This window comes from Chloroflexota bacterium (assembly GCA_011322445.1).
Taxonomy (GTDB): domain Bacteria; phylum Chloroflexota; class Anaerolineae; order Anaerolineales; family DRMV01; genus DRMV01.
The window spans coordinates 1-57,671 of record DRMV01000020.1 but is presented as its reverse complement, the minus strand read 5'-3'; the positions used below and the strand labels follow the sequence as shown (position 1 = coordinate 57,671).

Annotated in this window: 46 protein-coding genes and 2 pseudogenes (1 of these 48 running past the window's edge); 23 read left to right on the top strand and 25 right to left on the bottom strand. The window is 61.1% G+C overall.

Annotated features, from left to right (window positions below; translation table 11 throughout):
• The 4 genes in view from ENJ54_03480 to ENJ54_03465 are tightly spaced (each overlapping or abutting the next) and all read left to right on the top strand, a layout consistent with a single transcriptional unit that may run on beyond the window.
• Positions 1-404 carry the 3' portion of a hypothetical protein gene (locus tag ENJ54_03480; protein HFC08909.1) on the top strand. It extends 247 nt beyond the left edge of the window, so the window shows 404 of its 651 coding nt (coding positions 248-651); the start codon falls outside the window, past its left edge; the stop codon is at positions 402-404.
• Complete coding sequence (locus tag ENJ54_03475) at positions 404-730, top strand: transcriptional regulator (GenBank protein ID HFC08908.1); 327 nt, start codon at positions 404-406, stop codon at positions 728-730. The genes ENJ54_03480 and ENJ54_03475 overlap by 1 nt, the downstream gene beginning before the upstream one ends.
• Positions 731-1,681: an ATP-binding cassette domain-containing protein gene (locus tag ENJ54_03470; GenBank protein ID HFC08907.1), complete on the top strand. Its 951-nt coding sequence runs from the start codon at positions 731-733 to the stop codon at positions 1,679-1,681.
• Positions 1,678-2,934 carry an ABC transporter permease gene (locus ENJ54_03465; protein ID HFC08906.1) on the top strand — a complete coding sequence of 419 codons (1,257 nt, stop codon included), beginning with the start codon at positions 1,678-1,680 and terminating at the stop codon, positions 2,932-2,934. Before ENJ54_03470 ends, ENJ54_03465 begins: the two co-directional genes overlap by 4 nt.
• A 70-nt stretch (positions 2,935-3,004) precedes the next feature.
• Here the strand turns inward: ENJ54_03465 and ENJ54_03460 are convergent, their stop codons facing one another.
• From ENJ54_03460 to ENJ54_03430, 7 genes and pseudogenes are all read right to left on the bottom strand, one after another.
• The gene (locus ENJ54_03460) at positions 3,005-4,543 is read right to left on the bottom strand and encodes an SH3 domain-containing protein (protein HFC08905.1); all 1,539 of its coding nucleotides are present in this window, start codon (positions 4,541-4,543) and stop codon (positions 3,005-3,007) included.
• A gap of 52 nt (positions 4,544-4,595) precedes the next feature.
• A complete protein-coding gene (locus tag ENJ54_03455) occupies positions 4,596-5,954 on the bottom strand; it encodes an NAD-dependent malic enzyme (GenBank protein ID HFC08904.1) in 1,359 nt (452 codons plus the stop codon).
• 117 nt (positions 5,955-6,071) lie between these two features.
• Positions 6,072-7,187: a fructose 1,6-bisphosphatase gene (locus tag ENJ54_03450; GenBank protein HFC08903.1), complete on the bottom strand. Its 1,116-nt coding sequence runs from the start codon at positions 7,185-7,187 to the stop codon at positions 6,072-6,074.
• Between the two features lie 292 nt (positions 7,188-7,479).
• Positions 7,480-8,517, bottom strand: coding sequence for an adenosine deaminase (gene add / locus ENJ54_03445; protein ID HFC08902.1), 1,038 nt, complete (start codon positions 8,515-8,517; stop codon positions 7,480-7,482).
• The gene (locus ENJ54_03440) at positions 8,514-9,503 is read right to left on the bottom strand and encodes a hypothetical protein (protein ID HFC08901.1); all 990 of its coding nucleotides are present in this window, start codon (positions 9,501-9,503) and stop codon (positions 8,514-8,516) included. The genes add and ENJ54_03440 overlap by 4 nt, the downstream gene beginning before the upstream one ends.
• Before the next feature lie 570 nt (positions 9,504-10,073).
• Positions 10,074-11,093: pseudogene (locus tag ENJ54_03435) on the bottom strand (hypothetical protein).
• Between the two features lie 18 nt (positions 11,094-11,111).
• A pseudogene (locus ENJ54_03430) lies at positions 11,112-12,755 on the bottom strand (hypothetical protein).
• On the opposite strand from ENJ54_03430, the gene ENJ54_03425 reads away from it, so the two are divergent.
• On the top strand, positions 12,673-13,314 hold the full coding sequence (locus ENJ54_03425) for an OsmC family peroxiredoxin (GenBank protein ID HFC08900.1): 642 nt from the start codon (positions 12,673-12,675) through the stop codon (positions 13,312-13,314). The pseudogene ENJ54_03430 and the gene ENJ54_03425 overlap by 83 nt on opposite strands.
• Positions 13,315-13,607: 293 nt before the next feature.
• On the opposite strand, the gene murA is transcribed toward ENJ54_03425, so the two are convergent.
• Both murA and ENJ54_03415 read right to left on the bottom strand, forming a co-directional pair.
• Positions 13,608-14,900, bottom strand: coding sequence for a UDP-N-acetylglucosamine 1-carboxyvinyltransferase (gene murA / locus ENJ54_03420; protein HFC08899.1), 1,293 nt, complete (start codon positions 14,898-14,900; stop codon positions 13,608-13,610).
• Positions 14,900-15,754 carry a hypothetical protein gene (locus tag ENJ54_03415; GenBank protein ID HFC08898.1) on the bottom strand — a complete coding sequence of 285 codons (855 nt, stop codon included), beginning with the start codon at positions 15,752-15,754 and terminating at the stop codon, positions 14,900-14,902. Before ENJ54_03415 ends, murA begins: the two co-directional genes overlap by 1 nt.
• Before the next feature lie 160 nt (positions 15,755-15,914).
• Here ENJ54_03415 and ENJ54_03410 point away from each other — a divergent pair, with 160 nt between their 5' ends.
• From ENJ54_03410 to ENJ54_03360, 11 genes are all read left to right on the top strand, one after another.
• Positions 15,915-16,295: a hypothetical protein gene (locus tag ENJ54_03410; protein ID HFC08897.1), complete on the top strand. Its 381-nt coding sequence runs from the start codon at positions 15,915-15,917 to the stop codon at positions 16,293-16,295.
• A 253-nt stretch (positions 16,296-16,548) separates the two neighbouring features.
• Positions 16,549-18,351 carry a HAMP domain-containing protein gene (locus ENJ54_03405; GenBank protein ID HFC08896.1) on the top strand — a complete coding sequence of 601 codons (1,803 nt, stop codon included), beginning with the start codon at positions 16,549-16,551 and terminating at the stop codon, positions 18,349-18,351.
• A 25-nt stretch (positions 18,352-18,376) separates the two neighbouring features.
• Positions 18,377-19,030, top strand: coding sequence for a response regulator transcription factor (locus ENJ54_03400; protein HFC08895.1), 654 nt, complete (start codon positions 18,377-18,379; stop codon positions 19,028-19,030).
• Between the two features lie 266 nt (positions 19,031-19,296).
• A complete protein-coding gene (locus tag ENJ54_03395) occupies positions 19,297-19,749 on the top strand; it encodes a hypothetical protein (GenBank protein ID HFC08894.1) in 453 nt (150 codons plus the stop codon).
• Positions 19,746-21,092, top strand: coding sequence for a hypothetical protein (locus ENJ54_03390; GenBank protein ID HFC08893.1), 1,347 nt, complete (start codon positions 19,746-19,748; stop codon positions 21,090-21,092). Before ENJ54_03395 ends, ENJ54_03390 begins: the two co-directional genes overlap by 4 nt.
• On the top strand, positions 20,926-22,023 hold the full coding sequence (locus tag ENJ54_03385; GenBank protein ID HFC08892.1) for a hypothetical protein: 1,098 nt from the start codon (positions 20,926-20,928) through the stop codon (positions 22,021-22,023). The genes ENJ54_03390 and ENJ54_03385 overlap by 167 nt, the downstream gene beginning before the upstream one ends.
• 30 nt (positions 22,024-22,053) lie before the next feature.
• A complete protein-coding gene (locus ENJ54_03380) occupies positions 22,054-23,031 on the top strand; it encodes a tetratricopeptide repeat protein (GenBank protein ID HFC08891.1) in 978 nt (325 codons plus the stop codon).
• On the top strand, positions 23,028-24,428 hold the full coding sequence (locus tag ENJ54_03375; protein ID HFC08890.1) for a hypothetical protein: 1,401 nt from the start codon (positions 23,028-23,030) through the stop codon (positions 24,426-24,428). Before ENJ54_03380 ends, ENJ54_03375 begins: the two co-directional genes overlap by 4 nt.
• A 135-nt stretch (positions 24,429-24,563) precedes the next feature.
• Entirely contained in the window at positions 24,564-25,502 is a 939-nt protein-coding gene (locus tag ENJ54_03370; protein ID HFC08889.1) for a hypothetical protein, read from the top strand.
• A gap of 82 nt (positions 25,503-25,584) precedes the next feature.
• Positions 25,585-26,598, top strand: coding sequence for a hypothetical protein (locus ENJ54_03365; protein ID HFC08888.1), 1,014 nt, complete (start codon positions 25,585-25,587; stop codon positions 26,596-26,598).
• A 15-nt stretch (positions 26,599-26,613) separates the two neighbouring features.
• Positions 26,614-29,574, top strand: coding sequence for a DUF11 domain-containing protein (locus tag ENJ54_03360; GenBank protein HFC08887.1), 2,961 nt, complete (start codon positions 26,614-26,616; stop codon positions 29,572-29,574).
• Between the two features lie 82 nt (positions 29,575-29,656).
• On the opposite strand, the gene ENJ54_03355 is transcribed toward ENJ54_03360, so the two are convergent.
• The 3 genes from ENJ54_03355 to ENJ54_03345 all read right to left on the bottom strand — a co-directional run bounded on the left by ENJ54_03355 (position 29,657) and on the right by ENJ54_03345 (position 32,800).
• Positions 29,657-30,175: a TrmH family RNA methyltransferase gene (locus ENJ54_03355; protein ID HFC08886.1), complete on the bottom strand. Its 519-nt coding sequence runs from the start codon at positions 30,173-30,175 to the stop codon at positions 29,657-29,659.
• Positions 30,176-30,302: 127 nt separating this feature from the next.
• Positions 30,303-31,388 (bottom strand): hypothetical protein, encoded by a 1,086-nt coding sequence (locus tag ENJ54_03350; protein HFC08885.1) that lies wholly within the window; start codon positions 31,386-31,388, stop codon positions 30,303-30,305.
• Between the two features lie 428 nt (positions 31,389-31,816).
• Complete coding sequence (locus ENJ54_03345; GenBank protein HFC08884.1) at positions 31,817-32,800, bottom strand: threo-3-hydroxy-L-aspartate ammonia-lyase; 984 nt, start codon at positions 32,798-32,800, stop codon at positions 31,817-31,819.
• Between the two features lie 177 nt (positions 32,801-32,977).
• Between ENJ54_03345 and ENJ54_03340 the strand changes: the two genes are divergently transcribed.
• The 5 genes from ENJ54_03340 to ENJ54_03320 all read left to right on the top strand — a co-directional run bounded on the left by ENJ54_03340 (position 32,978) and on the right by ENJ54_03320 (position 37,300).
• On the top strand, positions 32,978-33,562 hold the full coding sequence (locus ENJ54_03340) for a sigma-70 family RNA polymerase sigma factor (GenBank protein ID HFC08883.1): 585 nt from the start codon (positions 32,978-32,980) through the stop codon (positions 33,560-33,562).
• A gap of 956 nt (positions 33,563-34,518) precedes the next feature.
• The gene (locus ENJ54_03335) at positions 34,519-34,809 is read left to right on the top strand and encodes a hypothetical protein (protein ID HFC08882.1); all 291 of its coding nucleotides are present in this window, start codon (positions 34,519-34,521) and stop codon (positions 34,807-34,809) included.
• Between the two features lie 94 nt (positions 34,810-34,903).
• Positions 34,904-35,401 (top strand): pilus assembly protein, encoded by a 498-nt coding sequence (locus ENJ54_03330; protein ID HFC08881.1) that lies wholly within the window; start codon positions 34,904-34,906, stop codon positions 35,399-35,401.
• A gap of 14 nt (positions 35,402-35,415) precedes the next feature.
• A complete protein-coding gene (locus tag ENJ54_03325; protein HFC08880.1) occupies positions 35,416-35,874 on the top strand; it encodes a pilus assembly protein in 459 nt (152 codons plus the stop codon).
• 31 nt (positions 35,875-35,905) lie between these two features.
• Positions 35,906-37,300, top strand: a complete 1,395-nt coding sequence (locus ENJ54_03320; GenBank protein HFC08879.1) for a hypothetical protein — start codon at positions 35,906-35,908, stop codon at positions 37,298-37,300.
• Positions 37,301-37,412: 112 nt separating this feature from the next.
• On the opposite strand, the gene ENJ54_03315 is transcribed toward ENJ54_03320, so the two are convergent.
• Positions 37,413-38,342 (bottom strand): hypothetical protein, encoded by a 930-nt coding sequence (locus tag ENJ54_03315; protein HFC08878.1) that lies wholly within the window; start codon positions 38,340-38,342, stop codon positions 37,413-37,415.
• Positions 38,343-38,691: 349 nt separating this feature from the next.
• Between ENJ54_03315 and ENJ54_03310 the strand changes: the two genes are divergently transcribed.
• Positions 38,692-39,363, top strand: coding sequence for an HAD family hydrolase (locus tag ENJ54_03310; GenBank protein ID HFC08877.1), 672 nt, complete (start codon positions 38,692-38,694; stop codon positions 39,361-39,363).
• 196 nt (positions 39,364-39,559) lie between these two features.
• Here ENJ54_03310 and ENJ54_03305 read toward each other — a convergent pair whose 3' ends face one another.
• The 10 genes from ENJ54_03305 to ENJ54_03260 form a co-directional block, all read right to left on the bottom strand.
• On the bottom strand, positions 39,560-40,810 hold the full coding sequence (locus ENJ54_03305) for an aspartate aminotransferase family protein (GenBank protein ID HFC08876.1): 1,251 nt from the start codon (positions 40,808-40,810) through the stop codon (positions 39,560-39,562).
• 86 nt (positions 40,811-40,896) lie between these two features.
• The gene (locus tag ENJ54_03300) at positions 40,897-42,066 is read right to left on the bottom strand and encodes a hypothetical protein (GenBank protein HFC08875.1); all 1,170 of its coding nucleotides are present in this window, start codon (positions 42,064-42,066) and stop codon (positions 40,897-40,899) included.
• Positions 42,067-42,239: 173 nt separating this feature from the next.
• Positions 42,240-44,114, bottom strand: coding sequence for an aldehyde:ferredoxin oxidoreductase (locus tag ENJ54_03295; GenBank protein ID HFC08874.1), 1,875 nt, complete (start codon positions 44,112-44,114; stop codon positions 42,240-42,242).
• A gap of 57 nt (positions 44,115-44,171) precedes the next feature.
• Positions 44,172-45,482 carry an aspartate aminotransferase family protein gene (locus tag ENJ54_03290; protein ID HFC08873.1) on the bottom strand — a complete coding sequence of 437 codons (1,311 nt, stop codon included), beginning with the start codon at positions 45,480-45,482 and terminating at the stop codon, positions 44,172-44,174.
• A gap of 58 nt (positions 45,483-45,540) precedes the next feature.
• Positions 45,541-46,815 carry an FAD-binding oxidoreductase gene (locus tag ENJ54_03285; protein ID HFC08872.1) on the bottom strand — a complete coding sequence of 425 codons (1,275 nt, stop codon included), beginning with the start codon at positions 46,813-46,815 and terminating at the stop codon, positions 45,541-45,543.
• 104 nt (positions 46,816-46,919) lie between these two features.
• The gene (locus tag ENJ54_03280; protein HFC08871.1) at positions 46,920-48,074 is read right to left on the bottom strand and encodes a spermidine/putrescine ABC transporter substrate-binding protein; all 1,155 of its coding nucleotides are present in this window, start codon (positions 48,072-48,074) and stop codon (positions 46,920-46,922) included.
• Positions 48,075-48,115: 41 nt separating this feature from the next.
• Positions 48,116-49,003, bottom strand: coding sequence for an ABC transporter permease (locus ENJ54_03275; protein ID HFC08870.1), 888 nt, complete (start codon positions 49,001-49,003; stop codon positions 48,116-48,118).
• A complete protein-coding gene (locus tag ENJ54_03270; protein ID HFC08869.1) occupies positions 49,000-49,878 on the bottom strand; it encodes an ABC transporter permease in 879 nt (292 codons plus the stop codon). Before ENJ54_03270 ends, ENJ54_03275 begins: the two co-directional genes overlap by 4 nt.
• Before the next feature lie 3 nt (positions 49,879-49,881).
• Positions 49,882-50,997 carry an ABC transporter ATP-binding protein gene (locus tag ENJ54_03265; protein ID HFC08868.1) on the bottom strand — a complete coding sequence of 372 codons (1,116 nt, stop codon included), beginning with the start codon at positions 50,995-50,997 and terminating at the stop codon, positions 49,882-49,884.
• Positions 50,990-51,478 (bottom strand): Lrp/AsnC family transcriptional regulator, encoded by a 489-nt coding sequence (locus ENJ54_03260; GenBank protein ID HFC08867.1) that lies wholly within the window; start codon positions 51,476-51,478, stop codon positions 50,990-50,992. The genes ENJ54_03265 and ENJ54_03260 overlap by 8 nt, the downstream gene beginning before the upstream one ends.
• A 163-nt stretch (positions 51,479-51,641) precedes the next feature.
• Here ENJ54_03260 and ENJ54_03255 point away from each other — a divergent pair, with 163 nt between their 5' ends.
• Positions 51,642-53,120, top strand: a complete 1,479-nt coding sequence (locus ENJ54_03255; protein HFC08866.1) for a CoA-acylating methylmalonate-semialdehyde dehydrogenase — start codon at positions 51,642-51,644, stop codon at positions 53,118-53,120.
• 299 nt (positions 53,121-53,419) lie between these two features.
• On the opposite strand, the gene ENJ54_03250 is transcribed toward ENJ54_03255, so the two are convergent.
• Entirely contained in the window at positions 53,420-55,237 is a 1,818-nt protein-coding gene (locus ENJ54_03250) for an ABC transporter ATP-binding protein (protein HFC08865.1), read from the bottom strand.
• A gap of 106 nt (positions 55,238-55,343) precedes the next feature.
• On the bottom strand, positions 55,344-57,176 hold the full coding sequence (locus ENJ54_03245) for an ABC transporter ATP-binding protein (protein HFC08864.1): 1,833 nt from the start codon (positions 57,174-57,176) through the stop codon (positions 55,344-55,346).
• Positions 57,177-57,671: the final 495 nt, after the last annotated feature.

Sequence of the window (57,671 nt, the reverse complement as noted above, 5' to 3'; positions counted from 1 at the left end):
CGCGCACGGGCTACGTGGCTTATCCCCGCCAGTGGTTGCGCCGCCGCGTGGTGCGCTTTATGGTGCTCGCGGTAGGCGTGGCTGGGGTGATTGGGTTGGCGGGCCTTGTGTTACTCGATGGCACCCCTCGCCTTTATTTGCTGGCGCTCACCCTTGGGCTGGCGGGCCTTTATTTGGGGCTGGCATGGGCGCAAGATTGGGGGCGCGGCGTGGGCTATGCCGTGGTCGTGCTGCTGAGCGGCGGGGCTGCCTGGGCCTGGTGGCACTTTCCCTTTTGGGGCGCGTGGAGCCTTCAAGGAGGGTTGCACTTCGCCACCCTGGGGGTGGCGCAAACCTTGGGGGGCGCGTGGACGCTATGGCGCTATCTCCGCCGCCACCCCCGCCCTATCGAGGAGGAGACCTGATGACCTCCGCGGTGGATATTCGCGCCCTGGACCCGCTGGTGCATACCCCGGCCCGGCTTGCCATCCTGACGGTGCTTTCAGTGGTCGATGAGGCCGACTTCCGCTATTTGCTTTACGCCACCGGCTTGACCAAGGGTAATCTTTCGGCCCACCTGAGCAGGCTTGAGGAAGCCGGTTACGTGCACATCGAGAAGACCTTTCGAGGGAAGATGCCTTTGACCCTGTGTCGCCTGTCACCGGAAGGCCGCCAGGCGTTGGAGGCTTACCGACGGGCGATGCGGCGCATTTTAGATGTTGGGGAGGCGGCCGCACCGCAGCATCCCTGATTGATCTCGTGGGAGGAAGCCGTGAACTTCATCGAAGTGCAGCAACTTGTCAAGCGTTATGGCGATTTTACAGCCGTGGATGGCGTTTCTTTTGAGGTGGCCCCTGGTCAGGTTTTTGCCCTGTTAGGCCCGAATGGCGCGGGCAAGACTTCCACCATCCGCGTTCTGATGGGCATTCTCTTCCCCGATGGGGGCGAAGTGCGTTTGTTGGGGAAGCCGCCGCAGCAATCTCGCGAGCAGGTGGGCTACCTTCCCGAAGCGCGCGGTCTTTATCGCGATGCCCGTTTACTGGAGTTGCTGGCTTATCTTGGCACTCTCAAGGGGATGCGCGCCGCTGAGGCGCGCGACCGGGCGAGCCAGTGGTTGGAGCGGCTGAACCTCGGTGACTGGGCCGAGCGCAAGGTGCATGAACTTTCTCGCGGGATGCAGCAGAAAGCCCAATTGGTGGCGGCGCTGATGCACGACCCGCCGGTGGTGGTGCTGGATGAACCGTTCCAGGGCTTGGATCCGGTGAACATTCAGTTGGCCAAGCGGCTGGTGGTCGACCTTCGCGCCGCGGGGAAGGCCGTGTTGCTCAGCTCACACCAACTGGTGCATGTGGAAGCCCTGGCCGATGAGGTGGCGCTCATCAACCGGGGGCGCATTGTGGCCCGCGGCTCGCTGGAAGCCCTGCAAAGGCATTATGCACGCGGTGATCTGGCCGTGCGCCTCGCTGGAGGGGCAACGCTGCCCGAAGGCTTGCCTGTGCAGCGGGTGACTTCCCGCAATGGTGTGTGGACTATGTTGCCGCAACGCGGGGTCTCTCCGCAGGAAGTCCTGCGCGCGCTGGTGGCTTCCGGCACCCCGGTGGAGCGTTTCGAGGTGGTGTATCCGTCGCTGGAAGAGATCTTCTTGCGGGCTGTGGAGGAAACCACAGGAGACACCGCTCCGGCCAAGGAGGTGCAGCCGTGAACCTGCGCAAAATTTTCCATGTGGCGGTTTATGAATATCGCACCAACGCCCGCCGTTGGGGTTATCGGTTGGTGACTTTTGGGCTGCCGCTGTTGGGGGCGGCGGTGTTGTTCGGGGTTCGGGCGCTGAAAGGGCATGCCGATATTGGTGCATGGGTCGCGGGTGGCATGGACAAGCCCGTTGCGGTTTATGACCAGGGCAACTTCTTGCCGCACGATGCCGCCTTGCCTGCGCCGTTTGTGCCGGTAGATGACCTTGACCATGCCAGGCAAGCCGTTCGCGACGGGCAATTTCTGGCTTTGCTGGTGTTGCCCCCTGACCTTGCCGCGGGGCAGAAGGCCACGGTTTACGTGCGCGACAACACCATGACGGTGACCGACGCGGTGACCAGTCGCTTGCAAACGTTGCTGCTCTATGCCGAGTTGCGGAAGGCGTATCCGTCGGCTCAAGCGCTCCACATGGCCGAAGGGCCAGATGTGCAAGTGGTGGTGCTGGGCAGCCGGGAGGCGGTGCATACCGAAGAGGAAGGCAGCAGCCGCTTCATGGTGGGATACGCGTTGAGTTTTCTGTTTTTCATCGCCTTGTTCAGTTCGGCAGGTTACCTCTTGCAGAGTGTGGCGAAGGAAAAGGAAAGCCACATCATGGAACTGCTGCTTTCTTCGGTCACCGCGATGGAATTGTTGTGGGGCAAGGTTATCGGCCTGGCTGCTTTGGCTGCGACGCAGGTTATGGTGTGGCTGTTGAGCCTGTGGTTGCTGGGCACGCAGGCCGTTCACAGTTTCCCGGAATACGAGGCGTTGAAGGCCACGATGAGCCAGTTGCGGCACCCGGACCCTCAATTGCTGATTGCGTTGCTGGTGGTCATGCCGTTGAGTTACCTCGCTTATGGGCTGCTGATGGCGGGGTTGGGTTCGTTGGGCAGCAATCTGCGGGAAAGCCAGCAGTTTTCGGCGGCGGTTTCCCTGCTCGCGGCGCTGCCCTTCATGCTCAATTTCCTTTTCTTCATCAACCCCAATGGCCTGGTGCCGCGCCTTTTGAGTTACTTCCCCTGGACGGCGCCTGCGGCTGTGCTGCTTCGCCTGGCTATTGGGCCAATCCCGTGGTGGGATTTGGGCGTGGTGGTGCTGGCAATTGCCGCGGGGGCGGCGTTCAGCCTGTGGGCGGGCGTGCGCCTCTTCCGGGTGGGGGTGCTGATGAGCGGCAAAAAGCCTTCCTGGCGCGAGGTGTGGCACATTATTCGGAACCCGGCTTGAGCGGGGCGCGAAAAAGCCCGGCGGGGCATTCCCGTCGGGCTTTTTTGTTGTTGCGGTGGCGGGTGATGGTTTATGGCCACTGCAGAGTGAAGAATACGCGCTTGAACTGGGCCAGCACGCCTTTCTTGTCATAGGGCGTCACGCTGCCGGGGGTGTAGTTGTTGATGTTGGTGGTGTGCGTGTAGAGGTACACCGTGATGCAGCGTGAGTGGATGTAGGTGCGGAAGATGTCGGCATGGTAAAAGTTGCCGGCAGCGCCTTCGTCGCCGATGTAGTAGCGGTAGTTCACGCCGTTGACCCGCCATGTGCCCACCGCGCTCTGGATGGCAATGCCTTCCGGTGGGGTGTTGAGGCAGCTATCGGCGTTGTTGATGGGTTCCAACCCCATGACGAAGAAGGCTTCTTGCAGGTTGGTGTTCATGAAGAAGTCTTTGTAGGCCAGGTTGAGGCCAAACACTTCGTTGGGGAACACGCCGGGCTTTTGGGGGTGGAAGTATCGGCCGTCGTAGGTGAGGGTGAAGCCCACGCCGGTGTCGGTCACGGGTTTGGGTTCCCTGGGCAGAGGGTAGATGGTAACGCGCAGGGTCATGCCGGCAAGGCCGTGGGGGGCGGCGATGCTGAGGTGGTAGTCGCCGCTTTGGGGCAGCACGCCGCGCCAGTCGGGCCGGCCGATGTTGTAGGTTTGCAATGGCTGGCCGTTGGGGGCTGCCATTGCCAGGGCGGCGTCGGCTGGCTGGCCACCTTGCAGTACCAGAATTTCGGCGCTTTGCCCCTGCATGGCGTTGAAGACGAAATTGCCGTTGCCGGTGATGGGCGCTTGCCACGTGATGGCACCGGCGGCGAACTGGATGCGGGTTTCGTTGCTTTGTGGTGTGGGGGGCGAGGTAGGGGCTGGGGTGGGGGTGGCAGCCCCAGGGAAGGAAGCCTGCACTTGTGGCAGGTTGTCGCAGGGGCCGTTGAAGCCGCCGGTTGCCAGGCTGGCCCATCCCTGGCCGTGAAGGTTGTTTTGGCCGCTATCCAGGTTGAGTTCCACCCAGTCGCCCGGGCCGCGCCCCATGACTGCCGCGTATTGATTGGCTGCCAGCGAGCCGATTTGTTGCAGGTTTTGGCCTTGAAGGATGTAAACGGGGGTGGTATCCATCGCCATAAAGAAGCATACCCCGGCGGGTAAAGGCGGGGCCAGCGGCAGTTGGCCGCAATTGCCGCTCATTTGGATGTCCTTGCCGCCGTAAACCCAGCGCATGCGGAAGATGCCGACGTTGCCGGCCTGAGCCACCCCTGGCTCGAAACCGTACCACCCGTCGGGGGTGCGATATTGGGCCTGTACCTGGGTGCCGCTACTCAAGGTGCCGAAGACCTGGGCCTGGGCGCTGGGCCGGGTGTAGGCTTTGACGGACGCGGTGGCGGTGAGCATGCAAGCGCCGCTGGTGTTCTGTGCCGGGGTGGCGGTGGGGGGCTGGGGTTGTGCGGTGGGCGGCGCAGCCGTAGGTGGCGCGACGGTGGGTCCCGCTGTGGGGGTTGGGACGCTGGTGGTGGGCAGGCTACACCCGGCCACCAGGAAGGCCAGTGCCAAAAGCACGGTGAGCAAAAAACGGGTGCGAGACATCATGATGCGCCTCCTTGACATGCGTGGGGGAAAGGGAAAGAAAGGGGATGCCCTGCTATGCTTCTTCGTCGCTCACGTAGGGCACGTAGTCGGTGCGGGCAACGCCCTGCTCGAGGGCTTTTTCTGCCACGGCACGGGCCACTGCACGATGCACCTCGGGCGTCAGGGGGCTGGGCAGCAGTTCGCCTTCGGGTGTTTGCGCGACGATGGCGTCGACGGCCGCGAGGTACATTTCGGGGGTGATGCGGGTGGCATGGGTGTCGACCGCCCCGCGGAAAATGCCGGGGAAGCCCAATACATTGTTGACCGATTTGCCGTCGGCGGCAAAGGCTGCTCCCGCGGTGATGGCGGTTTCGGGTTCGATTTCGGCGTTGGGGTTGGAAAGGGCGAAGATGATCTGCCCTTTACGCACCATTTCGGGTTTGATGAGGCCGGGCGCGCCTGTGGTGGCGATGACGATGTCGGCTTTGGCCATGATTTCATCCAGGGTGGCGCGTTGCCCGCCGTAAGATTCCAGGCGCTGGAGGGCGTCTTCGCTCAGGTCGGCTCCCAAGACGGGCTGACCGCTGACGTGCATCAGCATGCGGCTGATCGCCATACCCGCCGCGCCGAGGCCGATTTGCCCAATCGTGGCGCAGTGCAAATCGACCCCCGCGTAGCGGCAGGCGTTCTTCAGTGCGGCGGTGACCACCACCGCGGTGCCGTGCTGGTCGTCGTGCATGATGGGGATGTTTAGCATCTGTTGGAGCCGCTCTTCGATTTCAAAGCAGCGCGGTGCGGAAATGTCTTCCAGTTGGATGGCCGAGAAAGTGGGCGCAATGGCCGCAACGGCGTTCACGATTTCGTCCACGTCTTTGGTGTTGAGCAGAATGGGTACGCCCGAAAGCCCTACCAGGCTCTCCATGAGCATGGCTTTCCCTTCCATCACCGGCATGCCGGCGATGGGGCCGATGTCGCCCAGGCCGAGAATGGCCGTGCCGTCGGTGATGATGGCCACCAGGTGGCTGATGGAGGTGAATTGCCAGGCGAGTTCGGGGTTGTCGGCAATTTGCAAGCACACTTGCGCCACGCCGGGGGTGTAGACCCGCCGCAGGGTGGCGAGGGAATCGATTTTGTAGCGGCTGCGGATGGCAATTTTCCCGCCGCGGTGCACTTCCAGCACTTCGTCGCGCACTTCCAGTACCTGCGAGCCGGGGTTGGCGCGCATCGCGGCAATGATGTCTTCCACTTGCTCGACCGTGTCGCCGTAAATGGTGATGTCGCGCACAATGGCTTTGGTGCCTTCCCGAATGAGGCGAATTTCGCCAATGCTGCCGTTGCGCTCGGCGATGACGGTGAGCAGGCGGGCTAAGGTGCCGGGGATGAGTTGATTGCGGACGCGCACGGTGCGCATCACTTTGTGTTGCCAGGCCATGGGGGAACCTCCTGAAAAAAGAACATGGTGCGGCGGGAATGTTCCTGCCGAAAGCGAAAACCCTGGAAGGCGGTGGAAGTTGCTGACGCCTTCCAGGGCCGTGAGAGGGCGGCGCGGTTAGTCGCGCAGGTTGAAGCGGGCTTCGAGGGCTTCCAGCGCGGTGCGGAAGGCGCTGTATTCCAGTTCCTGCATGGGCAGCATGGCCGCGCCGAAGAAGCCTTGCTGGCGCATCCATTCGGCTTTTTGCTGGGCTTTCCGGCGCGCCAGGTCCCATACCGGGTTGGCGAAGACGTCGACCCGCTCGGAGAGTTTGCCTTCTTTGTTCACCGAGTAGGCCACAGCGGCCACGATGGGTTGGGCGTAGGGGCCGGTGACGGGGGTGTTGATGGGCACGGGCATGATGGGCATGGTGTGGCTGCCGCGCGCGTCACCGGCTACGTAGGGCACGTTGACCCACGGCATGACCACTTCTTCGGGGGCGGGGAAGATGCCCTGGGTGCGGATGATCATCACCGGGTCGTCTTTGCCTTTGTATTCCCCGGCGATGGTGTGCAGCCGGTCGGTGGAAACCGAGACGACCTGCTGATGGGGGTATTTGCGGGCATGGATGGCCTGGATGCCGAAGCGGTTTTCGTCGCGCAGCAGCAGGGCCAGATCGAGGTGCTCTTCGGGCGCGTTGAGTTGGATGATGCGGTCGCCGTGGGGGTATTCCATGTCGATGACGGTGAAGGTGAAGCCGGGACGCATCTTGGGCATCATCAAACCCGCGCAGTAGAGGGGGCTGGTGAACACAGCCCACAGGGGGAAGTTGAAGGCGCCGGGGCCGCATTTGTCGGCGGTGAAGACCATGAAAGGCTCCGCGGGGCGTTCCGGCGCGGTTTCGTCGAAGGTGATTTCGGCCGCGCCCGGCCCTGCGCCGCGGACGTTGCCCGAGGGGGCGTCTTTGAGCAGGTCTTGCCCGGCGCCGTAAAGTCCCTGGGCTTTGGCAATGTCGGCGGCGGCTTTGAGGGCATCCCAGGCCAGGTTGTGGATTTCGGCGGCGGCGTTGCCTTGCCGGTGCACCATGAGCAGGCAGATGTCATCGCCGGTGAAGGTGACGTCGTAGTCGGTGAGCAAGCCGCTTTCCAGGGCTTTTTGCAGATGCTCGCGCGCGGTTTGCAGCATGGCTTCGGAGGGGCGGGTGTGCCCTCCAATGCTGCCGACATCGGCTTTGATCGCACTGATGGTCAACATCGCAACGACCTCCTTCGGGAAAAGGTTTGGGCTTGCGGCATATAAAAAGCCCCCTCGGCAACGCAGAGGAGGCTTACGACCTGGGGAAAGAGGTGGCGGCGATGGGCAGGCTCCCTGCTTGAGCCTGCGCGACAAATGCTGCCGGTGCGGCGAGGCAGGCCGCCCGACGTGTTCGCAACAGAAGGGGGGCAGCGAGATGAGGCGCGGTCATGGTGCTTTTATTGTACAGCAAATTGCGCAGGAAGGGGAAGGAACGGACATCAGATGGAAGCCAGGGGGCATGCCGGTGCGTTCAGGGCGTGTGTGTTCCCCCTGCTTCCCACGCTTTGCGGAAAGCCCGAATCAACGCGGCGCGCCGCGGGGCGCTCAGGAAGGCGCTTTCGAGGGCGGTGGCGGTGCATTCCCACAGGGTGGCGGGTGAAAGGCCCAGTATTTCGTGCGCCACGGCGAATTCGTGGCTCAGGTCGATGCCCGAGATGCTGGGGTCGTCGGTGTTGAGGGTGACGCGCAGGCCCGCTGCCAGCATTTCCGGCAACGGGTGGGCTTCCAGGGCGGGCACCACGCCGCTCTGGTAGTTGCTGGTGGGGCAGACTTCGAACACCACGCCGCGTTCGCGGGCCAAGGCTATCGCGTTGGGGTCTTCCAGCACGCGGATGCCGTGGCCAATGCGCTCGGCGTGCAGGTTTTCGATGGCTTCGGTGACATTGGCCGCCGGGCCCCACTCGCCCGCGTGCACGGTGATGTGCAGGCCGGCGGCTTTGGCTTCCCGAAAGATGGGGGCGAAGGGCGCGGCGGCGTAGCGGCTTTCGTCGCCGGCCAGGTCGAGCCCCACCACGCCTCGCGAGCGGAACGAGACGGCCAGTTCGGCGACTTCCTCAGCCAGCCCGGGCGGTTCGTGGCGGTTGACGCTGACGATCAGCCCCAACACGATGCCGTGTTGGCGGGCGGCTTCGTTGGCGCTGGCTGTGACCCAGTCCATGACTTCGTAAAGCGAGAACCCCCGTGCACGCGTGAGCGCGACGGGGGTAAAGCGCAGTTCCAGGTAGCGGATGTTGTCGGCGGCTGCGTCGGCCACGACTTCGGCCGTCAGGCGCTGGATGATTTCTGGCGAGCGGTAGAACAGCCGCAGGACGCGAAATTTGGAAAGAAAGTTTTCGACGGTGAAAGGTTCGTGTTGGCGCACCTGCACCAGGGCGCGAAAGTGTTCGGCGGTGGGGGCGGGGAGGGTCAGCTGCTCGGCGCGTGCAATCTCAAAGAGGGAGCGCAGGCGCAGCGATCCTTCCAGGTGGCGATGGAGTTCGGCCTTGGGGAGATTGCCAAAGGGGTTCATTTGCGTTTGCGGCGGCGTTTCTTTTTGCGCCCTTTGCTCTTGGTGGTCGGGGCTGCGGCGGTTTCGTCTTCCCGGGCTGCGGGCTTGGCCTGGCGCGCGCTGGCTTCCACTTCGACGGTGGCGCCGCCCTGGAAGGTAAACATGCGGCTGATCACGCCCGCGCGAATATCGCGCATGAGTCCCTGGAAGAGCTCGTGGGCTTTGCCCTTGTATTGTACCAGGGGGTCGCGCTGGGCAAAGGCTTCCAGGCCGATGGAAATGCGCAGGGCTTCGATTTTGGTGAGGTATTCCACCCACGCGCCGGAAATGACCTGGAGCAGCAGTTCGCGGTAGCGCTCGGTGAGGGCTTGCCGCCCCAGTTCGAACTGCAGCAGGTCGATGAGGTCGGCGGGGAATTGCCCTAAGGGGGTGTTTTCGTGGGCAGTGTAGGCTTCGTCGCCGAGGGCGCGACGCAGGCCGCGGCGGGCGCGCGGGCCCAGTTGCGCGGGGGTGAAGCCTTTCAGTCGCATGTATTCGGCCTCGCCCAGGTGCCATTGGATGGCTTCCTGCGCGCCTTGCAGGTGTTCCAGCACGGCCGCGGTGATTTCGTCGGCGGCGCGGTTTTCCAGTTCGCGCGCCGCGCGGTAAATGTATTGGAAGCGGGTGATGACGACTTGCTGGCGGCGGTGGGTTTTGGCGTCGAATTCGGTGCGGCTGCCCTGTTGGATGGCTAACATCAGCCCCACCATGTCGTCTTCGCTCAGGCCTTCGTCTTCGCTCAGGCCTTCGTCTTCGCTCAGGCCTTCGTCTCCGCTCAGGCGGGGGGCTTCGCCGCCGTTTTGCGTGCGAAAGCGTCGGGCGAAGCGTTCCAGGTATTGGTGGATGTCGCGCTGCACCTGGCCGGGGGTTTCCCCGTCGCCCAGCAAGCGGGCTTCGCGCTGTGTTAGGGTGTGGTCAATGACTTCCTGCACCGCCGCGAGGATGTCTTCCCAACTTTCCATTTGCATCAAGGCTTCGGGGTGTAGTTCCTGGATGTTGAGGGTGCGGTGCACGATGAAAATGAGTTGCCGCAGCGTGCGCGTCAGCAGGAAGTCCTCGACCGCGGCCTGGAGGGTTTCCTGGGCTTCATCAGGGTCTTCGACCCAGCGGCGCAGTTCGGCGGCCCCGATTTTGAGGGGCACCCGCACCACCGAGGCAATTTCGGCGCGCAGGGCCTGGGCCTGCCCCTGGGTTTCTTCCCAAAGGGCATCGAGGTTGTTGACGATGGTTTCGACGGCTTCCAGCCGCTCGTCGAGGGCGGTTTGGTAGGCGTCGAGCAGGGTTTCGATGCGGCGTTCCAGGTAGCGGCGCAGGTGGTCGTGTTCGGCGCGGATGGCTTCCTCGGCCAGGCGGCTGAGGGCTTCTTCGGCGGCTTCGGGGTCGGTGAAGGCTTCGTCGGGCAGGCGGTCGAGCAGCAGCCGCAGGGTGTAAGAAGGGTAGTAGCCGCGGCGCAACCCCAGCGTGGGCTGGATGTCTTCTAGGTAGGCGAGGAGCGTCCACGGGCCTTCTTCCTGCTCGAGGGCTTCGGGCACGCGGCTTTCGATTTCCTGGCGCAGCAGTTCGGCGACGTCTTCGCTGAGGTCGTCTTTGACGAAGATGCGGTCGCGCTGACCGTAGATTTTGGCGCGCTGCTGGTTGAGGACGTCGTCGTATTCCAGGGTGTGTTTCCGCTGGTCGAAGTTGAAGCCTTCGACGCGGGTTTGGGCCTGTTCGATGACGCGGTTGACGAGGGGGTGTTCGAGGGGCACCATGTCGTCCATGCGGAAGCGCCGCATGATGCCATCCAACTGGTCGCCGCCGAAGCGCCGCACCAGTTCGTCTTCCAGCGAGAGGAAGAAGCGCGACGAGCCGGGGTCGCCCTGGCGGGCGGCACGACCGCGCAACTGGTTGTCGATGCGCCGCGATTCGTGGCGTTCCGAGCCGATGACGTGCAACCCGCCGAGTTCCCGCACCTGATGCATTTTTTCGACATGGTCGAGGAAGAAGCGGATTTCGGCATCATAAATGCCGTATTGTTCGGGTTGCAGGCCTTTGAGCGCCTGGTATTGGGCGTCGAGGTTCATGTCGTAAGGGTCGGAGAAGCCTGCGCGTTTGAGCACGCGCACTACCGCGCTGCGGATTTCTTCGGCCAGTTCGCCGCCGAGTTTGATGTCCACACCGCGACCGGCCATGTTGGTGGCGATGGTCACGGCGCCGTATGCGCCAGCCCCGGCGATGATCTGGCTTTCTTCGGCGTGTTTGCGCGCGTTGAGCACCTGGTGGGGCACCCCGGCGCGCAGCACTTCCACCAGCCGGTCGCGCACGGTTTCCCAGCGGCTTTGCTCGGTGGGGGTGGGGTAGAGCAAGGTTTTCAGCCGCTCCAGGTTTTCGGGCTTTTCGGGGTTGAGGGGCAGGCCGAGTTTGTGTTCGCGGATGAAGTTGCGCAGGTCGCCGTCTTTGATTTGCTCTAACGGGCGGTAGAGCGGCTGCAGTTCGGCGTGCATGATGCCTTCGGCCTCGCCGCGGGCTTCCAGGAAGGCGTCGCGCAGCAAGAGCACCTGCACCAATCGGCGGAGCATGCTCGCGCCCAGGCGGCGGGAAAGCCGCTCGGAGAGTTCCACCGAGGTGGTGCCGACCAGCAGCGGCCGCCCCTGGGTGTGGAAGCGCAGGATTTCGCGCACCACGGCGCGGAATTTGGCTTCTTCGGTGCGGTAGATGACGTCGTGGTAGTCTTTCCGTTTGTAGTAAAGCGGCTTTTCTTCGGGGTCGTCGGCGCGGGCGTAGTAGGTATAGCGGTAGCCTTCCTCATCCGTGGCTTGTAGCGCTTTGAAGGGAGCGTTGGGACGGCTGGCGTTGTATTCCAGGTTGGTGGGGATGACCACCACTTCCAGTTTGTAGATTTCGTCGAATTCTTCCGATTCGGTGGCCGCGGTACCCGTCATACCAGCCAGTTTGTCGTACATGCGGAAGTAGTTCTGGATGGTGATGGTGGCGTAGGTGATGTTTTCGGGTTGAATGCGGACGCCTTCTTTGGCTTCCACAGCCTGATGCAGGCCGTCGGACCAGCGGCGGCCGGGCATCAGGCGACCGGTGTGTTCGTCGATGATGATGACTTTGCCGCCTTGCACGAGGTAATCTTTGTTCCGCTTGAAGAGGAATTGCGCCCGCAAGGCTTGTTCCAGGTAGCCCCAGAGTTGTTCCTGGCGGGGGGTGAGATCTTCGGGGCGCTCGGGGTCGCGCAGAGGTTCGCCCAAACGCGCTTCGACTTTGGCTTCGCCGGCGTCGGTGAGGGTGACGGTGCGGTCGCGCTCGTTGATTTCTACGTCTTCTTCGGGCTTCAGCGTGCGCACGATTTGCGCCATGATGCGGTACCAGTCGGCGGCTTCGCTGGAAGGCCCGGAGATGATGAGGGGTGTGCGGGCTTCGTCGATGAGGACGTTGTCGATTTCGTCGATGATGGCGTAGGGGTGGCCGCGCTGGACGCGGTCTTCCAGGCGCATGGCCATGTTGTCGCGCAGGTAGTCGAAGCCGAATTCGTTGTTGGTGCCGTAGGTGATGTCGGCGTTGTAGGCTTCCTGCCGCAGCACCATGCGAAGCTGGTTTTGGTCTTCCTGGGGAGAGGTTTTGCTCAAGTCGATGAGGAAGGCTTTTTTGCCGTGCTCGGTGCGGGAAGCCATTTGCAGCACGCCGATGGAGAGGCCGAGGAGGTCGTAGATGGGGGCCATCCAGCGGGCGTCGCGGCGGGCGAGGTAGTCGTTCACGGTGACGAGGTGCACGCCTTTGCCCACGGGAATGTCGTCCAGCGGCTTGAATTCCCATTTCTCGGGGTCGTCGCCCCAGCGCTCGCGGGCGGCTTCCAGCCAGGCGGGGTTGAGCGCCAGGGCGTTGAGGTAGATGGGCAGAGTGGCGACTAAGGTTTTACCTTCGCCGGTTTTCATTTCGGCGACTTTGCCTTCGTGCAGCACCACGCCGCCGATGAGCTGGACGTCGTAATGCCGCAGGCCGATGGTGCGTTTGCTGGCTTCGCGCACCACGGCAAAGGCTTCGGGGAGGATGTCGTCTAAGGTTTCGCCCGCGGCCAGGCGGCGGCGGAAGGTGTCGGTTTGGGCGCGCAGGGCTTCGTCGCTGTAGCCTTCGTACTCTTTTTCCAGCGCATTGATGCGCTCGACAAGCGGAAGATATTGTTTGAGGACTTTGCGGGTAGGATCCCCGGCAAAGGCGGTGACAAGTTTCTTGAGCATAGTGCCTCGTGTGAAAATGGGGGTTCTTTACGACGCGATTATAGCACAGCGGGGCGGTTGTGGCGGGGGTCGTGGTATACTCGCCCCCAAAATTTCAAGGAGGTTGAGAGCCATGAGCAAGGCAGGCTGGCGTGAAGTAAGTGCAGCATGGGCAGGGGAAGGATTGGCGTTTATCGGTTCTAACGCCCAGGGCGGCACGGTGCAGATGGGGGAACTGGACGGTGTGCCAGGGATTCCCCCCATGGAGTTGCTGTTGGTGAGTGTGGCAGGCTGTACCGGTATGGATGTGGTGCACATCCTGAAAAACAAGAAACGCTTGCCGGTGCGGGATGTGCGGGTGAAGGTGCGCGGGCGGCGGCGCGAGGAATACCCCCAGATTTACGTTGAGGTGCATGTGCACTATGAGATTTGGGCGGAGGAACCTATTCCGGCGAAGGATGTGGAGCAGGCGATTACGCTTTCGCAAGAAAAGTATTGCTCAGCCAGCGCTATTTTGAAGGCGGTGGCTGAGGTGACGCACGATTACACGCTGCATACGCCCGGCGATGTGGAGGAATAAACACAGACGCCGCGAGGCATTTGGGTGAGGGCTATCGCAAGTGGAGAAGGCGCTGTTGGCTCTGACTTGATTGCGGCGATGGCATGGCAGGGTTGGTGAACTGGTTGACTGACAAAACTTTGCCCCGCAGCCAATCTTTCCCATCCCCTGCTTCGGTGGTGCAGTAGCGCCGCCGAAGCAGGGGAATGCAGGGGAATGGGAGAGATCAAACCCAGACACCGCCCTGATGAGATTTGTCAGTCACCGAGGCTGGCGGGTGAGAGGGCGCTAACAGGGGCTGCGCTTTGTTGTTGTTATTCGGCGGTGGCGCGCCGAATGCGAGCGCCCAGACCTTGCAGTTTGGTGTCGATGCGCTCGTAGCCTCGGTCGATTTGGCCGATGTTGCGAATGACCGAGCGCCCATGGGCTGCCAGCGCGGCCAGCACTAATGCCATACCGGCCCGGATGTCAGGGCTTTCTAAGGTTTCCCCCACCAGCTGGGCTGGGCCGTTGACGATGACCCGGTGGGGGTCGCAGAGCACAATTTGTGCTCCCATGCCGACCAGTTTGTCGGTGAAAAACATCCGGCTGGGGTACATCCAGTCGTGAAAGAGCACGCTGCCCTTGGCCTGCGTGGCGACGACGATGGCAATGCTCATCAGGTCGGTGGGGAAGCCAGGCCACGGCATCACCGTAATTTGGGGGATGGCATTGCCCAGGTCGGGGCGGATTTCCAGCGATTGTTCGGCGGGCACCACAATGTCGGGGCCGTCGTCTTCCCAGGTGACGCCCAGGCGGTTGAACACCAGCCGAATCATGCCCAGGTATTCAGGGGCAGCCCGGCGGATGCGGATGCTTCCCCCTGTGACCGCGGCGGCACCGATGAAGCTGACGACTTCCAGGTAATCGGGCCCGATGGTGAATTCCGCGCCGTGCAGCCGCTCGACGCCCTGGATGTGGAGCGTGTTGCTGCCGACGCCTTCGATGTGCGCGCCCATTGCGTTGAGCAGGTGGCAAAGCTCCTGGACGTGCGGCTCGGAAGCCGCGTTGCGGATGACGGTTTCGCCCCGAGCCAGCACGGCAGCCATGACCGCGTTTTCGGTGGCGGTCACCGAGGCCTCGTCCAGCAGAATTTCAGCGCCGTGCAGGCCGCGAGTGTGGAAGACAAAGCGGCGTTCCAGGTGCTGGTATTCGGCTTCGGCGCCCAGGGCGCGCAAGGCGAGGATGTGCGTATCGACCCGCCGCCGTCCGATGACATCGCCGCCCGGCGGGGGCAGGTGTAACCCACCGCTGCGGGCCAGCATGGGCCCTGCCAGTAAGATTGAGGCTCGAATGCGGCGGCACAATCCGGCGTCCAGCGCCGCGGGGCGCACTTCTCGCGCGTGGATTTCCCAGCGGCTGGGGGCAAGTTCGGTAATGCTCACGCCCAGGCTTTCCAGCAGTGCCCGCATGGTGTGCACATCGCGAATGTTGGGGACGTTGTTCAACACCACCGGCTCGTCGGTCAGCAGGCATGCGGCCAATAAGGGGAGCGCGGCGTTTTTGTTTCCCGAGGGGGTGACTTCGCCCTGCAAGGGAATGCCGCCTTCAATGATGAAGGTATCCATTATGCGTTTTCCTCGTTGAGAGAGCGGGCCAGGTTTTCCGAGAGCAGTGTGATGGGGTCGCCGGGGGCCAGGTTGAGCATCTCGGCGGCGCTGCGGCGGTTGGCGACGATTTCCACCATGCCGCTGCTGCCGATCAGCGCGGCGACTTCGCCCGGCGGCACTTCGGCGAACGTGCGCACTAAGGGAAGCACCTGCCCGTGGGGAAGCCGCACCGCGCCGGGTGTGAAATATTGCGGCTCGTGGGCTTCGTATAGCCACGGAAGGAGAAGCCATTGCTCGCCATCATACCGGAAAGCCCCCAGTGAGGTAATAACGTTGCCAAAATGATCAGCATGCAACACCTCGCCGTGCAGCACGTCGTCTTCCCGCGCCCAGCGGGGCAAGGGGAACCGTTGCAGGGTGGGCACCATGGGGCCGAAAGCACGCCCCGGCACGCCCAAGGCTGCGTAGGCCGCGGCTGGCGCGAAGATATCGCGCCCGTGGAAGGTTGCACTGGGGAGGTGCAGTTGGAAGGCCGGGTTGGCTAATGCCCAGGCGCGGCTCTCGGCTTTTAGAATGTAGGTCAGCAAGCCATTATCGGGGGCGATGAAACGGTAGCCTTCGCTTTCTACCAGCACCGGCAGGCGGGAAGAGCCAACGCCAGGGTCAACGACTGCCAGGAAGATGGTGCCCTGCGGAAAAAAGCGGTAACTTTGCCAGAGGGCAAACGCTGCCCGGCGAACGTCGCCGGGGGGAATCTCGTGGGTCAGGTCCACCAGCGGGGCTTCCACGCGCTTCACAATTACCCCTTTCATGGTGCCCACATACGGATCGCGCGAACCAAAATCGGTCAGAATGGCAATGGGAGCGGCCACGGCAACCTTCCTTTTAGGAAACAAAATACGCCCTTGACAAAACCTCAAATATGCTTTACAATCTTTTTAGATTTCCTGAAATGCTGTGTAAAAAGCACGGCGTGTTTTGCAAAGCGAGTGTCTGGTTCAATTTTACCATTGCCTGAAAGGAGGCACCCTCATGGCGACACAGGAAGAACGACTTCGTATTTTGCAAATGGTGGCCGAAGGGAAGGTCAGGCCAGAAGAAGCCGCAGCGTTGCTGGAGGCCCTGGCGAATGACGAAGGGACCGGGCCTGCTGCTGTGGAAACCAGCCCCACGGGCCAAGGGCACTGGCTGCGGATTCGCGTGGAGGAAAAGGGGGCGCAGAAAGTCAACATCCGTCTGCCGTGGCGGATGGTTGACATTGGTTTGAAAATTGCGCGACGCTTTGTGCCGGATGCCGATATGGGCGAGATCAGCGGGGCGCTCAACGAGGCGCTGACCGCGGGGCTTCCAGGCAAAATTATCGAAGTGCATGATGAGGAAGACGACGAGCACGTGGAAATCTGGATCGAGTGACCCGCGCAACATGATGGTCAAAAACTCCAACGAGGCCCAGAAAACTTCCGGCTACACGCCGGAAGTTTTGCTTAACGCCTTCCCGACGGCCGCAGGGGGGCGCGAGCGCCTCGTTTGTGGTTGACATAAAATATCTTGCAACTTCCGCGGTAATGTTGTAGAATGAGAGCGAGGTATGGATGACAAGATTGCGCGGGTGGACCTGAGCAGCCTTTAGGCGAAGGCTCCCCCTTTTTCGTGGGAGAGTGGTGTAGTGAACCGATGGCGGCGTCTGGGTACGCCCATCCACCAGATGGTCCTGACGGTGGGTATGGTTGCATTGCTGGCCGTGGGGGTGTGGTGGCTCAGCCAGCGCATCGCGAGTGGGGTTCAGACCTGTTTGAACACCGAACTTTACCACCAGGCTGTGGCATTGCGTTCCTGGTTCATCCACGAGCATTATTACCTGCGCGATGAAGCGCTTTTACTGGTCGATTATGACGAACTCTTCGCCTGGCTTGCACTGGGTGAAACCCCGCGCTTGCGCCATGTGCTGGCGTTGCACCAGCGCGCCCACGAGGAAGACGTCATTTACCTGGTCACCGATACCGGTAAAGTGTACACCGCCGCGGAAAACCCGCTTCTGGAAGCCGACGAAGTTCTGGCGTTGCCGCTGGTGCAAAAAGGTTTCCACGGGAAAGCCCTGGCCGAACTGATCACCATCCATAACCAAATGTGGCTGGTTGCCGTAGCGCCGCATGTGGGGGCCAGCGGTGTGCCCAACGCCTTGGTGGTGATTGCGCGCCAAATCGACCCTGCCGCCCTTGCTGAACTCATTGGTGGGGGGCAGGGGACAGTGTTGCTCACCGATGGCACGTCCTGGCTGAGTCCCCAAGAGGCGCAATTCCCTGAGCCGGTGCTGGATATGGCGCTGCAGGTTGTGAGGGGGGCGCAGGGGGACGTGCTGCAGCCTTATGATTTGAAGGTTACAGGCCACACCTATGCCGTGATGGTCGTGCCCCTGGAAGCCACCCAAACCGGCAAGTATGCCTTTGCACTGGTGCGGCGCGCTACGGTGCTGGACTTGACCCGCCGCAAAGCCATCAACGGCGGCATCACGCTGGTGGTGTTGTTTGTGGTTTTGGCTGGCATTTTGATCTGGTTCCATACGCGCGACGTCTTCCGGCCTTTGCGGACACTCACCCAGGCTGCCCGTCGGGTTGCGGAAGGCGACCTGGAAACGCCCATTCAGCCAGAGGGCAAGGGCGACCTTTATGACCTGGGGCAGAGCATGGAAACCATGCGCGAGCGCCTGAAGGGACTGATTGTGCAAGAGCAGCGCCTGCGGCAGCGCCTTGCCAGCCGTCTGGAAGCCCAAAGCGGCACCCTTGAACAAATGTGCCGGGCGCGCGAGCAGGTGTTGGGGCGGCTGATCACTGCTCAGGAAGAAGAACGGCGGCGCGTTTCGCGAGAACTGCATGATGAAACCAGCCAGGAACTGGCGAATTTGATTGTCCGGCTGGGCACTTTGAGAAGGACACTCGACGACCCTCAAGCCCTTGCCCAGTTGGAAGACCTGCGCCGCCATGCTGCGCGTGCGCTGGAAGGCGTCAACCGCATTGTGATGGATCTCCGGCCTGGCCTGCTCGATACATATGGCCTGGTGCCCGCCGTGCAGTGGTACGCCGAAAGCCGCCTGCAACCGATGGGTACCAGGGTCGAAGTACAGGTGACGGGCACCCCGGTCGAACTGAAGCCCCATGTGCAGGCCAGCATTTACCGCGTGCTGCAAGAGGCAATCAACAACATTGCCCAACACGCCCAGGCGCAGCACGTGACTGTGCGCTTTGTGTGGGAAGACCAGCACCTGCATATTGAAATCAGCGACGACGGACGCGGTTTTGAAGTAGAAGCCGCGACCTCGGCGCCTGAAGCCCATTTTGGCCTGATTGGCATGCGCGAGCGCGTCAGCCTGCTCGGTGGTCGCCTTCAGATTGTCTCCGCGCCGGGCCAGGGCACGCGCGTCGCGCTGGACATCCCTTACACCCCCGCGAGGATGATGCCCGATGATGGATGACCCTGCCCAAAAGCCCCGCCCTGCAGTGCACCCGATCACCGTGTTGCTGGTCGACGACCATGCCATCTTGCGCTCCGGGCTGAAGGCTTTGCTCGATACGTACGACGACATTGTGGTGATTGGCGAGGCGGCCAATGGGGAAGAGGCTATTCGTAAGGCCCGTGAACTGGCACCAGATGTCATTGTAATGGATGTAATGATGCCAGGCATGAGCGGGTTGACGGCCTTGCGGTATATTCTGGAAGAGAACCCGCGTGCTCGGGTGTTGATGTTGACCCACTACGGCAACAAGGAATTCGTTTTGCCCTTGCTGGAAGCCGGCGCGGCGGGGTATGTGCTCAAGCAGGCTGCTGACACCGATTTCGTCAAAGCGGTGCGTGCGGTCTATGAAGGCAATTCCTATCTTTACCCCCCAATTGCCAAACTGGTACTCGAAGCCTTCATGGCGGGGGAGGGCTCGGGCGACCCCCATGAAAGCCTCACGCCGCGCGAGCGCGAGATTTTGATTTTGATTGCTCAGGGTTATACCAATAAGGAAATCGCTGAGATTCTCTACATTAGCCCTAAGACGGTGGATGTGCACCGCACCCGCATGATGAGCAAATTGAACCTCCACAGCGTTGCCGAAATTGTGCGTTACGCTGTTCGCCGTCAGTTGGTGGATCCGTGGGAAGCATGACCCGCTGAACCCGAGCGTAGTGTCGTTTGTCACACGGCCAGGGAATTTTCCCCTGGCCGTGTTGCGTTGAGAGGGAGCGTGAGGGGGCAACCATCATGGCCGGGCCACGGGGTCTCGAAACCTATGCTTGGTGTTGTGTCACCGTTGCCCACGGTAGGGTCGTAAAACGGGGGAGCATAAGGGGTTTTCCTTATAGGAAGCCCAAGGGGATAGTGCTATGATGTGCAGGAAGGTTGTGCTCTTTTTCACTTATAAGCAGGTGGCGTGTGGTCAGCGTGTTGGTGGCGTGTGGGGCAGCGGCGGTCGGTGCCGAAATCGCGCGGCAGGTTTCGGTGTGCGCCGACGTGCAGGTGATGGATGCCCCCAGCGCCGAGGCCATTTTACAGTGCGTGGCCGAGTACCTTCCCGATGTGCTGGTTTTGCACGTGCCCACCTGCGGCTGCCCGGACGAGCAAATGTTTCGGCGGCTGCGCGACATCGCACCGGCGTTGCGTATTCTGGCTGTCGGATGTGCGCCCGCCAGTGTTGGCGATTACTTCCTGCGCCTGGCGACGCTGGGGTTGAGCGGTTGTGTCTGTCAGGCTGAAAGCCAGGAATTGCAGGAAGCCATCCGGGTGCTCGGTGCGGGCGGCACGCTGTACCTTTGCCCACAGGCGAGCCGTGCGATTGTCGAAGCCTATCGTCGCAGAGTGAACCCCTGGAGCCAGGAAAAAACATGAACCCATTGCTGCTTTTCTCTGCTTTTCGCCATAGCGCGTGGTGTGTGGGAAGACGCTTTGCCGTCGTGGTGCTGCTGTTGGGGGCCTTCCTGGTGCCCTGGAAAGCGGTGGCGGCTGAGGGCGGGGGCAACGGCGCCGACGCGCCGGAAGCCACGCCGGTGCCCACGCCGACGGAAGCGGCTTCCCCTAATGCCAACTGCCGCATGTGCCACACGAACCACCGTTTTCAAGGACGCTTTCAAAACGGGGAGATCATCAGCCTTTATGTGGATGAAGGCGCTTTTGGGAATTCGGTGCATGGCCCCGCAGGGTTGGAGTGCATCGCGTGCCACCCCAAAACCCAGAGTTACCCTCACCAACCCAGCAACCCGCAGATTGATTGCACCACCTGCCATGTGGTGGCGGATGGCACGGTGGGGCAGGTGACGCGTGACCTTGCCTTGACGGTGGACTTGCCCTTTGCCGATCATCGCGCCATGACGCTGGAAATCAACCAGTCCTGTCATACCTGTCACGAGCGGGCGTATACAGAAGCCGCCGACAGCATGCATGTGCGAGCGATGGAAAGCGGCAACCGGCACGCCCCCGTGTGTGCTGACTGCCACGGCAGCCATGCCATTGCCACCCCCGGCCAGCCGCGAGAGAAAGTCACCGAAATTTGCGGCCAGTGCCATCGGGCGGTTTACACCACTTACCGCTCCAGCGTGCACGGCACGACGCTGGCCGAAGACCCCACCAACGCCGATGTGCCCACCTGCGTGGATTGCCACGGCGTGCACAGTGTGCGCGGGCCGCGCTCGGCAACTTTCCACAACGATACGATTGCCATTTGCGGCGGCTGCCATCAAGACCCCGAGCGGATGGCCAAGTATGGCATCTCGACCGATGTATACCGGACTTACCTGAACGACTTCCACGGCCGCTCGGTCAACTTGGCACGACTGGCAGGTACAGGCCAAAACAGCCCCGAAGCCACTTGCTTCGATTGCCACGGCACTCACAACATTCAGGCTGCTGACGACCCGCGCTCGATGGTCACGGCGGAAAACCTGCAACGCACCTGCCAGGGATGCCACAAAGGTGCCAATGCCCGTTTCCCGCAGGCGTGGATGGGGCATCGCCCGCCCACCTGGGATACCGCCCCCGTGGTTGCAGCAATCAACATGATTTACGGCTATGGGCTGGTGCCAGGCGTCATTGGTGGTTTCCTGGTGTTCATTGGGCTGGATGCGCATAAACGCTGGCGGGAAAAGCACCGCCGCTGGCGCCAGGCTGTTGCCGAAGCAGAGAAAGAAATCGAGGCCGAATTGGGAGAAGACGATGACAGCAGCGAAGAAGAGTAATCACCCCCGCTCACCAAAGCGACGGGCGCGCCAGGCGCCCCGCCACGAGGTCGAAGAGGTTGACCGGCTGGCAATCAAGCGTCGCCTGTTGTTACAACGCCTGCGCGAAGCCGAGGCCCTGGCCGCCCGCATGAAAGACCTGCCCGACGGCAGGCGGGTTTTCCTGCGCTTTGGGAAGGCCGAGCGTTATCAGCATTTCGTCCTGATGGCAACTTTTGCCACCCTGGCCGTGACGGGCTTGTTGCAACACTTCAGCCGCTACCTGTGGGTGGCAATGATTGTCAACGCGCTGGGCGGCGTGGAAGCCCTCCGCACCGTGCATCACGTCGCTGCGGTGCTGATCATCGCCGTTTCGCTTTACCATGTGTGGCGCATTGCTGAGCTTTGGTTTGTCAAGCGTCAACGGGGCGCCATGTGGCCGCAACTGCAAGATTTCCTCAACCTGTTTCAAATGGTGAAATACAACCTCGGCCTGGCCGCTACACGCCCTCCACAGGGCCGCTTTGCCATTGAAGAGAAAATGGAATATTGGGCCTTGCTCTGGGGGCAGACGGTGATGGTGATTACCGGCTTGATTATGTGGTTCCCCATTGCCGCGACGAAAGCCTTGCCGGGCAGCGCGATTCCGGTTTCGCGGACGCTGCATGCCTGGGAAGCCATTCTTGCCACTTTAGCCATTTTGACGTGGCATGTCTATCACGTTCACATCAAAGTGCACAACTGGAGCATTTTTACCGGTTACATGAGCGAAGAGGAAATGTTGGAAGAACACCCCCTGGAATACCAGCGCATTTTGGTCGCGCGTGAGATGGTTGCGAAAATCCGCGAGGAACTGGCTGCGCTGGAATCTGCGAAGGCCAGCGGGCACAAGTCGGGCCCGCCCTCGCCTTCGACTCCCGATGTGCAGACACAGGCTGCGCCGCCGGCCTAAGGCGGATGCCCCGTTTCTGGAGGCTTTCTGATGAAGTTTTGGCAGCAAATTTCCTGGCCGGAATGGCTCACGACGTCATGGCTGACGCGCGGCCTGATGGCCGCGGGCGTGTTGCTGGTGGCCGTGAGCCTGGCCTTTGGCGGTTATTACTACTGGGACCGCTTCCGCCCGCGCGGCCAGACTTCCCCTGTGGAGCAGGCCATTCAGCAGGCCGAGCAGGCAGTGCGGGAAAACCCCTCTGACCCCGACCTGCGGCTGCAACTGGCAACGCTGTATTACGAGCACCGCCGCTATGACCGGGCGCTGGAAGAAGCCAACGAGATCGTGCGCGTCTTCCCCGACAACGAAGCGGGGTTGTTGCTGGCGGGCATGTCGTACGTCCAGCTTGGCCAGCAAGAAGCGGCGCTGGAGCCGCTGGAGCGCTTTATTGCCCTGCGCAAAGACCGCCCTGAAGCCAATGCCGACCTGCAGCTGGAACTGGCGTACTACTACGTCGGCGCAGGGTATGTGGCATTGGGCCAGAGCGAGAAGGCCATCGAGCCGTTGCAGGCTGCGCTGCGCATTTCCCCCACCGATGCCGACGCCCTTTACCAGTTGGGGCTGGCTTATCGGCGGGTGGGGAAGACCCACGAAGCCCTTGAAGCCTTTCGCAAGGCGGTGCGGCTGGTGCCGCGTTTTACCGAGGCCTATCGCGGCATGGCCGACTGCTACCGTGACCTCGACCAGCCAGATTGGCTGTTGTATGCCGACGGCATGGTGGCCTTTGGTGAAGGCAACTACGCCGCGGCACGCGACCGGCTGGAAGTCGCGGCGCAGCGCCTGCCTGAGGAAGCCGCAGTCTGGCTGGGGTTGGGGCTGGTGGATGAGCAATTGGGCGATTTGCAGGCGGCGCAAGAAGCCCTTGCCCGCGCCCAGCAGTTGAGCCCCCATGACCTGGCCGTGCTGCAGGCCTATGGGCGGGTGCAGGCCGCCCTCAATGCCCTGCAATCTCAGGAGGCGAAACCATGACAACATCCCCGCAGGAGCCCCCTGCCGAACACCCGCAAGAAACGCCCCCCGATGCTGCCCGGCAGGAGCCTGAAATCGCGCCTGCTGAGGCTGCGCCTCTCGAGGAAAGCAATGCCCCCTTAGAACCCACCGAGGCCCCGGAACCGGCGGAGCCCGTGGCGGAGGCCGACGCCGCGGCAAATGCAGCGCCCGCGGCGGTGGAAGAAAACGCGCCCGCGGCCGATGCTTTCCCGCTGGTAGATACTGCCGCAGCGGAAGAGCGCCGTCGCAAGCGGCTGCTGGCGGCGCTGGTCCTGGTGCTGTTGGCGTTGTGTGGGGTCGGCGGGTTGTTTGTGCGTTACCTCCGTCGTCCCCAACCACTGCCGGAACTGTTGCCGGTGGCCGTGGAGGTCAATTATCCGCCGCATTACCTTTTCGCGATCTATGATGTCGACGGCCCTCTGGGGGTGGCCCTTTCGCCAATGGGGGGCCGCCTGTATGTCACCGAAGGCGGCGGCGACCGCCTGGTGAAGATTTTTGATACCCAGGGCAGTCTGTTGGGTAGTTTTGCCCCGCCGCGCACCACCGCTGCACAGCGTTCGCCGGTTTACATCGCCACCGATGTCCAGGGGCGGGTATTTGTCACCGACCGGTTGCAGCATGCCATTTTTGTGTACGACCGCGACGGGCATTATCTGGACACCATCCTGAGCCCAAGCCTTACCCTCAGTGAATATATTGCCAAGCATACTGGAAGCCCTCCCGCTCGCGGCACCTTTGCCTACAACATTTTTGAAGAGGAAGTCTATTACCAGGACGAAGAGGGAACAGAGCAAACACTGCCCCGACCTGACCGGGCGGCGTGGGCGCCTTTGGGGGTGGCTTTCGACCCCGCTGGGCGGATGATCGTAACCGATGTGGCGCGCGATAACCATAGGGTGTTGGTTTTTCCCATGGAAACCATTGCACGGGCCGATTGGACCGACTTTGCCCCCCAGGTTTTCCAGTTCGGCAGTTTTGGGGAAGCTGACGATCAGTTCCAGTTTCCCAACAAAGCCCTGGTCGATGCCCAGGGGCGGTTCGTGGTTTCGGATGGGAACAATGGCCGCCTTTCGGTGTGGAACGCCGACGGCCAACTGCTTTCGCTGCTGGGCAGCGGCGGTGGAGAAGGGGGGCTCAACCTGCCGCGCGGCATGGCTTTTGACGACCGCCAGCGTTTGCACGTGGTCGATGCGGTGGGACAGGTGGTGCGGGTGTATGACTTCGCGAAAGAGCAGCCTGCTTTCCTTTATGCTTTTGGCGCAATGGGCACGCTGGAAGGGCAGTTCAATTACCCCAACGATATTGCCATTGATGCGCACGGCAGGCTATACATTGCCGACCGCGCCAACAATCGGGTGCAGGTTTGGTCTTATTGAGCGAGGGCTATCTGCCTCGCCAGGCCATCATTTTCTCGGAGGAGGTGCACATGCGTGTAGGAAGACCGCCCTGATAAAGAAGTTTTGTACGCCTTTTGTCTCGTCCCCTGATGATGCGCTGGAAAGGAGCAAGCAATGAAACTACGATGGAAATGGCTCGTGCCTTTTGTGGTCGTGGGGTTGGTGTTGTTTTTGACCGGAACGGCTTTGGCCGACGGCGGCCCGCACGGTGGCTACACGCCAACCACCGATGCGTGCGCGGGTTGCCACCGGGCCCACACGGCGCAAGGGGCGAATCTGTTGACCTCGAGCACAACGTACGGCCTGTGCATGTCGTGCCACGGCTCTGCAGGCACAGGTGCTGATACCAATGTCGAAGATGGGTATTTCCTCTCGACGCGCAGCAGCAGCACCAGCGGTGAGGCCAACACGACCGACAACAGCCCGCTGTTGGGCGGTGGGTTCGTGAATTACAAATCGGCCTCTGTGACTTCAGCCCACAACGTCAACGCTGGCATCAGAGCGGCCTGGGGCTATGGCGTAGCCCGGGGCAGCACGGCTGATCTTCCCGAAGATTTGTCGTGCGCTTCTTGCCACGACCCGCATGGTTCGTCGAATTACCGCATTATCAAGTCGAACATCGCGGGGCATACGGTGAGCGTTTCGCAAGTCGATGAGAGCGCGAAAGATTACGACACCGAACAGTGGCCTGCCGATGTCAGCAATGTGTGTGTGGCCTGCCACGGTGCGTATCATGTCACGCGCGCTAACAGTGGTACGAACAATGCCGACGATGGCAGCGGCAACACTGATTATGGTGGCGATGTTTCCACCTATGCCCACCGTATTGATATGGCTTACAACTATGGCGGCAACGTGAATCCTGAAACCACGGGCTACGGCGGCTACACGCTGCCGCTCGCCGGCACGGATACTGTGGCCTGCCAGACCTGCCATCTTTCGCACGGCACCTCGGCCACCATGAGCACCCTGGCTACGGCGTCGAACACCAGCGACAGTGCCTTGCTGCGCCTGGATAACCGCGGCGTGTGCGAGGTTTGTCACCAGAAATAAGCACGGCGGCCGATGCAAAAGCCTTCGTGGCTTCCTCTGCGGCTTCGAGCCGCGGGGGAAGCCACATCCTGGGAGGGGTGAGATGATACGACAGGGATGGAGATGGACCCTTGCACTGCTGTTCTGGGCAGGGGTGACCTTCGGCGCATGGCAGTTGGCGTGGGCTGACAACGGCCCCCACGGCAACTATACGGCCACCACCGATGCTTGCGCGGGTTGTCATCGGGCGCATACAGCCCAGGGAAGCAACCTGCTGGTTGCCAGTTCGAGTACGGCCTTGTGCCTGACCTGTCACGGCACTGCCGGGACAGGCGCTGATACTGATGTGATGGATGGCGTTTATCTGCAACGCACGGCTGCGGGCGGCACGGAAGGCGTGGTCAACCGTGGCTTGAAAGGCGGCGGGTTTCAATATGCCCGCATGGATACGGCCTGGGCGGGCATCACAGCGCCGCAAACGGTGACTTCGGCGCACCTCATGGATGGTAGTAACGGCATTGCCTGGGGCAGCGGCGATATTGGCTCGGGGGCTGGTGAAACCATCAGCCTGGCTTGTATTTCTTGCCATGACCCTCATGGTGGCGCGGGGGGCGGCAACAGCGCCACTTACCGCCTGTTACGACCTACGCCGCTGGAATCGGGCAGTAGCACGGTCGTTTTGAGTGATGAAGACCCGAAGCAATACACCATCGACGCCTCAGACGGAAAATATTTTGGGCAGGGCTATGACAGCAATCTCTATCACAATATGGCTTCCTGGTGTGCCAGTTGCCACGACCGATACCTCGCGGCGGCTGGGAGCGGTCATACCAGCAGCGGCGATGGCATCTACACTTACCGGCATATTTCGGTAGGCTCTGGCTGCGGTTGTCACAACATGCACGGCGGCCCTCCGGCCACCGGCAACCCAGACTACCGGCACGAACCCCTTTCGTGCCTGACCTGCCATGTGGCCCACGGCTCACCGGCGCACATGGGAGGGGCTGCTGGTGAAGTGCCCTGGCCGAACGGCAGCAGTGCCCCCAGCGGCGATGCGCGCAGTGCGCTTTTGCGGGTTGACAATCGCGGCACCTGCGAATTGTGCCACGACAAGTAGTAAGGAGGTGCTTCTATGGGGCCCCGACGTCCTCTCACAACATGGCCGAGAGCATGGCGCCGCCGAGGAAAGAGGGGGCTGTTCGCGGCGTTCCTGCTGGCTTGTGGTTTCCTGTTGATGTGGCCTACCCTGACGGGCTGGGCAACGGTCTTGCTTCAGGGCCCGCATCAGGGGCCGTATCCGCCGACGACCGACGCGTGTGCTTCCTGCCATCGGAGCCACACCGCGCGCCGCGCCTATCTTCTGATTACCGGCGGCGGGGGCGGTGGGGGGAGGGTCAACCCTGCCATTGTGCCGATGAGCAGCGATGAGCAGTTTTGCTACACTTGCCATAACGGCACGGGGGCAACACAAGTGGCGGTAGTTTCGGCCCACGGCAATATGGCCCCGCTTGGGGAAAACGAGGGCGACGCCGCCTCGCACCACAAACCTGCTTTCCGCATCGGCTGTACGGCCTGCCACGACCCGCACGGCTCCAGCAATGCGCAAGACATTCGCACTGAATTGATTTTGCCGCATTTTTCTCATTCGCAGCGTGTGCGCTTGGGCCCGGTGGTTTTTCAGGGTACCACGGGAAAGCATTCTTTCGACGATGGCGAAAGCCCGGCGAACAGCCGTTTGTGTGTGGTCTGCCACGAGGCGGTGGGAACGCTCAGGCACCCCGGCGGGGCTGACCATTTGGGGCATTTCGATTTTACCGGCCAAAATTGCCTGACGTGCCATCCTCATAGTGTGGATGGCATTCCCTCAACGGCCGATGGCTTCATGCCTTCCCCGGAAGCGCGTCAGCAACTGATTGAGCGCGCGCGGGTGGACCTGGAAGTGCAGCAGCACAGCCCGGAAACGCCTGTGGTGGCCGGGCAGCCTTTTGATAACGTTCTGGAAGTGTTCAATCGCGGCCCTCAAGACGCGTGGGATGTGCGCCTGACGGTGGAACTGCCGCAGGGGGTGGCGGTGAGCCAGATGCCCGCGGGGCTGGAATGCACATCCAAGGAAAGGCAACTGACTTGCGCTTTGGGCGACTTGCCTGTGGGGGAGCGCCGGGTTTTGGCTTTGACGTTGCTGCCTGAGGTGAGTTTGGACGGCGAACTCGCGGGCGAGGTGACAGTCTCGGCGTTACAGCGCGACCCTCAGCCGGAAAACAATCATATTGTGCTCTTGCTGCCTTGTGAACGCCAGGCCGACCTGGCCCTGGCGCTGAAAGCGCCTGCACAGGTCATCACAGGGGAAACCGCGCGCTATACCCTGACCGTGCAGAATCAGGGCCCCTCGCTGGCCGAAGAAGTGGTGTTGCAAGCCGCCTGGCTGGCAGGGACGCGGCTGCAGCAGGCGGCGTCTTCCCAAGGAACGTGCGTGCTTCAGCCTGCCGAAAATCGGGTGGCTTGCAACGTGGCCTCCCTTGCTCCCAAAGCGACCGTTGAGGTGGTTGTGGATGCCGAAGCGGCGAGTGGGGGAGCAATGGCCGTGCAGGGCGAGGTGACCGCGACCACGGCAGACCCGCAGCCTGACAACAATGCTGCCACGGCCCTGGTGGCCGTAGAAGAAGGCAGCGCGCTCAAGGTCGCGGTGCAGCCCGAGGTGCAGCGCGTGGCCCCCAATGCCGATTTTGACTACATCGTCACGGTGCGCAATGCGGGGGTGCTGCCGGCTGAGGCGGTGGTGCTGGAAAGCAGCCTGCCCGCGGGCGGTGTGCTGCGCTCGGCAACGCCTTCCCAGGGCACGTGCGCACTGGCGTCGGAAGGCGGCTTGCAATGCTCCTTGGGGGCGGTGGAGCCTGGTGCTGTGGTGACGGTGCGGGTGACGGCGCAGGCACCGGCCGAGCCAACCACACTGCGGCTGCTGGCAGCAGTATCGCCGCCCGAGGAGGCCCCTTCCTGGCCCAGGCACACGGCTGAGGCCACTTTAGCGGTGATCGCCGGCGCTGACGTGCAGGTGCTTGGGGAAGCCCCGCCTACGGCTGTGCCTGGCGCGACATGGCAATGGCCCCTCAAGGTGCGGAACGCAGGCCCGCAGGCGGCCACGGATGTGAAAGTGGCGCTGCACTTCCCGGAAACGGTGGCGGTGGAGGCGGTGACGCTCTCGCAAGGGCAATGTGAACAGGATGGCGAGGGCTGGGCCTGCACGCTGGAAGCGTTGCCCTCTGGCGCGACGGCTGACCTGGTGGCCACCGTCCGCGCGTTGCCGGACGCTGAGGGTGAGGTGGTGCTGGCTGCAGAGGCTGTGGCGGTGGAGGAGGACTTTGACCAGAGCAACAATCGGCTGGAAGCCTCGGTGGGCTTGTCGCCCCAGGCCGATTTGGCCGTGGCGCTGGAAGATGCCGGGGAAGGTGAACTGGTATCGGGCGAAGCAAGAGCCTTCGTGCTCACGGTGAGCAATCAAGGGCCTTCCCGGGCTTCGCAGGTCGTGGCGCGGGTGTCGCTCCCTGAGCCTCTGCGGTTTGTGGGTGTAGTGGGGGAGAGAGAGGATGGGGCGTCGATCTGCCAGTGGGATGAAGGCGACGCGGCTGTGGACCGTCCACCTGCCGTGGTTTGCCAGTGGGAAGGCCTGCTGCCGGAGGAAACGGTTACAGTGGCCCTGGCGGTGGAGATAGGGGCGGTTGTGGCATCGGAGATGGAGGTGGTCGTACAGGGAAGTTCGAGTGTGACCGATTTGTGGCCGGAAAATAATACCGCTCGATTGGTGTTCCAGGGCCTGCTGCCCACGCCAACTGCAACCGCGACTTTTACCCCCACGCCTGGCGCTGAGGCGACGGCTACGCCTACCCCGACGCCCACGTTCACGCCTACGCCTGGCGATAATGGTGCCACGGCAACCGCCACGCCGACGCCGACAGGCGCGCCTTCGCCGACGCCATCGCCTACGGCGCTTCCGACAGCCACACCCACGCCCACGTCGTCCCCTGTGCCGACACCAACACCAACACCAACACCAACACTCACACCGACACCAACCCCTACGGCAACTTCAGCGCCTTAACACCTTAAAAAGGGCGTTGCGTATAGCCACTTAATCAATCAACAACCCCACACAACCACCCCCACCAAACACCAACACCCCGCTACCCAAACAACCTCACCCCATACAAGACCACCGCCAGCGCCGAGATCACATTCAACGATCGCTTCATGCCCCACATCGGCAACGCCACTACCGCATCCGCCCGTGCCAGCAACGCCGGGTCAAGCCCAGCCACTTCATTCCCCGCCGCCACAAGTACCCGCTCAGGCATTGCCTCCTGCAATAAATCGGGGAGCGAAACCGCCGCTGGCGCAGTTTCCAACGCCCATAACGCCCACCCCTCAGCCTGAAGCATCGCCGCCAGGCGCACACTGTTGGGATAAGCCTGCCACGGCACCCGCTGGTCAGCCCCCAACGCCGTCTTGACCACACCGCGGTGGGGAGGAGTAGGGGTAATTCCAGCCAGATAAAGGCGTTCTACACCCGCGCCATCGGCCGTGCGAAAAGCCGCACCGACGTTGTAAGCCGACCGGACATTATCAAGCAATACGGCCAACCGAGGGCTGGCCGGTGGGGGAGGGGAGGGGCTGGCATTTTCCCGCCGTGGAGCAGGCACCATCGCCGCAATCTGAGCACGCCCGCCGCAGCGTGGGCAACGATCGCCACGCGGCGGCTCACGAAAAGGCGCTTCCACATAGCGAAAGCCACACACATCGCATTCCCAGAAAACCCCCAAGGGCACAGGCTCAACCTGCCTCATCCCGGCCTTCCTCGAAAATGCGGTAATAGCCCCGGTCGAGTTCGTCATCAGAAAGGTGAGCGTAACGCTGGGTCACGGCAATGTTGCTATGCCGGGCAAGTTCCTGCGCCAGTTTGAGGTTACCGCCGCTGCCAATGAGCACAGCAGTCACAAAATAATGCCGGAAGGAATGCGGCGTAATGGTTCCCGCTGCTTCAGGGCCCAGGGCTTCCCGCACCCGACGGGCCACAATGTTGCGGCCTGTGGCCGTGCTGATAGGCAAGACCTTTTTACCCGCGCCGCGATCGTGGCGAGCAAAGAGAGGCAAAGAACGCAAAGGGCGGCCGGAAGCACCATCGAGGGCGCTGCGGGCTTGAAGGTAATCCTGCAGCGCCCGCAAGGCCCGGCGAGAAAACCGCACAATTGCCTGCTTGTCGCCCTTGCCGATGATGACGGCGCGGCCTTCGTGCCAGTCAATGTCGCCGCGCCGCAGCGCGCAGGCTTCATGCACACGCAGCCCGGTATCGGCCAGTGTGAGAAGGAAAGCGCGATCGCGAAGATCACGCAGGCGCGCGGCGGGGTCTTCTTCCTGCGCAGCACGATCCACAAGGGATTTCGCATAGGTGAGCGCTGTTTCGATAGCCTCGCGCGGGAACTGGGGCAGCCGAATGCCGGTACGTCGTCCGCGCTGTCGAATCAGCAAACGCACCCTTGGCAAATTGACGGCTGCCAGGTTCTCAGCCGCCAGATATGCGAAAAACCCCGCAATGGCTGTCAGGTAAAGCCGCTCAGTGGCCGGGGCCATGCCTTTGAGGTCCGCAGCGAACCACGCCACCGCATCTTCGGGCAAGGCGGTGATCGGCGTTTCAGCAGGAGGCAAGCCGCGGTTTTCCAACATCTGGCGGAAAGCCCGCACCGCGTTGCGATACGTGCGCGCCGTATTCGCGCTACGGGCCAAAGCAACGCTATCGAGGTACGCCGCGAGCGCCTCTGCCACGGTGGGACCCGGCGGCGGCGTAGAGGCAGCAGCCTCTACTTTTGGCACTTTGGACTGCGGCGCAGGCACGGAGGCTCCTTCAGGAGAAAGGTTCATAGTGCTGATTATAGCATTTTGAGGCCACAAACACAATGTTTTTGATAATATCACTTATCAAAAGCATGTAAAGGCGCTCAAGCGACTCTTCTTCCTAAGCCAAAAGCCCGCAGCCTTACACTACCCTACCGCTGCAAACCTCCCATATCCCGGCAAAAACTGCAGTTTCCCACCTGGCGAAACCGGGCCATACCCACCACAATCCGCGGGCGGTGTGTACTTCCCGATTTTCTTGCCGGTTTCAAGGCTATACCAGAAATCGCCGAGAAAAGCCTCCCCTTCTCCATATCCACCGGAACCTCGGTGAAATACGTGTGAGCAGGGAACCGCTTCCATACGCATCAGAAAGAAATTCGCGATTGTCGGCTCAAAACGCCGCCCCTTTCACATTGCACAAAAACCGCGCGCCCCACCCAAAACTTTCGCGTTTACGTCGCCAAAATCCTCCGCATGGTTGCCGCATCAATGTTCCCCCCACTCAAGAGCACCCCTACCCTGCCACGCGGAACGACCGCGCCGCTCAAAAGCGCAGCCAGGCCCAGCGCCCCTGAGGGTTCTACAACGAGCTTCATGCGGTAAAACAAAAAGCGTACGGCTTCCATAATGGCTTCCTCGGAAACCGTTTGCATATCATCCACATAGCGTAACACCAACGGGAACGTCAATTTCCCTAAAGAGGAAGTGCGCGTACCATCGGCAATGGTAGGCGGATTGTGCACCGTGTGCAAACGGCCCGTGCGGAAGGAGCGCGTGGCATCGTCGGCCACAGCAGGCTCAATGCCCACGACGCGGCAGTTCGGCGCCATGCTCTTCGCTGCAATCGCCGAACCGCTGAGCAGCCCCCCGCCACCGCATGGCACCAACAGCCAATCCAGTGCCCCCACTTCCTCCAACAACTCCAGCGCCGCCGTGCCCTGCCCCGCGATGACATCTTCGTGGTCAAAAGGCGGAATGAGAGTATAACCATGCCGGGCTGCAAGTTCCCTGGCAATGGCCTCACGAGAGCCCGTCGCCGGATCGTAGGCAACTACGGTCGCTCCATAACCCTCAGTGGCGGCGCGTTTGGTGGCCGGCGCGTTGTCAGGCATGACAATCACCGCTTTGACCCCCAACAAACGGCTCACCAACGCCACCGCCTGAGCATGGTTGCCGGAAGAGTAAGTGATGACGCCTCGGGCTTTTTCCTCCTCCGACAGGCGCGAAATGCTGTTGAACGCTCCCCGGAACTTAAAGGCCCCCACCCGCTGGAAATTCTCACATTTGAGGAACACCTCCGCCCCCACGCGCGCGTTGAGAGTGCGGGAAGTCATCACCGGCGTGCGATGGGCGTGACCTTGCAGCCTCTCTTGGGCAGCCTGCACGCGGGCAAACCACTCTGGCAAAGAAGAAAGATTCGTCACGGGGCCTCCCATGAGCAGCAGCGACGGGAATAAGTTGCAACCTCATTATACCGCCAGTGGCAAACCAACAAGCACAAAAGGGCGTTCTGCCCCTGATTCCCCATTTCACCAGGCATTTTGCAGGTAAAATACTTGCAACACTACGCCGCGCACAATTCCACCTGCTGACGTTCTCCTCCCTCCCCCACCATGCCCACCACGCCCTCCACCACCGAAGACCCTTGTTCTCCTTCCACCCCTTTGCTGTTGCAGCGAGCCAAGGCGGGGGATACTACCGCGTTCCAGGCGCTATACGAGTGCTATGCCCGCGCCTTGTTCACCTTCTTCCTCGGTTACACAGCCGACGAGCGCTTGGCCGAAGAAATGGTCAACGATACTTTTCTGCGCGTCTGGCAGGCGCTGGGGCGTTACCGTGAAGAAGGCCGTTTTCGGGGGTGGTTGTTCCGCATTGCCCGCAACATTGCCACCGACCGACACCGCCGCCGCCAGCGCCGCCCACCGGAAGTGTTGGTCGATGAAGACACCATAGAATCCCTGACCTACCCCACTCAATTGGCCAATGAACTTATTGCCCGCCAACAGGCCCTTGACGACACTTATGAGGCCCTCCAGCACCTGCGGTCCGACTACCGCACAGTGCTTTTGTTGCGTTTCATCGAGGGCCTGTCGGTGCGTGAAACAGCGCGTGCGATGGAACGCTCGGAAGGCGCGGTGCGAGTGTTGCAGTTTCGAGCCCTCAAAGCCCTGCGGGAACACTTAAAACCTGACCTTTAAAGACCTGAAGTGTAACTTTTACGCCCCCTCCGGCGTTTTGGATGGTGAGATGGAAACGAAAAGCGATTTTTGGGTAGCATTCGTGCTGGAAGCCGTGGAGCGCGGGGAATCTCTCAACGCTGCGTTGGCGCAGGTGCCGCGCGCGGCGTTGCCCGAAGTGCAAGCGGCTCTCGAGGCCGCGGACTGGCTGCGCGAAGAGGCCCGCCCCACGCTGGAAGCGGCGGCAGCGCGTTGGACGCCGCCACCCTTGCCGGCATTGGATGCACGCGAGCGAAGTCACCCCCCCTCTCACCCTCTCCGGCGGTTGTGGGAAGGCCGGGTGCCCCCGCGCGCGCTCCGGCCTGTTGTGGTTGCAGTGACTTTGCTGGTGCTGGTAGTGCTTTCCTGGCAGACCAGCCTGGCCGCGGCCCAGGCCTTACCCGGCGAATGGGCTTATCCCCTGAAGCGCGTGGGAGAGCAGGTGCAATACGCCCTCACCACCGACCCGGCAGACCGGCTGACATTGACATTACGGCTGGCCCACCGACGTTTAGAAGAAGCCACCTTAGCGCAGCAACGGCATTGGCGTGAGGCCGAGGAGCAAAGCATGGCTCTCTACGCCGGGGCGCTGGAAGAGGTAGCCCGGCAGTGGGCTGCATTGCCCCCCCCTCGTCAGGAGGCGTTGCGCCCTGTGCTGGTTCATGCCCTGACAGAGCAAGCGCATCAATTGGAAGCACTCCATGCCGACACCCCTGATACCACGTGGCAACAGGCTATGCGGGCCCATCGCGTCCTCTGGCAAGCGGCGAGCAAGCCTCAAGGCGTTCCTGAAGCCACCCCTACATTGGGCGGCGAAAATCGTGCTCACGGAGGAGCCACGCCTTCGCCGCTTCCCCCGGCAACGGCCACTCCAACCGTGACACCAACTGCCAGTGATGACCAGCCACGCCCCGCGGCAACCGCAACATGTGTCTCGGATGGCCACAGCCACGGGCAAAACCAGTGTGTGCCGCCCAGCCAGAAGGAAAAGGGCAACGACAACAGTAGCAACGGCGGCAACAGCAACAACAGCAACAACAGCAACAGCAACAATGGCGGTAACAGCCATGGCGACGACGGCAACAGCGGCAACAGCAATGGCGGCAAGGGCAACAACGGCAACGGCGATCATGGGAATAATAACCAAGGGCATAGCGGCCGACCTTGATGGCCCCCCTATCACTATGGCGGTCGAGCAAGCCCTCGCTCAGCGAGGGCTTTTTGGTTGAATAGGGTGGCGGGTGTAACAAAAAAGCCACAAAGCAGCGTTTAAGGAGACGAGGAAAGACGTAAGCGAAATTATCTTCACAGGTGGATGAACCAATGCAACAACCTGGCCGACGGCTTAACAGGCAGGGACGTGCCCTGCGCGCTGGTCAAACGCTGGTGGAGTTCGCGCTGGTATTTCTGCTGCTATTCACCGTGGTCATGGGCATCATCGAATTCGGCCACCTCATCACCGTGTATGCAGCCACCATTACCGCCAGCAGGGAGGCCGCCCGTTATGGTGACGCTATCGGCCCAGGGGCGGACGACGCCAACGTGCCTCGCTATCAAGACTGCACAGGCATCACGGCAACAGCCCTGCGCATTGGCCGTCTGGCCAACATGACCGCTGCTGACGTGACTATCACATACGACCACGGCCCCGGAACCACCGTTTTCGCTACCTGTCCCCCTGCCTCGGTTGCACTGGGCGACCGAATCATTGTTTCAGTCACCGGGCACTACCGCCCCTGGGTTCCCCTTTTCCCCACGGTCAACCTGACCTTCCACGCCTCTGCCGCGCGCACCATCCTACGAAACGTCCCTCTCGACTAAGAAGGCAGTGACGAATGATTTTCCAACACCTTACTGCCCCATCCTCTCAACACCGCACACGCAGCCGGCCCCGGCCTACCCAGGGGCAGGCATTGTTGGAATTCGCGCTTTTCGTCGTGGTGCTTTTCCTGGTGGCAGGTGGGCTCTTAGACGTAGGACGAGCCCTGATGTACCATGCCATTTTGAGCGATGCAGCCCAGGAAGGCGTTGCCTATGGCACGGTATACCCCCAAGACGAGGCGGGCATTCGGCAGCGCACCCTGGAAAGCGCGGGCTCGCTCTTGACGCGCACCAATGATGTGGAAGTGGCGGTGATCTACCAGGGCGCAGCCTGCGCGGGTAACGGCATCAAAGTGCAGGTCAAAATGACGCTCCCGCTCATTTTCCCCTTTTCCACGCTCTTTGCACCCAGTGGCGAAATCCACATCACTGGCGAGGCTGTGCAAACAATTTTACGTCCGCCCTGTCGCTGATGGCGGACGGTGGCTTATCCGGAGGTCCAAAATGTTCTCTCGAGGCAAGCAAGGACAAGCACTCGTTCTGTTGGCTTTGAGCCTGGTGGGGCTGTTGGCCATGGCGGGGCTGGGCATCGACGGCGGGCGCCTTTTTGCCGCTAAACGGCGCGCCCAAAACGCCGCAGATGCAGCGGCAAGGGCTGCAGCGCTGGTCATCGCCCAGCAAAGAGACGGCGTCAGCGCCAGCGATATTCAACAAGCCAAACAGGCCGCCATCCGACGCGCCGCCGATAACGATTTCACCCTGACGGCTAACGACATCACCATCACGCAGAAAGACGGAATGTATTATGTAGACGTCACCGTCAAAACCAACATCATAGGTACCTTCATTAACGTGGTACGGAAGACCCCCATCCCGGTCGAGGCCTCAGCCCAGGTAAAGGTCACACCTCAACGAGAGATCGCTTACGGCTACGCCTTGGCGGCCACGAACGAGCACGCCTGCAATGCAATTAACATTCACTTAGGGCACGGGGGCTGGTTGAATGTCGAAGGCGGCATCTTCAGCAACACCGACGCCACTGCATCCTCAGGACGAGGCGGTGGCAGCCACGGCGCCTGCGTGGCCTTGTTTGCTAAAGGGCACCCCGGCAGCGCCGTTACGGCCGATTACATTCACACCGTCGCCGATGGCGAGCGCAGTTACTTCATCGGCGGGCACGGCGGCGGCGGCATCAGCATCACGCCCCTTCCCGAAGGGGGATATCCGCACATGATATTGCCTCAACTGCCCACCCCCGTGTGCGCGCAAGAAGGGCGTTACGAAAACGGCCACTACTGGCCCGGTCGTTACCCTCGTGGCATTCACGTCAACCGCAACGCTGTGTTCGAGCCAGGTATTTACTGCCTCGACGGAGATTTGCAGATTTCCGGCAGCGACCACGCCGGCGGCGAGCACGAGGGATCACACGACACACATGCAGGCCCTGTGGAAGTGACAGGTCAGGGCGTGTTTTTCTACCTCCACTCAGGCTCGGTCAAAATCCATCATGCCGAGGTGAACTTACAAGCCCCGCTAAAAGGCTCTTCCCAGGCCGTTGATGCTGCAGGAAACCGGTGGGGCGGCATGCTCTTTTACCTTCCCCCTGAGAACCCCGGTTACGTAAAAATCACCGGCAAGGGTGCCATCGTGTTGAGGGGCACTATCTACGCCCCCGGGCCGGTTTCCCGGTATCACGGCGGGCATGCGCGCTGCATGATTGGAGGGCACGAAGGCGTCAGCCCCGACGATTCCTCCTACCCCTCCGATGACGACCCGGACACTAAAGGAATTTTGCAAATCATCTGCGACACCGTGCGCATCCACGGGCATTCCCAAATCACCTTACGGTACGACTCCACCTATTTCTTCGGTATTCCCGTTCTGGATGTCACAAAGTAGCTTTCCACCCGCTTCCCCCTGTTTCCTCAGCGCGGTCACCGGCCGAGAGGGTTGCTTCCTCTCGGCCGGTGCGCTTTTGTCGGATAAACCAACGAACCTGCTTCTATCAGCCTCAGTGGGCTTCGTTACTCATCGTGATGAATTTGCCGTGCCAGGTGTGCAGAAAAACCTGCCCCGTGTAGCCGTTGACACTCAACATGCCAATCACCTGACCGTCTTTCAAGGTGTGCAAGGTGTAATAGCCGTAGAAGGGGTCGGCTTCTGTTGCAACCTGCACACCGGGGTAATTACGGTCGAGGAACTGCTGGGCCAGTTGGCGTGCTTTTGCCGGGGTGATGGGCATGTCAGCCGTAGGGGTCGTGCTTGCTGCGCCGTAGCCCATCATGCCACCGTTGCCGCGCCGGCCGTATTTCTGGTTCCACATCATGTTGGGCCCCGGCTCGGGGTAAACCGTGCGGGTGGCCGGATCAACCAGCACTTCCATAGCACCAACGCCGGTCGATTTCTCTATGATTTCCGCATAGGCGTGGTTGTCGAAAATCATGACCTCGCCAAGTTGCAAATCAGGGTTCCCTAAACGCTGCAAATAGGCTTCCACTGCGCTTTGGGCTTCGGGTAGGGTCAGCGGTTGGGCTTCTGGATTGGAAGCATAGGCGTCCATCATCTCGCCATTGCCATAGCCGCCCCCCATCATCGCGCCACCGTTGCCGTAGCCATTGCCCATCATTTCGTCATCGCTATCCATCATGCCACCATTGCCGCTACCCATGGCGGTGGGGCCATTGCCTTCCATCTCGTCATTGCTGCCCATCGCCGAGCCATTCTCGCCTCGCATTGCGCCGTTACCATTTTGCCCTTGAGCCGAGCCGTTGCCCTGCATGTTGCCATTGCCCCGCCGTCCAGCAGCGGCGCCTTCCTGTGTGGCCGCAGCAGGCGAAGATGTTGAAGCCCCGCGCATAGCCCAGGCACCCGCCACAAAAGCGGCTGCCAACAGCATCACACCCCCCACTGCCACCAAAACTACCTTGAGTGTCCTGTTCATACAAAACCTCCTGAAAGGATGAATATCTCTCAACTGCCCCCAGTATAGCGGCGGCCCGTGATGTTCTCATCAACGGAAGGTCAAGATTGTGTAAAGAACCTCAGTTTCAGATAATATCTCTGGCAGCGTTTCCTGCTGAGCGGAGCAACCGACGGCAGCGAAGTCGAAGCACGAAACGCTGCCAACAGTGCGTTTCCGTGGCGATTGCTCCGCAATCTCCGCTCAACGGGCTCATTCGCTGCTCAGGTCTAAAGAAGCCATTTCCTCGCTGCCAGGCCAAACCGCAGCAGCCCTCTCGTCAGCATTTTGTGCTAAACTGGGGTAGCATTCCAACGGAAAGGTGGCATCAATGGCCCTGGCATTTTTTGATATCGACGGTACCCTGACGTCAGCCCATGTGTGGGGCGGGCTCATGGCATATTTCAAAACCCGTAAGCAGAAACGCGGCACCCACTGGGCTTACCTCGCTGTTCACTACCCCCTCTATTTCTTGCGGAAGGCCGGATTGCTCGGCGAAGAGCCGTTCCGCCGCCGCTGGTCAGCGGACTTAGGATGGTATCTGCGGGGCGAAAGCGAAGCCTTAGCCGCTGCCATCGGTGATTGGATAGCACAGCATTACCTGGAAGGCACCTGGCACGCGCCCGTGCGCGCCCGGCTGAAAGAACACCTGGCACGCGGCGATACGGTCGTCCTGGTATCGGCTGCCCCTCTCCCGCTGGTGGCCGCCATCGCCCGCCATCTTGGCGTGCCCCATGCCGTGGGCACGCGCTTTGAAATTGTGGATGGCCGCTACACCGGGCGCGTGATCCCACCCCCGACACTCAACAAACAGAAACTCATCCAGGCCCGGGCCTACTTACGCTCGCACGGCCTTCCTGCCGACTGGATAGACAGTTGGGCCTATGCCGATTCCATTACCGACCTGGCGCTTCTGGAAGCCGTCACGCATCCTGTCGCTGTTTTCCCTGATGAAGCGCTGCGGCAGACCGCCATCCAGCGAGGGTGGGAAATCATTGCCTGAAACTAAGCCCTGGCTGCCCTTTCGCCATGCGCCCCCCTGGCCTAAATCCTGGCGGTGGCAAAACGTCGGCCCACAAACGCAAAAGCACCAGGCGGTGCAAAAGCACCGCCTGGTGTTTCCATTCTCACCCCCTGTTCCCCGTTTAAGCGAACAACGCGTCACTGGCAAAACCAGCACATACCAATGCGATCTTTCACTACCCCACCGCTGCCACCGCGCGCTCGAAGATGCTCAGCGCTTCCGCAACCTCTTCTTCCTTCACCACCAGCGGCGGAATCCACCGAATCACATTCCCATACGTCCCGCACGTCAGCAGCAGCAGGTTTTCCTCCAGGCAGGCTTTCTGCACCGCCTTGGCGGTGGCCGCGTCCGCAAATTCCGTTGCTACCATCAACCCCAGCCCGCGCACATCCCCTATCACGCCGTGCTTCGCCTGAATGGCCCTCAAGCCCGCCACCAACTGCTCGCCGCGCGCCGCGGCGTTTTCCACCAGCCCTTCGCTTTGCAGCACGTCTAACGTCGCCACCGCGGCGGCTAAGGAAACCGCCGCCCCGCCGCCGTACGTGCCGCCGTGAGTGCCGGGTTCCCACTTTTCCATCAGCGCCCGGCTGGCGCCAATGCCCGAAATCGGCATCCCGCTGCCCATACCCTTGGCCATCACCACAATGTCCGGCACGATGCCCGCGTGCTCGAAGGCCCAGAATTTGCCTGTGCGCCCAAACCCCGACTGCACCTCGTCGGCAATCAGCAAAATGCCGTAATCGTCCGCCAACTTCCGCAGGGCCTGCAGGAAGCCCGCGGGCGCGGGCACGTAGCCGCCTTCCCCCAGCACGGGCTCGATGATGAAAGCCGCGGTTTCGTCGGGGGGCGTCTGGCCGTGCAGCAGGTAGTCCAGTTGCTTCAGGCAGAAGTCGGTGGTGGTTTCCTCATCCCAGCCGTAGAAGTAGGCGTAGGGGTAAGGGGCGACGAACACACCCGCGGGCAGGGGTTGGTAGTGGTGGCGGTAGATGTATTTGGAGGTGGTCATCGCCATGGTCTGGGCGGTGCGGCCGTGGAAACTGCCCTGGAAGACGATGATGTTGCGCTTGCCGGTGGCCTGGCGGGCGAGTTTGACGCTGGCTTCCACCGCCTCCGCGCCGGAGTTGGAGAAGAAGAAGGTGTCGATGGGGTCGGGGGTGACGCGGTTCAGCCCCTCGGCCAGCGCCATCGCGGGCGGGGGGATGACGATGTTCATCTGGCCAAAAATCAGTTTTTCGGCCTGCTGCTGGATGGCCTGCACCACTTTCGGGTGGCAATGGCCGGTGCTGGTCACGCCGATGCCCGAGGTGAAATCCATGTAGCGGTTGCCCTCGGCGTCGTACAGGTAAATCCGCTCGGCGCGCACCGGCTGAATTTCCGTCAGGTGGGTCCAGACGGGGGAAAGGTGTTCGAGAGGAGATGCGCTCATGCTTTTCCTCCAGAGGGGATGGCACATCGGGGCACCTGCAGGGCGGGACACTGCCCCGCCCCACGGGGAAGCCCTGACGGTTGCCTTTAGACCGGCTCGGTGACGGTCACGCGGGTGACGATGCCGTGCTTTTCCAAATCCTTGAAGAACGGCACCGGGTCGAGCGCGGCTTCCGGCGGGTGCACACCCGCGGGCACCCGGCCTTCGGCCAGCCAGATGGCGGCTAAGGCGGGCGCGGTGCCGGTGGGCAGCGCGCCTTTCACCGTCAGCGTGCCCAGGCGGTAAACCACCTCTTTGCCGTCCCTGGTGCCTTTGACCTCGGTGACGATTTCTTTTACCCAGTCGGGGGGCTGGTTCTTCGGCGGGGCCAGGAATTCCAGCACCGAGGGCACGAATTTCTTCATCATGGCCACCAGCACATCGCGCGGCACCACGGGCGTGCCTTTGACGTCCACCGGCTCGGTGCTGTTGAAGCCGAATTCGCCCAGCACGCGCACTTTCTCGACGGTTTCCTTGGCCATGCCCCAGTAGTTGATCTTGAAGAAGCATTCCCGCACGCCTTTTTCTTTGAACGTGCGCGGCAGGGTGGCGACTTCGGAATGCAGCGAGTAGTGCATGGGCAGGATACCCAGGGGCTCGGCAAACTGGTAGTCCTCGAAGCCGGTCAATGGCTCCACGGCCACGAACTCGCCATCGCGGTAAACCATCGGTGGCAGGTTCATTTCGTCCAAAATCGTGGGCACCGCGTAGGTAAAACGCAGGTCGTCCGGCGGCGGGGGCTTAATGCCGTCGTAGATGTGGATGTATTCCATGGTGTCCAGCCGGTCGGCCGCGTAGCGCGCCTGGATGTTAGGGATGCCCGGGGCGGAACCCATCCCCAGCACCGCACTCAGGCCGCGCTCGGCGAAGCGGTCGCTGAGTTCCAGTTGCTTCAGCGTGGTGTGGAACAGGCCGCCCAGGTCGGTGTAGTGCACCCCGGCTTCCAGGCAGGCTTCCATCACCTGCAGGTTGGTGTAATACACTGTGGCGTTCAGGCAGGCGTCGGCGCCTTGCAGCACCTCCACCAGCCCTTGGTGGTCGTTGACGTCCGCGTACTGCACGCTGATTTTCGGGCTGCCGATGTAATCGGCCACCTCTTGCGCGGCCTGAGTGTTGAAATCGGCGATCACGATTTCGTCCACCCGGTCTTCTTTGCTCAGGGCGCTGACGGCAATGGAACCCATCTTGCCCGCGCCGCCCAAAACGACGATTCGCATGGGGAAAGCCTCCAGAGGAGAAGATTTTTGGGAAACCGCAGATGACGCAGAGAAACCTCCACAGATTGCACAGATTGGCACCGATTGAACGAATCGCAAATCACAAATCGCAACTCGCCATCCGCAACTCGCTCTTTCCCTCTGCGCCTCTGCGCGCCTCTGCGTCTCTGCGGTTAGCCGAGGTCAATCCAATCCAGGCCGAGTTTGGCTAAGGTTTCGGGCTTGGGGATACCGTTTTCGTCCCACCCGGCCATCTGGTAATAAAGGTCTTTGGCCTGCTCGATTTCTTCGGGGGTAAGCGCGACGCCATCGGTCTTGCCGCCCTTGAGGGGCTGGAAGAGTTTTTTCGGCAGTTTGTCGTCTTCCCGGGTGAAGCCCTCGCGGGCGTTGAAGGCGCGCAGCAGGTTCAGTCGCCGCTCGCCCACTTTCAACAGCGCAGGGATGTCCAGATCCCACCCGGTGATGGCGTTGATGGCTTCCACTAACTGGCTGACGTCGTAGAGATGCCACGAGGGGCCAAAGACGAACTGGCAGACGTTGAACGTATCCATGGCGGAATACAGCCACTCGGTGACTAAGGCGAAGCGCACTTTCTCTTCGTTGAGCACGTCGTTGGGCTGGGGGTTGGTCAGGCCGAGTTGCGCCATGCGTTCAGGATACCAGTTGTACGACGGGTCGTGCTCGCTGGACTGGTGGTCGGCGCCGAAGGGGTTGACCGCGTAAATCAGGCCCAGAGAACGCTTGACCTGCGGCATGTGCGCGGGGAGTTCCTGCTTCTTGGCCGTGACCACCAGTTCATGGCCGCGGCCGGTTTTCTCCGCGGCGCGCGCCGAGCCCTCGGCGAGGATGTCGCCAAAGCCCTCGCGGCGGGCGATTTTCTCGATCATGGTGATGAGCGCGTCCGCGTTGCCAAAGCGCAGTTCCACGCCGTCGGTGTCCGCGGTGGTCAGGTAGCCGTGCTCGAAGGCGTCCATGGCCCAGGCAATCGTCGCGCCGGCGGAAATGGTATCCAGGCCGTACATGGCGCACAACTGGTTGGCATAGGCCACCGCGTTGAGGTCATCGATGCCGCAATACGCGCCCAAGGTGGCCAGGCTTTCGTATTCGGGGCCGCCGTAGCGCGGGTCGACCTTGTATTTGCCTTCGGTAACTTCCACCACCCGCTTGCAGCGAATGGGGCAGGCGTAGCAGGTATCGCGTTCCTTGAGGATGGTTTCAGCCATGGTCTTGCCGTCGATGGCCTCTGCGCCCTCGAAGGTGCCGCTTTCCCAGTTGTGGGTGGGCAGGCCACCGTTCTTGCTCTGGGAACGCACGATTTCCGCGGTGCCGTACAGCCCCATACCGTACACATCGGATTCAGGGAACGCCTTGCCGCCCCACCGGGCGAGTTCGGCGAGTTTTTTCTTGTCGGCCACTTTGGGGCGCGCCTTGCCGCGCACCACGATGGCCTTGAGGCGCTTGCTGGCCATCACCGCGCCCATGCCGGTGCGGCCGTTGGCGCGGTTGGCCATGGTCATCACCGCGGCCATACGCACGCCGTTTTCGCCCGCGATGCCGGGCTGCATGATGTGCACCTTCGGGTCGCCTAATTCCGCTTTGAGCAGGTCTTCCACCTCGCCGGTGGTCTTGCCCCAGAGGTGACCGGCGGGGCGCAGTTCGGCCTCGCCCTCGTGCACCCACAGGTACACCGGCTCGGGGGCCTGGCCGTGGAACACGAAAGCGTCGAAGCCCGCCCATTTCATCTCCGCGGGGAAAAAGCCGCCCGACTCGGAATCGCCGATCGCGCCGGTGAGGGGCGATTTGGCCGTCAGGGTGACCCGGCTCAGCCCACCCAACGAAGCGCCGGTGAGCACGCTGACGGCCACGGTGAGGGTGTTTTCCGGTCCCAGAGGGTCGGCATGGGGTGAGGTGTGTTTGAGCAGGTAGTACGCGCCTAATGCGCTGCCGCCCACATAGGTGCGGTAAAACGACTCAGGCGGGGTTTCCACCTCAAGGCGGCCTTCGTCGAGGTAAACGTGCAAGATCTTGCCGTGATAGCCATAGGGCATAGGAACCTCCAAATGCCGGGGAAGGGGGCGGCGCGCGTCGCCGCCCCAACACGCCACCTATTTCTTCGCGGCCTTTACTGCATCGCGGAAGACGTTGAGGGTTTCGGCCACGTCCTCTTCGCTCAGCGCCGCGCAGAGGAACCAGGGCTCGCGGCCATCGGAATCGGGCATCACGCCGCCAGCAATCAGGTTCATGGCGATTTCCTCGTACAATTCGCCGTCGGTCTTGAGATAGCCGCGGAAATCCTTGGGCGCTTCATCGCTGCCCAACATGATGCTGAACATGGGCGGCAGGCCGGTCACGACGTGAGGAATGCCCTCCTCGCCCAAAATCTGGTCAATGCCCTTCATCAGGGCTTCGCCGCGCTGCCAGATGGTCTCGATGACTGGCTCGGTTTCCAGGGCTTCCAGCACCGCATTCGCTGCAGCTGCACCCACCACATTGCCGGAATACGTGCCGCCGTGGGCCATCGCGCCGGGTTGCACGGTCATCATTACCTCTTCGTTGCCCGCGATGGCGGCAATCGGGAAGCCGTTGCCCATAGCCTTGGCGTAGGTTACCAGGTCGGCTTTTACACCGAAGTATTCCTGCGCGCCGCCCTTGGCTATACGAAACCCCGTCTTAACCTCGTCGAACACCAGCACAATGCCATATTCGTCACATAACTTGCGCAGGTGCTCCAGGAAGCCGGGTTCCGGCAAGATGCCCGCGGCGTTGCCCAGCATAGGCTCGACGAAAATCGCGGCAATCTCGCCCCACTTGTCGCGCACGGTGCGTTCCACCGCCTCGAAGTCGTTGAAGGGCAGGTTGATGACGTATTGGTGGATATCCAGCGGAATGCCCGACGTGGTGGGCGAGGAAATCGGGCTGCGGCGGGAACCCAGCGCCCGCGCCGGCGAGGAAGCCGTGCTGAACATGAAATAGTCCACCTGGCCGTGGTACTGGCCTTCGAACTTGATGAACTTCTCGCGGTTGGTGTACGCGCGGGCAATGCGCAGCGCGTGCATGGTGGCCTCGGAGCCGGTGTTGGTCAGGCGCACCTTGTCCACACCGGTCAGGCGCACAATGCGCTCGGCCAGGCTGACCTCGTAAGGCGTCGTCCACGCGAACAGGATGCCGCTCTGGATGGCTTCCGCCACCGCTTTGTTGACCTTGGGATGCGCGTGCCCCAAAATGATGGGGCCGAAGGCAAGGCGGTAGTCAATGTAGCGCTTACCGTCCATATCCCAAATGTAAGCACCCTCGCCGCGCTGCACGATGACGGTGTCTTCGTCGCCCCAGTAGCGGAAGTTGGAGTTCACGCCGTAGGGAATATACCGTTTGGCTTCTTCGAACAGATCGTGAGTTTTCTTGCCTTGAATCGTCATGGGAAACTCTCCGAGAGATAGGGTGGAAACGTCGGTCGATGGTTTACGGGGAAATGGTTTACGAAAGCCAATCGCGGGCGCGGTAGTAATACGCCACCAGCGGCATAAACCACGGGTTGTGGTGGTAGAAGAAGTACCGCGTTTGCGGGATTTCCGCAAAAGGCGTGCTGCTAATTTGCCCCAGCAACAGGCGGGCGACCTCGCGACCGGTGTAAAGCGCCATGTGCAAGCCGTGGCCGCCAAAGCCCACCGCGTAGTGAATGCCGTGGGGAAGCCGTCCCACCTTGGGCATCAGATCAAAAGGAATGCCCAATTGCCCCGTCCACGTGTGGGTGACGGCATAGCCCTGCAATTGCGGGAAAGCGCGCAGCATCTGCTGGTGCAAAATGCGGGCGCTTTTGTGCAAATTCAGATCGGTGCTCAGGTCGTTGCGGCCACCCCACAGCAAACGGCCGTCGGGGGTGAGGCGGAAATAGTTGAGAAACCATTTGGAATCCCAAAACACGCGCCCCTTGGGACTGATTTCCCGTTGCAGGTCGGGGGGCAACGGCTCGGTGACAATGCTGTAACTCCCCGCGGGGACGATGAGGCGGCGCACCTGCGGCATGAAGCGGCCTGTGTAGCCGTTGGTGGTCACCACCACCTCGCGGGCAGCCAGCACGCCCTGCGAAGTATGCACCAGATAGCCCTGCCCCGTAGGTTGCACCCGCTTGACCTCCGCGTGCTCGCACAACTGCGCGCCATAGCGGGCGGCCACCCGTGCAAGGCCAAACACCAGTTTGGCCGGATGCAACCCCGCGCCATGGGGATCGAGCACCCCGCCGTAATACGCGCTGCTGCCGATTTCTCCCCGCAGGTCGTCGCGCGAAAGCAGCACCAGTTCGTGGTTCAACACCTTCTTGTGCCACGCCACGCGCGCCTTCATGCCCTCGAAATGGGAAGGCTTGTAGGCCACCGACAGGTCGCCCCGCTGCTGCCAATCGCAATCAACGCCCTCTTCCCGCACCAGCGCTTTGATGATTTCCAGCGCATCGAGGGACGTTTGCCAAAACACGCGGGCACGCGCTTCGCCATAACGCTTGAAAATGGTGGGCATACCCTGCTTCAGGCCGCAACCGGTAATGCCACCGTTGCGGGAACTCGCCCCCCAGCCGATGGTGTGCTGTTCCAGCACCGCTACCGACGTACCATGCTTTGCCAAGGTGTAGGCGGCGTTCAGGCCGGCATAGCCGCCGCCAATCACGGCCACATCCACATGGGAAGGCAGTGCGGCCGCCACCGGCAAATCGTGGGGGCGAGGGTAATCATCGGGCCAAAAAGGCGTGGTTTTCATGGGAAAAGCCTCATCAAAACAAAACAACAGGCCACCAAGGGGCACAGAAAGGCCCTCTGAGACCGCGCAGTGGCGCTCCCTCAGAGGGCCTGTAAGTGAAAACCTTAGGGAGCGGCTTTGACCTCGTCCCACATCCGCTGGAACAAACCTTCTGCATCACCCACCGGCTTGATGAACTGCAATTTGTCCATCACTTCCTGGGGCGGGTAAACGGCGGGGTCGTGGAGGAAATCGGGGTCTAACTTCGCTTCCGCGGCTTTATTGGGGGTGGCGTAGTAGTTGTATTCCGAAATCATCGCGCCGATATCAGGGCGCAGGATAAAGTCGAGGAACATCTCGGCCGCCACTTTCTGCTCAGGGGTCGCGCTGGCCGGGATGCAAACATTGTCCACCCAAATCACGCCGCCTTCCTTGGGAATGGTATAAGCAATGTTCTCGTTGTCCTCTTGCGCCTGCAGGAAATCGCCGTTCCAACCGTGCGCAATCAGGTTTTCGCCGGAAGCCAGCAGGTCTTCGTAAGTGTCGCTGTCATAGCCAGAGAGGGCTTTCTTGGCCCGAATCAGCGCTTGTTTGGCTTCCTCGAGTTGCTTCTCGTCAGTGGTGTTGATGTCGTAACCCAGATAAACCAGGGCAGCGGCAAAAGCCTCACGAGCATCGTCCAACATGGTCATGCGGCCATACCACGGCGCATTGGGGTCGGGATCAAAGAAAACGCTCCAGCTATCGGGCTTTTGGACCTTATCGGACAGGTAGCCAATCCCCGTCGTACCCCACTGATAAGGTACACAATATTTGTTGCCGGGGTCATAATAAACATCGCGGAACTTCGGCGCAATATTCTTCATGTTGGGGATTTTGTCCTTATCCAGCGGGGCCAGCATGTGTTGATCGATCATGATCTTGACCGTGTAGTCCGACGGCACAATCAGAGCATACCCCTTAGCCCCGCCTTGCAATTTTGCCAACAGTTCCTCATTGCTGGAGAAATTGTCTTCTACAACCTTGATGCCCGTTTCCTTCTCAAAGAGCTCGTACACCTTGGGATCGATATAGTCAGACCAGTTGTAGAACACAATTTGCTTGGCTGGCTGGACCGCCTGGGGTGCAACGGTAGGCGCCTCGGTGGCCGCGGGCGCACCCTGATTTTGCGCCGGAGCCTGGGTCGCCGCCGGTGTAGCCGTTTGTTTGCCACAAGCCGCCAAAATCAACGCCAGGGCTACAAGCACGATCAACGAAACTCGCAAAGACTTCTTCATCATCTTTTCTCCTCCAAGGTAAAGGAATGAGTTGGTCTCTCAAACTAAAGTGCGATATTTGTTGACGTGTCTTCCTCACCTCCTCGACTCAAGATCAGAGAAACAGCAACCAACAACAGCGAAAAGAGCAACATGACCGTAGAAACCGCGTTGATTTTCGGTGTAACGCCTTTCTTGATCATCCCGAACACACGCACGGGCAAGGTGTTGAAGCCAGCCCCACTGGTAAAGAAAGTAATGACAAAGTCATCCATCGAGAGGGTAAAGGCCAACAACGCACCCCCTAAAATGCCCGGCAACAGCATGGGGAACGTCACCCGCCAGAATGTTCGCCAGGGGTCAGCGTACAAATCCTGGGCAGCCTCTTCCAGCACCTGGTCCATCTGCGCCAGCCGCGCCCGCACCACCACGGCAACAAACGAAATGTTGAACGCCACATGGCCGATAATGACCGAATAAGGCACAGCCAGATGCACTCCAAAGAAATTCACATGCCATGGCTCAAAACCGATGCCGCTGACGTCAAAGAAAATCAGCAGCATAATCGCCATCGCGATATCAGGGATGATGATGGGCAAATAGAGCACGGCATCCATCATCAGTTTTCCCCAAAAGCGGTACCGCTCCATCGCCAACGCAGCCAGAGTGCCAATAATCACCGCAATGGTGGTGGAAACCACTGCCACAAAGAGACTGTTCCACAAAGAAAGGATGATTTGATGGTCGTGGGCCATCGCCACGTACCAGCGTGTGCTAAACCCTGCCCACAAGGCTGTTGAGCGAGAATCGTTGAAAGAGAAAACAACGAGGATGATGATAGGAAAGTAAAGGAAAAGATAGCCCAGAACGCCGTAAGTGGTAAAAGAGAACTCAGCCAAGCGCTTTTTCAAGCGCGCCATGTTGCTCCGCCGAGAAGACGCCTGTGCATTCATAGCTGCCTCCGTTCCTCACCCGAAGTCATGCGGAAGTACACCAATGTCGCCGCCAACATTACAGCCATCATCACAAACGAGAGGGCCGCGCCAAACGGCCAGTCGTGAGCGGCCAGGAATTGATTGCTGATGATGTTCCCAATCATCAACGCTTTGCCGCCGCCCAGAATGGCAGGGGTCACAAATGCACCGAGAGAGGGAATAAACACCAGCATCGACCCCGCTACGACCCCCGGCAATGAAAGCGGCCAGATGACCCGTCGAAACACCTTAGGCCCAGAGGCATACAGATCCATCGCTGCCTCCAACAAACTTGGGTCAAGGCGTTCCAAAGTGGCGTAAATTGGCAACACCATGTCGGGCAACCATCCATAAACCAAACCAATCACAATAGCAAAGTCATTACCAAACAAAGGCAAAGGCTTGTGAATGATCCCCAGGGACATCAAAGTGACATTGATCAGCCCTGTGTGAGTGCGCAACATGGTCAGCCAAGCATACGTCCTCACCAAAAAGTTGGTCCAAAACGGAATCATCAGTGCCAAAACCAAGGTGCCCCTGCGCTTGGGGGGACGGCTGGCAATGTAATAGGCCAGCGGATAGCCCAAAAGCAAGGTCACCAGGGTCGTCACAGCAGCGATGTAGAACGACCGCAAAAAGGTATGCAGATACAACGGGTCGAAAGTGCGCCGATAATTCTCCAGCGTAAAGTGCCAAACCACGCCCCCATAAGTGCCGCGCTCCAGAAAGCTATAAACCAACACAATCCCCAAGGGGGCAATGAAAAAGACAAACAACCAAAAAGCAGAAGGGAGCAAGAGCAGCCAGGCTTGTAATGAAGGCCGCTTCCGAAGTTGGGTCAGGAACTTCTTCATGTGCTACTCCTTCAACAAGCGAGCATGTTGCCCCCGCCAGTGTAAAGACACCTGGTCGCCTACTCGGCATCGTCGCGCGCTGCGGTCGACGTTTTGCACCTGCACGACGACCTCCGTTTCATCCGCTAACTTCACCACATAGCGCCGTTCCGAGCCAACGTAAAACATTTTCACCAGCCGAGCGTCTACCTGCGAAAGGGCTTCAGCATTCCGAACCTGAGGGCGCTCCCCCACCGGGGTGATGTAGAGTTTCTCTGGCCGAATCGAGAGCACCACCTGATCCCCCTGAGAAACCTCCAGGGCGTGCGGCGCGCTTCCCTCCACCACTGTACCATCCCGCAACTTCACCTGCACGGCTCTGGCCTGGCCCAGCGCCACCACTTCAGCAGGGATGAAATTGGTCTTCCCAATGAAATCGGCCACGAAACGGCTCTGGGGGTGTTCGTAGATCTCCTCCGGCGTTCCCACTTGCAACACATTACCTTCGTTCATTACGGCAATGCGGTCCGACATCACCAGCGCTTCTTCCTGGTCGTGGGTAACGTAGATGAAGGTAATGCCCACTTGCTCTTGCAACGCTTTGAGCTCGCTCTGCATGGCCTTGCGAAGCTTCAAATCCAGGGCACCCAGCGGCTCATCAAGCAACAGCACCTTGGGGCGGTTGACCAACGCCCGCGCCAGCGCGACGCGCTGCTTCTGCCCACCGGAAAGCTGCTTCGGACGGCGGTTTTCCTTGCCGGTCAACCGCACCAGTTCCAGCGCCTCGGCCACCCGCCGTTTGATTTCATCTTTAGGCACTTTCTTCATTTCCAGGCCAAAGGCCACATTTTGCGCCACGGTCATGTGCGGGAAGAGGGCATAATTCTGAAACACGGTATTCACCGGCCGCTGGTAAGGCGGCAAGTAGCCCTGCTCTTCGCCGTAAATCCTGACCGAGCCACTGGTCGGCATCTCAAAGCCAGCAATCAAACGCAACGTGGTAGTTTTGCCGCAACCGCTGGGCCCTAACAGCGAAAAGAATTCCCCCTCGCGAATACGCAACGAAATGCCATTGACGGCAACCACCGTTTCGCCAAACCGTTTGACCACCTCACGCAATTCCACAGCGTACTCACTCATGGTCCCTCCCAGATGAAGGCTCAGGGTGATGCAAAGTTGGCCGAGCGCCATAGGCCATCTTATACGTCCGCAAAATGACGAAAGTTTGCGTGCTCCTCACCCCCGGCACCTGATGGAGGCTCTGGCTGAGGAAATTCGCCAGGTGCTCACGGTCACGACACAAAGCCTCGACGATTAAGTCAAACATCCCCGAAACCAGCACCAAATAGCTGACTTCGGGGAAACGGGCGATCTGCTCGGCAGCGGCCTCAATCAACGGCGGCTCCACCGAAACGCCAATCAATGCCGCAGCATCGAAGCCTAACCGATACGGATCGATCAACGCCACGACCTGAATGGTTTGATTTTCCGTGAGGCGGGCCACCCGGTTTCTCACCGTCCCTTCCGAAATACCTAAAGCCTTGGCAATTTCGGTGAACGGCGTGCGCCCGTCGTGCTGCAACATGCGAATGATTTCGTGGTCAATGTGATCTAAAGTCATATTACGAACTCCTTATATTGGGCGGGAGTATAGCACATATTTCGTAGAGATACAAGGGTTTTCTAATGAAAACGCAGCAGAAAAGGTGTATAATTGCGTTGTTCGCACCCATTCCGCCGCCTCTTTCGCCGCGGCGGCCCATCCTTCCGCACGAGGAGTCCGTATGAGCAGCCCCAAAACCCTCCGCAACTACATCAATGGCGCGTGGCACACCCCTGCGGGTGCCGAATATCTGGAAGTCGTCAACCCTGCCACCGCACAGGTGCTGGCGACCGTGCCGCTTTCCCCGCCCGGCGAGGTCGCGCTGGCGGTGCAGGCCGCGCAGGAAGCCTTCCCTGCCTGGCGGCGCACCCCCGCCGAAGACCGCATTCAGTACCTCTTCCGCCTGAAAGCCCTGCTCGATAAGCACATTGATGAACTTTCCCGCATCATCACCAACGAAAACGGCAAAACTTTCAAGGAATCCAAAGGCGAGATGAAGCGGGCCATTGAGAACGTCGAGGTTTCCGTGGGCATTCCCATGCTGATGCAGGGCGGCACCAACGAAGACATCGCTCGCGGCATTGACGAATACATGTTCCGCCAGCCCCTGGGCGTGACCGCCATCATCTCCCCCTTCAACTTCCCCGGCATGATTCCTTTCTGGTTCTTGCCCTACGCGGTCGCTACGGGGAATACGGTCATTGTCAAGCCTTCCGAGCGCACGCCCATGACCATGCAGCGGGTGATGGACCTGGTCGAAGAGGCCGGCTTTCCCAAGGGCGTAATCAACCTGGTGAATGGCGCCGCCGACACGGTGAACGCGCTGCTCGACCACCCCGACGTCAAGGCCGTCAGTTTCGTTGGCTCCACGCCGGTGGCGAAATATATCTATGCGAAAGCGGCGCAAAATGGCAAACGAGTGCTCGCACAGGGCGGCGCGAAGAACCCCACGGTGGTGATGCCCGACGCGGACATGGAAATGACCATCCGCATTCTGGCCGACAGCGCGTTTGGCAACGCAGGCCAGCGCTGCCTTGCCACTGCGCTGGTCATCGGCGTGGGGGAAGCCCACGACACCTTCGCGGAAGGCATCGTGGAAGCCGCGCGCAACCGCGTGGTGGGCTATGGCCTGGACGATGGCGTGCAGATGGGGCCGGTGATTTCCCCCAAGGCCAAGGCACGCATCGAAGGGCTGATTGCCAAAGGCATCGAGGAAGGCGCAAAGGTGCTCTACGATGGCCGCGGCGCGGTCATCCCCGGCCTGGAAAACGGCTACTTCCTGCGCCCCACCGTGCTCGACAACATCCAGCCCGGCACCACCATCTTCGAAACCGAAATCTTTGGCCCAGTGCTGGGGCTGATGAAGGTGGACACGCTGGACGAAGCACTGGAAATTATCAACAACATGCGCTACGGCAACATGGCGTGTATCTTCACCAACAACGGCGGGCACGCGCGCAAATTCCGCTATGAAGTGCTTTCGGGGAACGTGGGCATCAACATCGGCGTGGCTGCGCCCATGGCCTTCTACCCCTTCAGCGGCTGGCGCGAAAGTTTCTTTGGCACTGTGCACGCGCAAGGGGCGCACGCGGTGGAATTCTACACCCAAACCAAAGTAGTTATCGAACGCTGGCTGAAGGAATGGTCGCGTAAGTTCTAACCCCAAAACGCCACCACCACGCACATACAAGGCGCGCTGCCCCGGCAGGGGCACGCTTCGTAACCAACGAGGAGATGGCTCCCCAACCTCAGGCGCGTCGAATGCTGCATCGTCGCGATTGACGACGCGGGCAACAGGGTCGTTTTCCGTATCCTGAGCGTTCTGCTTGGCTTTTGCGAGGAACGCGTGCGCTTGCTATCGCCTTTTTCTTGGGATATTATGGCTATGCGAAGGCCGCCTTCCAGGCCCAGAAAAACCAGGCTCTGGAAGGCGGCTGCGTGTCGGGTCGTAGCCGGAGGCTACAACTCTGCCGCCAAAACGCCCAGGTCGCCATAGGCGCGAGCGCGCTCGGCTTTGAACTGCTGCGTGTACATACGGTAATAATGTCCCTGCAAGCGCAGCAACTCGGCGTGGGTGCCCATTTCCACAATGCGCCCCGCCTTCAGCACGATGATGCGGTCAGCGCGTCGGATGGTGCTCAGCCGGTGGGCAATGATGAAACTGGTCCGGCCTTCCAGCAGGGCTTCCATGCCGCGCTGAATGAGCGCCTCGGTGAGGGTGTCCACGCTGGAGGTGGCCTCGTCCATCACGAAAATTTCGGGCTGGGCCAGCACCGCCCGCGCCAGGCTGATGAGTTGCTTTTGCCCGGTGGAAAGCAAAATGCCGCCCTCCCCGACTTCCGTATCGTAGCCCTTCTCCAGCCGCGTGATGAAATCGTGCGCGCCGGCGATGCGCGCGGCTTCTTCCACCTCTTCATCGGTGGCTTCCAACCGGCCATAGCGGATGTTCTCACGGATGGTGCCGCTGAAGAGGTGCGGCGTTTGCAACACCATGCCAATGCGGCGATGCAGGCTTTCCAACGTGTAGTCGCGATAGTCGCGCCCGTTGATGCGGATGGTGCCTTCCCGTGGCTCGTAAAAGCGGCAGAGCAGGTTGACCAGGGTGGTCTTGCCGCCGCCCGTCGGCCCCACAATGGCGATGGTTTCACCGGGGTCGACGGTGAGCGAAAAATCGCGGATCACCGGCTTGCGCGGCTCGTACCAGAAGGCAACATGGTCGAACTCGATTTTCCCCAGTAGGGTTTCCGCAGGTACCGCGCCGGGGCGGTCTTGCACCTGCGGCTCGGTATCCAGCAGGGTGAAAATGCGTTCCCCACCGGCGATGGCGCGCTGCAATTCGGAAAACACGCGCGCTAAATCCTGCACCGGCCAGAGCATCATGGTCACGTAAGAGACGAAAGCCTGAATGCCACCCACCGTCAGCGAACCATGCAACGCCTGCAAGCCGCCATACCACACGATGACGGCCAGCACCAACGCTGCCACAAACTGCACCGCGGGGAGAAACAGCGCCGAAAGCCACGCCGCGCGGTACGAGGCTTCGTACATGCCGCGAGTGAGCACCTGAAACTCATCCAGGTTCTTCTCTTCACGATTGAGCGCCTTGACGACATGCACACCGGTGATCGTTTCGTTGTACGCGCCGGTAATTTTCGCATTCATCCGCCGCGCCCGGCGGAACTCCGCCAGAATGCGCTGACGGAATTCAATGGCGACATACACCAGCACAGGCACCATTGCGAACACGATCAGCGCCAGTTTCCAATTGATGATGAGCATGTAAATGGTGGCTGTGATGATGTTGAGAATCGCCCAAACGGTATCAACGAAGCCCCACGTCACCAGGTCAGCCACTTTGCGGGAATCTGACGTCACGCGGGCAATGAGCCGTCCCACGGACTGGCGTACGTAGTACGCCAGTGAGAGGTCTTGCAAATGGTTGAAGGTCTGACGGCGCAGGTCATACTCGATTCGCTCGGCGAGCAAGCCTGCGAGGTAGATGAACGTGAACACCATCGCGGCCTGCGCCACCTGGACGATGCCGTAGCGCACCGCCAGGCGGTAGAGGGCGTGGATGTCGTGGCGGACGATGCCCTGGTCGATGATGCCTTTGTTGATGTAAGTGAAGTAGGAATCCATCCACGACGTCAGCCCGATGGCAACCAAAAAAGCCAGCGTCTGCGGCCAATAAGGGCGCAACAGCCCCAAAATGCGCCGCACCACAGGCATGGTGATTTGAGAAGTGTATTCCTCTTCTTCAAAACTGGTGTCTGGCATAGGAATCTCCGTGTTTCAGTGTTGGGCATTCCAATGGAGAGCGTGCGGGTAGCAGGCGGTTTCAGGCGGGGGAAAGCCCGCGGCGTCGCGGCGCGCCAGCACCCGCTCACACCCTGGCGAGTTCCTTCCGCAATTCCTCATCGATGCGCGTCTGGATCTCGAAAATCTGCCGGTACATGCCTTCCTGTTGCATGAGGGCCTCATGGGTGCCCTGCTGGACGATGCGGCCCTTATCCATCACCAAAATCAGGTCGGCGTGCATGACCGACTGGACGCGATGGGCAATGATAAAGGTCGTACGGCCCTGCATCAGGCGGGCAAGGGCGTCGCGAATGGCGGCTTCGGTTTCGGTGTCTACGCTGGCGGTGGCTTCGTCCAGAATCAGGATGCGGGGGGCTTTGAGCAGCGCGCGCGCGATGGCGACGCGCTGCTTTTGCCCGCCGGAAAGCGTCACCCCCCGCTCGCCGACCAGGGTGTCGTAGCCGTCGGGGAAGGCCATGATGTCATCATGAATAGCGGCAGTGCGCGCCGCGGCCTCGATTTCTGCCCGCGTCACCTCGCGCCCCGCCCCGTAGGCAATGTTTTCCCAAATCGTGCGGCTAAACAGAAACGGCTCCTGCTCCACAATGCCAATTTGGCGGCGCAACCATGCCCTGGGGTAACGTTTGAGTTCCACACCGTCGAGCAAAATGCGCCCGGCCGTGTAGTCGTGAAAGCGGGGCAACAGGTTGACCAGCGTGGTTTTGCCCGAACCCGTCGAGCCCAGCAAAGCCACCACCTGCCCCGGCTCACAACGGAAGGTAATGTCTTCCAACGCAGGCACGGTGTCGTCTTCGTAAGTAAAACCGACGTGCTCGAAAACCACCTTGCCGCGCAGCGGCGTTTCGGGCACAAAGTCGCCGTCTTCCAGCGGCTCGGGGGCTTCCTTCAAAATGTCCACCAGGCGCCCATAGGAAACCAGCCCGGTGGACCCCTGCACGATCATCCGCCCCAGGCCCCGAATGGGCATCACCAACCAGCCAACCAACCCGGCGTAAGCCAGGTATGTACCCACGGTGATCTGGCCGTGAATGGCGAGCAGTGCGGCGTACACGAACCCGCCCAAAATCTGCGCGCCGAGCACCAGGTCAGAGATCGGCCAAAAGAGGCTGTGCATGAAAGTGAGGCGCTTCCCCAGCACATACTTTTGCCAGTTCTCGCGCTCAAACTTCCGCTTCTCATAATCTTGTCGGGCAAAGGCTTTGACCACCCGCACGCCGCTCAGGTTTTCCTGCAACGTGGTGGTCAGGCGCGATTCCTGCTGCTGGTAGGCTTCGTAAGCGCGGGAAACCCGCCGGAAGAACACCAGGGAAAGCACCAGCACAAACGGCACGGCCAGCACCGAAATCCAGGCCAGCCTGGCGTAGAGGTGGTAAATGGCGAGAAAGTTGATGACGAAAATCAGCACCACGCGCCCCGCTCCAATCGCCTGGTCGGCAAAAAAACGGCGCACCGCATCGACATCGGAAGTGGTGCGCTCGACCAGATCGCCGGTAGAAACGTGCGTGTGATAGGCCACGCTCAGGCGCTGAATGTGGTCGAACAGGTAATCGCGCAGGCGGCGGGCAATGCCTTCGGCCGTATAAGCCGAGAGTCGCCCGGAGAGGAAAGAAAACAGCCCCTGCCCCAGGGCCAACAACACAAAGCCCACCCCCACCCAGGCAAAGGCTTGGGGAAGCGTGCGCCCCAGGATAGGGGCTTCCTGGTGCGTCAGCAAATCGGCAAAATAGCGCAGCAGCAAATAGGTGGCAGTTTTCGCTAAGGTCGCCAGCGCGAGGGCCAGCGTCGCCCCAACGTAGGCCAACCGATAGCCGCGCATCATGTACCACAGCCCCGCGAGGCGGCTTTTGCCCACCACGCGGCGCAGGTCAAGAGGGTGGCGACGAAGGGCGTATGTCATGTTTTTGCGCTCCGTGTTTGCTTCTGTGATGCGGTAACCCGACAAGCAGGGCTGCCTGAGCGTGCCCCCAACCAGGGCAGGGGCTGCCCAGCGCCCGCTACTCTCCCGCCAATCCCGGGCTCGCGCGCCCGGTACACCAACAACAAAAAAGCCACAGCGCGCGCTGTGGCCGGATGGACAGGGGAAAGGATCGTCAGCGGGGGCTAAGCCATCCGCTTCCAGGCGCGCGAACGCGATGCAAAGAGCAGGCCTGTCGCAGTTTGTAGACCATCGCGCGCCTCCTTTCGTTAGAATTTCGTACACCCCAAGTTTACCACAAATTCGGCGCTGTGGGGCATCTGTGCCCGAAAAGGGAGCACTCATAAGTTGTAGAATCAGGCAGCAAGGGGCCAGCCGGTGGTGGGAGACCAAGCATCGCTCAACCAGGCTGCTCGCGCTTTGGCGGTCATTTCAGCCCCGTATGGCGTCCATCGAGCACCGGCTCGTTTGAGCCGT

Bases quoted from the DNA above. Each gene is read 5' to 3' on its own strand.
- ENJ54_03475 (HFC08908.1), top strand. From the start codon at position 404: ATGACCTCCGCGGTGGATATTCGCGCCCTGGACCCGCTGGTGCATACC.
- ENJ54_03460 (HFC08905.1), bottom strand. From the start codon at position 4,543: ATGATGTCTCGCACCCGTTTTTTGCTCACCGTGCTTTTGGCACTGGCC.
- ENJ54_03455 (HFC08904.1), bottom strand. From the start codon at position 5,954: ATGGCCTGGCAACACAAAGTGATGCGCACCGTGCGCGTCCGCAATCAA.
- ENJ54_03450 (HFC08903.1), bottom strand. From the start codon at position 7,187: ATGTTGACCATCAGTGCGATCAAAGCCGATGTCGGCAGCATTGGAGGG.
- add (HFC08902.1), bottom strand. From the start codon at position 8,517: ATGAACCCCTTTGGCAATCTCCCCAAGGCCGAACTCCATCGCCACCTG.
- ENJ54_03440 (HFC08901.1), bottom strand. From the start codon at position 9,503: ATGCAAATGGAAAGTTGGGAAGACATCCTCGCGGCGGTGCAGGAAGTC.
- ENJ54_03425 (HFC08900.1), top strand. From the start codon at position 12,673: ATGCGCTCGACAAGCGGAAGATATTGTTTGAGGACTTTGCGGGTAGGA.
- murA (HFC08899.1), bottom strand. From the start codon at position 14,900: ATGGATACCTTCATCATTGAAGGCGGCATTCCCTTGCAGGGCGAAGTC.
- ENJ54_03410 (HFC08897.1), top strand. From the start codon at position 15,915: ATGGCGACACAGGAAGAACGACTTCGTATTTTGCAAATGGTGGCCGAA.
- ENJ54_03390 (HFC08893.1), top strand. From the start codon at position 19,746: ATGAACCCATTGCTGCTTTTCTCTGCTTTTCGCCATAGCGCGTGGTGT.
- ENJ54_03385 (HFC08892.1), top strand. From the start codon at position 20,926: ATGGGCTGGTGCCAGGCGTCATTGGTGGTTTCCTGGTGTTCATTGGGC.
- ENJ54_03380 (HFC08891.1), top strand. From the start codon at position 22,054: ATGAAGTTTTGGCAGCAAATTTCCTGGCCGGAATGGCTCACGACGTCA.
- ENJ54_03375 (HFC08890.1), top strand. From the start codon at position 23,028: ATGACAACATCCCCGCAGGAGCCCCCTGCCGAACACCCGCAAGAAACG.
- ENJ54_03370 (HFC08889.1), top strand. From the start codon at position 24,564: ATGAAACTACGATGGAAATGGCTCGTGCCTTTTGTGGTCGTGGGGTTG.
- ENJ54_03365 (HFC08888.1), top strand. From the start codon at position 25,585: ATGATACGACAGGGATGGAGATGGACCCTTGCACTGCTGTTCTGGGCA.
- ENJ54_03360 (HFC08887.1), top strand. From the start codon at position 26,614: ATGGGGCCCCGACGTCCTCTCACAACATGGCCGAGAGCATGGCGCCGC.
- ENJ54_03355 (HFC08886.1), bottom strand. From the start codon at position 30,175: ATGGTGCCTGCTCCACGGCGGGAAAATGCCAGCCCCTCCCCTCCCCCA.
- ENJ54_03350 (HFC08885.1), bottom strand. From the start codon at position 31,388: ATGAACCTTTCTCCTGAAGGAGCCTCCGTGCCTGCGCCGCAGTCCAAA.
- ENJ54_03345 (HFC08884.1), bottom strand. From the start codon at position 32,800: ATGGGAGGCCCCGTGACGAATCTTTCTTCTTTGCCAGAGTGGTTTGCC.
- ENJ54_03340 (HFC08883.1), top strand. From the start codon at position 32,978: ATGCCCACCACGCCCTCCACCACCGAAGACCCTTGTTCTCCTTCCACC.
- ENJ54_03335 (HFC08882.1), top strand. From the start codon at position 34,519: ATGGCCACAGCCACGGGCAAAACCAGTGTGTGCCGCCCAGCCAGAAGG.
- ENJ54_03330 (HFC08881.1), top strand. From the start codon at position 34,904: ATGCAACAACCTGGCCGACGGCTTAACAGGCAGGGACGTGCCCTGCGC.
- ENJ54_03325 (HFC08880.1), top strand. From the start codon at position 35,416: ATGATTTTCCAACACCTTACTGCCCCATCCTCTCAACACCGCACACGC.
- ENJ54_03320 (HFC08879.1), top strand. From the start codon at position 35,906: ATGTTCTCTCGAGGCAAGCAAGGACAAGCACTCGTTCTGTTGGCTTTG.
- ENJ54_03315 (HFC08878.1), bottom strand. From the start codon at position 38,342: ATGAACAGGACACTCAAGGTAGTTTTGGTGGCAGTGGGGGGTGTGATG.
- ENJ54_03310 (HFC08877.1), top strand. From the start codon at position 38,692: ATGGCCCTGGCATTTTTTGATATCGACGGTACCCTGACGTCAGCCCAT.
- ENJ54_03305 (HFC08876.1), bottom strand. From the start codon at position 40,810: ATGAGCGCATCTCCTCTCGAACACCTTTCCCCCGTCTGGACCCACCTG.
- ENJ54_03300 (HFC08875.1), bottom strand. From the start codon at position 42,066: ATGCGAATCGTCGTTTTGGGCGGCGCGGGCAAGATGGGTTCCATTGCC.
- ENJ54_03295 (HFC08874.1), bottom strand. From the start codon at position 44,114: ATGCCCTATGGCTATCACGGCAAGATCTTGCACGTTTACCTCGACGAA.
- ENJ54_03290 (HFC08873.1), bottom strand. From the start codon at position 45,482: ATGACGATTCAAGGCAAGAAAACTCACGATCTGTTCGAAGAAGCCAAA.
- ENJ54_03285 (HFC08872.1), bottom strand. From the start codon at position 46,815: ATGAAAACCACGCCTTTTTGGCCCGATGATTACCCTCGCCCCCACGAT.
- ENJ54_03280 (HFC08871.1), bottom strand. From the start codon at position 48,074: ATGATGAAGAAGTCTTTGCGAGTTTCGTTGATCGTGCTTGTAGCCCTG.
- ENJ54_03275 (HFC08870.1), bottom strand. From the start codon at position 49,003: ATGAATGCACAGGCGTCTTCTCGGCGGAGCAACATGGCGCGCTTGAAA.
- ENJ54_03270 (HFC08869.1), bottom strand. From the start codon at position 49,878: ATGAAGAAGTTCCTGACCCAACTTCGGAAGCGGCCTTCATTACAAGCC.
- ENJ54_03265 (HFC08868.1), bottom strand. From the start codon at position 50,997: ATGAGTGAGTACGCTGTGGAATTGCGTGAGGTGGTCAAACGGTTTGGC.
- ENJ54_03260 (HFC08867.1), bottom strand. From the start codon at position 51,478: ATGACTTTAGATCACATTGACCACGAAATCATTCGCATGTTGCAGCAC.
- ENJ54_03255 (HFC08866.1), top strand. From the start codon at position 51,642: ATGAGCAGCCCCAAAACCCTCCGCAACTACATCAATGGCGCGTGGCAC.
- ENJ54_03250 (HFC08865.1), bottom strand. From the start codon at position 55,237: ATGCCAGACACCAGTTTTGAAGAAGAGGAATACACTTCTCAAATCACC.
- ENJ54_03245 (HFC08864.1), bottom strand. From the start codon at position 57,176: ATGACATACGCCCTTCGTCGCCACCCTCTTGACCTGCGCCGCGTGGTG.